Genomic DNA, 57,671 nt, shown 5'->3' with positions numbered 1-57,671 from the left:
TTCTGAAGCAGATTTTGAGTCTAGTGCACCTGTTGGTTCATCAGCTAGAATCACAGCTGGTTTTGTAATCAAAGCTCTTGTTGCTGCTACTCTTTGTTTTTGTCCACCAGATAGTTGATATGGATATTTATATAGATGCTCTGACAATCCAAAGAAGGAAGCTAACTCGTTAATTTTCTTTTTTACAGTTGCTGTTTTGACTCCTGCCAATACTAGTGGTAGAGCAATATTGTCCATTATACTTAAGTTATTAAGCAGGTTGAAATCCTGAAATAAGAATCCAATATTTTTTCTACGAAATTCTGCTAATTTTTTTCCTTTCATTGTAGCCAAGTCAATGCCTTTAAAATTGATTTGTCCCTCTGTTGGTGAATCAATAGTTGACATAAGATTTAATAAAGTTGTTTTACCACTTCCTGAAGGACCCATTATTCCAAAAAATTCGCCTTCTTCAATTGTTATATCTACACCATTTACAGCATATGTTTCTATGCCTTTGGCTTTATAAATTTTTTTTATTCCTTTTGCTTCAATTACTTTAGCCATCACAATTCCTCCTAATATATATCTGACTCTGTCTTTAACTGTATTTTAACTCTTGGAGGAACTAGCATCCATTCTATTGACTTACATTCTACTATAGAACCTTACATTTTTGTAATCTTACTCTTTATAAATAATAAATAAAACCCTACATTAGTAATAAAGCAGGGTTGAATAAAAGGTTTAGTTAACATAGCTAACTGAAAAACAGCTGGTTGTTTCTTGTATCTTCTCATCTCCTAATATATTAGCTGAATTATCATGTCCATTAATTTTGCATGTATAGTCTATTTCAAGTTCATTAAGTATCTGAATTAGTAATGCATAGGAAGAAGGTGAATCAATATGGTCATTACTCAAACCAATCATTCTATCTACATCTGAATCTTCAATTATTTTTCTAGTTATCTCATCTTTTTCATTCGCTTCTTCTAATGTAACATAATGGGAAAAATCTATTGAAGCTATGATAATAAAGTCTTTATCCTTTATTTCTTTTGTTATCGCCTTAGCTACATCTAATATACCTTCATCGTTTCTAGTTTCTCCTATTGTGATAGGAACAACCTTAGCTTTATTGAAGTACTGCTTTATGTAATTCATATGCAGCCCTATTGAATGCTCTTTTTCGAAAACTTCCTCTATAGCATAATTAATATCTGGATAATTTGCTAAGTTATTTACTATATTTGAATCACTCTTTACAACTCCTGCTCTAGTGTTGAAATCATAGTTACCTATTTGGAATCTTGGTCCTTCACCAGGATGATTAGGTCCTAATAATATAATGACTTCTGGTTGTTTTTTATTAGCTATAGTCATATATAATGAAGCAACATATTTACTGGCTACATCATGGTGTGGTATTATCCCAGCTATAATATTATCCTCTTCACTTATTAATGTACTTTCATTTATGGATTTGATAAATGATCTTTCATCTATGAAATTACAGCTGTCTAGTAAAGATGGTCTAACCTCACTCACTTCTTCCCTTGGTATAATTATTTCAGTTTCACTACTTACAGCATCGTCACCAACAATTTTATCTGATTTTTCTTTATTACAAGATGATAGAGTCATTATCATGATAAATACTATAATACTAATTATTAATCGTTTCATTATCTCATTCCTTATCTTAACTATGGGGCTACCAGATAATATATTTTTAACATTAATATCAAGGAAGATAGACTAGTTTTAGCTAAACCTAGTCTATCTTCTTTTGCTATTTTATTTTCACAACGTTTTCTTTACTGCAAGTTATTTCATCATTCATATAATCTCTGATTATGATTGGTTCTGCAATATATTCACCTGCTAGAACTGCTTTTGTTTTGTAGGTAATCTCGAAGCTGTATTCATCAGACATCCTATAATTCCAACCAACATATACATGTAATTTAGTTCTTCTTGCTTCATTATCTGCCCATACACCTAGTTTATCGGAATTCGTCTTCTCTTCACCTATGAAAGTTAGTCCAGTAGGTAAAATATCTTCTAATACAAATGCTGATAAACGGCTATCAAGAACATTTACTTTTATATGAACTGTTACAATCTCTCCTTGTTTTATATCTTCTCCTGAACCATCTGAAGAATACCATCTTTCTATATTGTATTTGTGGGTCTTTTCAATATCTTTTACTGTCCCTATAAAATCTTTTATAACCCTCACATTGCCATTAATCTCTGAAAATTTGATATTCTCTGCTTGTTCTGGTGTTAAATCCAATGAATGATATCTATGGGTTCCTAATGATACAGTCTCTTCTTTACCATCTAGTTCATATTTAAAAGATGCTTTATCCTCTTTTGGTTTCATGTTTTGTAGATAATATAGTCTTTCTGTTATTGTAGGATATTTGTTTTCGCCTGTATGTTGTAGGTAAGCATACATACCTTTTGCATCTTCCAAGTTGTTTAATTTAAGAGCTGCCACCATCATCATAGCTGTAAATTTATTGCCTGTATCAGCATCATCTATATATAGCATCTCATGTTTTTGTTTAATATGATTAACCTTGATATCATTATATATTTCTTTTGCTTTTTGTAACTCTCCATTTTCAATAAAAGTCAACATCATATACATCTTTTCAAAACTCAATGTTTCACTTGTGCCATTTATTTTAGTATATATTGCATTTGTCTCCAATAACACTGGTTCATCCAACAAGGATAATCCCCATAGAGCCGCTATGTTTTCTTTTAAAGTCTTATCTTTATCTCTAGCTGCTTGTAGTAGTCCGTTTATCTGTTGCTCTCTATCTTCTACAAAGCCTACTGATATTAGATCGGCTGTTATCTCTGCACTATTGTTTCCATATGAAAAATCTCTATATAATCCATTATAAGATACGAATTCTTCACATCTTGGTTCATCTAATTTGAAATTGCCCTCAAATTTTTTATTAAGTTCTTTTCCTGCAATATTAGATGATATTATATATTCACTTCTATCGTTATAGCTTGAATAGTATATATCCAGTAAACCAAAGTAATATTCGCATAAATCTTTGTTAAGGAATATAAGATTGACATATTGGTCATTACTTATTATTTCCATATCTTCTTTTAGGTCTTCTTGTTTTATAACATCAAAATAATGAAGAGAATCTTTTATTTGGGTATCATATTGTTCACCATCTTTATAATTACCAGTTTTAGCTATAATAGTTATCTTATGCTTACCTTCTGGAAGTTTACCAATAGGAATATTAACATACTCATGACCTTTTCCTGTTTCGGTCACCTCTACTACTTTACCATCTTCTTGTTCTATCTTGGCAGTAAATTCTACTGAATCTTCTTTCTTAAGCTTTGCTCCCCCTGTTTTTATGGTAGCGTTGATATAATCACCTTTCATATAACTATCATATACCAGTGATGATATGAAAAATGGCAATTTTGCATTTATATTATATTTTTCTTTTCCTGCCTTTAATTTGTCATTTATGGCTGTACATGTAATTCTCCAGCTAGTCAAGTTATCTGGTAATTCAAATTCCTTGGTACATATCCCGTTTTCATCTGTTTTGATGATACCGAAATCTGCTGTATTCTTGAATTTGCTTCTTATTATTTCCGAATCACCTTCACCGCCGCATTCAGCTCCACCAAAATTATTATATATATTGTAAGCTGCCAGGAATTGACTTGTTAATCCTGGTGAAAATACACTTCTATAGAGATCAGATAACACCCATGTAGAATCTTCACATATTGCAAAGAATGCTTCATCAACTACACTTATATTTACATCAGCAGAAACTGGTTTATCATCCTTATCTGTTACCTTGACTGTTACTTGCACCTTGTCTCCTGGTTTATAGTCTTTTTTATCTGTCTCAATGTTCACATTAAGCTCTTCGTCTTCATAATCATAGCCGAACCATCTTTCCATACTATAATCATTATGTAATGATTTACCATCAAAATATACAGCATATATGGTCGCATTTGGAATATATTTTTGTAAGTATTTTATGTCAACTTTTGTATCATCACTGATTATATAATCAATTATTCCTTCTTTACATACAAAGAATAAAGATTTGTCATTCTCTCTTTCTGATATATATTCATTTCCTTGTTTAATAGCTAATTCCATATTGTCATTCTTCTTGAATAAACCTTCATTCATATGTAGTGAATATCTTTGCAAATAGTTTTGGTTATCATTAACATAATAGGCTTCTGAATAATAGTGAATCTGTTCAACCAACCTATCCTTGCTGTCTTTAGTTCTAATATAGAATCTATATCCTCTATTTTCCTTTATCTCATCAAAGTTGAATGTTAATATACCATTCTCGTCTGTTACTCCCTCTATAGTACCTAAATTGTTATCATGTCTTTCATATGTATAACAGTCATAGCTTCTTTTATTGATATAGTCGTATTCTTTACCTTGATAAATCCTTTCATAATAGGTTTCCTCTATTTCTATTTCAACATCCTTAGAGGCAATACCCTCTCCCCTATATGAATCATAATCATATAATTGTCCATTAAAATTACTTATATCAATATTATTTATGTTAACTGATATTTCTACTTCTTCATCAGACATTTTTTTATCCTCTGTCTCTATCATTATATCTCTTGGAAAGAGAATAACACTAGACACATCTCTTATATAATTCTTATCTAGGTCATCAAACCTAGTTTGTATGTTAACAAATGCAGGTTTCCATTTTGTTGTATCAAAATGAGGTGTTAACTCCACTTCTTTGTGTCCCTTATCATTACAAATATATTCTTTACTACAACTTGTTTCTTTACCAAACAAACTGAATCCATTTGATTCTATAGAGATATGTGAATCAGCAGCTGGCGTTCCTTCATAGAATGTAACATCAGCAGAGTAGTTTACTGTATCATCCATCATTATGAATTCTTTATCAAGGGAAGTATCTAGTTTATAAGTAGGTTTCTCGAATCTAGCAATATCTATATACTCATTTTCAATCTCATAGTCACCATCTACTATTACCCTTACTTTTAGATAACTATCAAGATAATTATCTATATTGAATTTTGTTTGATAAGTACCTATGTTGCTTAATTTAACTTCTTTTGCTTCCATAAGGGTATTATTATCGTTTAACAATTCTATCCTAACATCTTTTACACTCTTACCTTCTCTGTTTTGTACAAAACCAAATACATTTATCTCATCAGTAGGTAGATATATCCCTCTATCAAAATATATGTAAGACCAATAAACGCAGTTAGGATTCTTGGAATAATCACTAATTACCAATGGAATCATCAATGGATTATCATTACCTGCCTGTAATTCCATAAGTACATCTCCACTGTACTCTTGTTTTTTATCCATAAATGCAAAACCATTCTCATCTGTTTTACCTATACTCTTATCATCAATTACTATATTAGCATTTTTCACTAACTCGCTATTTGATCCATTCACCATCCATACCATTACTTTATCATTATCAACTGCTGTATAAGCATTGTATGGAGATACTTGAATGAACATATAATCTACTGAATCATAATACTTGGCTTTTAAGAAATAATAACCTCCATCTAAATGTTGTAGTTCAATAACATCCTCATATCCAAAGTCCTTAGCAGTTACCTCATATGTATAATTCTCAGTTGCAGTCAGACTGGAAGCATATTTATCTATATCAAAATCATTTCTATCATAATAACCTTTTACAAAATCCTCTTTGTCCTTATATTTATATATACTAAGATTTATCTTTTTTTTAAAATCATTTCCATTAGCATAACATGTAAGCATTTGGGATTCATTTGGTTTCATATATGTAATAGATTCAGTAGTACCATATAAGTTAAGATACTTATCATTAAAATTATGTCCATCTGTCTTGAACGTGAACGTATAATCTTCGTTTATAGTCTCTGTACCATCACTATATCCTTTTTTAATGGTTACTTCATATTCTTTTCTTTCTTTTAATTTTTTCTCTGGAACGAATATGATTTTATCTTTTTCATATTTGAATTCACCTTCAACCGATGGCTTAATATTAAAATATTGGTCGAAGTTGTGTTCGCCTATATCTTTGGTAAATTGTATTTCTATACCTGTATTTGTTGGAACATTATAACCTTCATTAGCTGGATGAGTTGTAAATATACCAAATTTTTTCACTGTTTGGAAAGCCCAGCCTAATTTTTCTTCCTTGGTATTATAGGTTACTTTTACAATCTCATTGTTTTTAAAAGGAGAATTGACTGATAGAATATATTCCTTATCATTTACCTTATCAATATGGTAACTTCTATGAGGACTGAAGCTCAAATTTTTCTTTATGGAGTCTTCTCTCATAGGAGTTTTGGAAGTTATTTTTAATTTTGGTTTTGTATTAATTCCATATGATGTATTGGATATTGACTCAACAAGAATATCAGTATTTTCTGTTATGTCTTGGGTATTATCTTTCCCCATATCAACCACTTCTTCTACTTTATCATCTGCTAAGTCTTTACTTTTCTCGTTACTATTAGCAGACAACAAAACTGCACTTGTTGTAATACCAGCAAGAATAACCACAGACATTATGACAGCTATCATTTTTTGCTTTTTGGGCATATTTTTCAGTTTACCTACAAAATTAATTTTTTTCATAATAAACTCCTTACTATAACTATTTAAGTTATACTATTTAATACATAAAAACATATCAATATATATTGAACTTAAACATCTATACGCTATTCTAATAAATTCAATATATTTTCCTTGATTTTATAAGTTCAATAGAACTAAATAATTCTGGGTTTATAGTAATTATTTAATTCAACTCATATAGTATATAATAGCAATAATTTATTAAAAATATGTTATTAATTATTTTACATTACTATTACTAAATATTAACAATTAGCTTTTACTTATCACAAATTGTTAAGTAAAAGCTAATAATTTATAATACTTTCTTTAATTTTGATTAATACTCAGGAACTATAACTTTTACATTTGCTCCCTCTTCCACAATTATTTCTTGCCATTTGCCCTTAGTTTCATAAGAATCCCCTTTAAATCTTATAACATTTCCATTTACTTCATAAGTAATCTTCTCTGCATCCTCTAAAGGTTTTAATCTCTTCTTGTTATTATCATATATTAATAGATGAGCACCATAATCAGTTCCATTGTATAATAAATAATAGTCTGCTTTTGTATTACTTTCATCAAACTCATAAACTTTATCTACAGACATTATTTCTAATGGTGCTGGTCCATCATAACAGATTAAGAAGTAAATATTATCTTTATGTATTGCTTGAATAGATGGATAAGTAATATTGGCCATTATTATGCTTTCTTTTCTTGAAGAATCGTATTTAACTAAGTATCCACTACAATCATAAAATAAATAGTCATCATCCCATTTAAAGTCTGAACCTTCAATAGTATCAATTATCTCAAATTTGATCAAATCAATAATATTTATATTATTATTTCCTTTTGAATCAATAGCTATATAGTTATTTGAAGCTTCGAACTGCAATCTTGAATTCTCAACTTTTAAAGATTCAGTCATTTTATTTTCAAGATTAATCCTATTTAATACATAATCATCAACTGGTCTAAAATACGCATAATCGCCTATTAATTCCAAGTCACTTACATAAGAATCATCGTATAGTGTTATGGTCGACCCACTATTGAAATTATAATAATATAAATATGATCTCTCTTCAAAACCTGTATATAAAACACCTTTATCTGAAATACTATACAATCTTACTGGGTCAGAGATAATTTCATTCCATTTATCCTTACCAAGGCTATATAGGGAGTTGGTTTCATATTCTTTAAAAACTTTATGGTTATCTGACATCTTATAATCACTTAACCGATAATTTCCATTAGTAGTCTCTAGTGGTACATATTCTGATTCTAAGACTTTGTGGTTAGTATCTTCCATAACATCTTCACATTCATATTCAGAATATATATTAACATATAACATATCGTCAACAATCATGTCGTTATATATTTCTGATTTATTTATATAATAAGGCTTAAAAATATGTTTATCTGTGTCAAATATGTAGGAACTATCCATATCAGTATATGTATATCCATAATCAGGGTTGTATCTAATCTCTTGTTCTGTTTTTACAGTATTCCACTCTTTATCAGTACGATCATAATAATATAAGATCTGGTATCCGATTATACCTATTCCTTTTTCATCATACCCCATTTTTAAATGGTTATTATACTGTTCTTCATAAGCATCTTCCCAAATCTCATCTGGAATGATTGTATCAAGTTTTCTTTTACCATCTTTATTTATTGTATATATAGCTTTTTCTTCTTTATTAATGTAAGTTATAGTTTTATTAACTGAATCAAATATTATATTGTTGAAGGACATTTTCTCACCTAGGAAATCACTATTAACAACTCTATTCTTATATTCTTCATCAATATAACAAATCTCATCATTTCCATCTAATCCAACATAGTAATCATCAATATTCATAAATCTAGTAACGCTATTATATGGTTTTTTTAGCATGTAACACACATCATATTCAGAATTACTTTTGACTATATCTCCTTTATCTAATAAAAAATAATTGACTCCATTATAGTTGCCATCTAACAATCTATATATTTTAATATTATTACTGTTATCAAAGATCCAATATCCTTCATTGATAATATAATGGTGTTCATACATTTTGTTATAACTAGTGTCTTGGTCTATTAGTACTGTATACGAATATAATTGAGAGTAATTATTATTTATAGGTATATCCGCCTCGTATAATTTATCATCTTTTTTAGCATAAAATTTCAATTGGCATTTTTCATCTCTTTCAAGATTATATTTAAATGAATCAATCTCTATCTTCCTGTCCAATTGAATCACATCTAATACAGCAAAAGATTTATTACATATAGCTACATAACGGTTATCCTCATTTTTATACTCAAGGAATATTGTGTTTGTACTTTCATAGATGTTAACTACATCATCTTTGAATCGTTGTCTTTTAACAAAAGTTATTCCATCTTTACCATAAGAATATGTATCAATGAATTTCTTATCTTCTTTATCATAGATTAAATAGAATGTTGTTATACCTGCCGATATCACCTTAAAATTACTTGCATCACTATAATTTTTGAATTTATAGTCAATCATTGATTTATTAAAATAATCAGTACAATCAAAACATATTTCCCCTAGCTTTTTATCATAGGATAATAATACGATATGTTCATCCCATCCTAGATAACCTGACTGTAAACTGTATTTACTATTGATTAAAATGCTCTCATCATCTTCTGCACCATCAAAATCATTACCGAATGAAAATATAGCCTGTTTTTTATCCCCTATTAATAATTGAAAAGAACAAACATAACTAGAATAATTCCAATCAATACCACCATGTTTCTTAATGACAACATCTTCTATTGTGAAATCATCAGGTAGAGTTACATTAGGAAAAATCATTTGTTCGTATAATTCATTAGTGATACTAAAATCATCCTCAGCAAAGTTTTTAGCATCAATGCTTAATTCTTGGTCGCTTATTCTTATTATGTGCTCAGGCTGTTCTTTTGAATCTGCATCATTAATATCTTCTTCATCTTGCTTACCTGAATCCATTGTTCCAGATTCTTCTGTAGTAGAGGTTGGTTTATCCTTAGTGGAACAACCTGTAATAAATATAGCTAGAACAGTAATTATCATTATAGTTGCATTTAATTTTTTCATTCTTTTAGTACATTCCTTTCGCCTTACTTAAATTATATTATGTATTAGCTTAAAATCATTTTGTCAAAATATATAATAACAGTAAGTTATTAAAATTATGTTGTATATTTTTTTAAATAATTATTAATAAATAAATCCCACTGGATTTTTTATGCCTATTACCAGTGGGATTTTATCATATAACTTATATTAATTTTATATTCTATACTGTGATATCTCATCCTTAAAGTCTAATGTCATTTCCTTGAAAGTGCTTATACTATCTGTTATACCTTTTATATGTACAGTATAATCTGTTACATTAGCACTAACTTCTTCTGCTGAAGCTGAGTTTTCTTCTGCAATAGCTGCTAATGATTCTATGTTTTGGAACACTTTTGACATTGAGTTAGCTTCATTTTCTAGTCTTTTTGATGTATCTATCATTTTTTCTGCAACCGTATTGATATTGACATTAGCTACACTGGAAGCTTCAACCGCTTGACCTAGACTGGAGTTTTCTTTAACCAACACATTATACTGTGAAGCCACATCTTCTACTAGTATTTCTATTTCATTAACAAACTCACTAAGGTTATTCTTTATCTTTTCAACTGCATCATTAGTCTCCTCTGAAAGATTTCTTACTTCATCAGCTACCACTGCAAAACCTTTACCAGCTTCACCAGCTCTAGCAGCTTCTATTGATGCATTAAGTGCAAGAAGATTAGTTTGACCAGATATTGCTGATACGATTGAAACAATTTCTGTAATCTGCTCAGCTTTGGTTTTTAACCTTAATCCATTCTCTTGTACTTGTTTGAAACGGTCTAATAACATATTAATCTCTGTAGCTGTCGATTCTACCTCTTTGAAGCTGTTGTCTATTTGGTCTACAGAACCTTCTAATTCACTTTTATTATTCTGTTCTTCACCAGCGATATTATTGATTTGGTCAACATTATCATTCAAAGTATATATAGAATGTTCGGTTTCTTCAGCTTGGCTTACCGCCGCTGTTGCTAACTGTTCAACTACATCTGATATTTCATCTGAAGTATTTCCCATTTTTTCAGCAAATTTTGAAATACTATTAGTGAATGTGTTCATTTCATCTACTAATCCTTTAAAACCAACAAAGTCTCTTCTTATATTAGTTTTATAAGTATTAATTTCATTGAATATTTCTTCGAATTGGTCTTTTGTCTCTATTCTAGTCAATACAGTATAATCTTTATTACTGAAATTCTTAACTTCTTTTATAATCTCTTTATAAGGTCTATATAGCATTTTCGATGATAAATAAACCGAAAAAAGGCTGATTGCAATTATACTGACAGTGGTTAAAACATGTGATTCACGTACATTAAAAAATATTAACACTAATTGTAGAAATAATCCACTTAGTATAGCAGTTAATATAGATATTTTTAGATGTACATCTTTTATAAATCCTAATGATAAAATCTTATTTAAAATATATGATTTCCTGTATTGCATATCTTCTTGGAAAGTCAATTTCAATTTTAGTTGATTTTCGTTCTTCTCAATCTGTTCTATTTCTATTTGTTCATTGAAGTATTCTGCTGCACCTTCAATTAATCCCATAAAATAATCAAACATACCTCTATGAGAATTATAAGTAAAAATAACTTCTCTCCTGGATATTGCCTTGAACTGCAATTTTGGTGGTTTTGCACCTTTTATTCTTTTCATGACAACACTATGTACATCATCCATAGATTTTAGAAAATGATATAGATTATCATGATGGAAAAATCCTGGATAATCTTGCTGGAAAGTTTTAATGTTGTCCTTTCCTATTGTTCTCCATAACTTATCTTTACTAACATTGACTTTTGAAGCTATAGTAGAAAAAAGCTTAAACACCCTTGTGTCTTCCACATCCTCCAATGGTGAAAACGTTTGATTAGCTTTCCATCCTAGACTTTCTAAAGCTTCATTGATTATATTTTCTGAATACTGTTTTCTACACGTTTTTATCCATGTTGATACGACTGTTCCTTTCACTCATTTTCACCTCTCACTCTATATTTATCAATATTGAAAGTTGTTTGTAAAAATTTCCATATAGTTAATTTTATAACATATTTAGACAAATTACAATATAATCTTAATATTATTTTTATATGTGAGATATTATTTTACATTTTAACTAATTTATATCATATACTATTATAAAATGTTATTGAGATTACTAACAACCTCTCACCATAACTTCAAAATTCATAAGATGTAACAAGGTGGAGTGTTATTTGGATTAGATCATCGAATACCTTACTTTTTTATTTATAATAATCATTATATAATATCACCCAATTTACTCCTTTATCTTTATCAGCATCAAAATTATCAAATTTTATATATAGCTGTCCTTTTTTAACCCATGCTTTATATTCTAAAACCTTGTCTCCTTCAAGAGGGGTTAGTATTATTTTGTTAATAAGATTAGGTGTAAAGCTGATTTTATGGCTTAGAACTGGAAATATGTAAACACCATCTATGAATTTATGATCACCAAGATATTCTTTTCCTATTACCTGTTTGGTATCAGCTATGTCTTCCAGCATATTTGACATTAGTTTAGTCCGCTCTTTTTCTATAAAATTACGCAAATATTTTTTTATGGTAGTATAGGAGATAATAGAGAAAAGAGCAACCAGTAGACTTATTATAACAAAAAATGAACTGTATATGAATTTGATTGCATCATATATGACATTGATTTCTCCATACATCTTATTTATCAGTTCACCACTAATCATATTTAATATAAACATAAAAATCCCCCTTGTCCTTATAATATATTAAGAAACAAAAGGGATTAGAACTATAGATTATCAAAGGCTTTGCTCCTTATCTCATCTATACATGTCTTATTCAATTTTATATAATCTTCGTTACTTCTAAGATGCAAGTCCTTCTTAAGCTCTCTATCATCATTATCTATAAAACCACTATTAGGACCATGACATCTTACAGCTTCTCTGGTCTTTTTATCATATATAAGAAACATTTATTCACCTTCTATTAGCTTGTTTCCTATATTTTCGCCAAAAATATGATAATCTAATCAATTATGGTTCGTATTAGAAGCAATAATGAATCGAGTATATAATGATTTACCTTGCACCAGCTAAGATAACTGCTTGCCAGGCTATGATATAGGACCATAATCCAACAGTTAATTACCCAAGTTGATGGTTCGTTCAACCATATATAATACTATACCAGCAATATATAACCTCTCGGCTATATATAACCAATATAAGCACTATATATGATTATTGCTCGGCACTATATGATTATACCTAGCCTCATTACAATCAAATAAATTCGACTATAATAAAACTATTGTTAACCACATAAAACCTTCCTTCCGACAGTATATAAGCTTGTACCTATATACTATCTTCAGTTGAATTGAATATACCTATATAAAGCATATTCAATTCTTAGCTCAACCATTATATACTCGATAATATTATAATGACCATTTAGCTTCTAATATATATTAGAAATTATTTCAAATAATTCTATTTCATTACCTTCCAAATTTGAATAAATCTAATTCTGGTCTTTTATTGTTAAGATATAAATCTTTTATCAACTGTCCACAAAGAATGCCGTTAACAATACCATTAGAACCATATGCTAAAGCAAAATAGGTATTAGGCATCTGAGGATATTCTCCTATATATGGCAAACCATCTTTAGTTACACCAAATAGACCACTGAATTTATATTCAACCTCAATATCTTTTATATCTGGGAAAAATGCTTTGAGTTTTTCTAGGAGGATATCATATTTCTTAATAGAAACCGTATCTTCATTAGTTAGGTTTGACATCTTACTACTCTCTTTACCTACTTTCTCATCTTCTCCACCTATTATGATTCTATTATCAGCTGTAGTCCTCAGATATATATAAGGATCATTATCATCTCTGAATATGCAGGTATTATGCCAGCCATGAAATTCTTTTATAGGTTTTGTAACAAGGTTGAATGTTCTTGTTAAACTTACTACATCTTCTTTTATATACTTCTTGCTTTCATATCCTGCTGCCATAATGACGTTCTTTGCTTTTATGCTAAAATCGTTTGGAGTCCCTAATAATACATGGTCATCTTGGCACTTTATCTTATTGATTTCTGTGTTCTCATATATAGTAAGTCCATTTTTTACTGCTTCTTTTATTAGGGCATTAGTAAATTTGTATGGATTAATCAATGCCCCTCCTGATTTTGAATATACTCCTGCTTCAAGCGAAAAAGAAAACATATCTTTTGCACTATTCTTGTCTAGAAACTCAACATCAAATCCGTATTTTTTTCTAATATCAAATTCTTGTTTTAATGGGGCAATATGTGAGGCATTGGATGTATAATATAAGCATTCCTTCAACTGGAAGTCACAATTATCTTCTAATGTGTCAACTATATCTCTTATATCATAAACTGCTTTTTCACTGAGTTTAAAACATTCTACAGCCTGTTTTTCACCAATCATATGTGATAATCCCCATAGGTCAGTATCAACTTCATATTGCAATATGGCTGTTGATGCTCTCGTACTTCCATAACCGATGATGTTCTTATCCACTAAAACGGTATTTATACCTTCTTTAGTCAGATAGTAAGCAATAATTGCTCCTGTTACTCCACCACCGATTATAAGAGCATCACATTCAATAATTTCACTTAGATATGGGTATTTATTAGGTACTTTAGTTAGATTAGTCCAAATCATGTCACCTGCTACTAATTTCATAGTCTCATCTCCACAAAATATACTTTTTCTAACTCTATTATCTTCATAATGTTTTTTAATTATACCTACCCATCAATCCTTTTTCGTTTATATATCATGATGAAACCTGCAAAAGATATTATAATCCAAACTAATAGCACTAAGATATTCTGCTGACCTACAGAAAATATGTTTTCGTTATTTAACATCTTGTCCATCAATGATTGAGAATGATATGTAGGTAATAGTTTTGCTATATGTAATAATGTCTTATTGGCTACACCTAGAGTAGGAATAAAATAGAATAAGCATACTATTAGTTCCTGATGACATAACATTTTTGGATAGAATTCCAATTATGGCACCTATCAATATCATGATAGTTGATATAAAAAATGCTATTACAATATACATTGGCAAAAATTTATTAGGTGCTTGAATAATAAGGAATATACCTATATTAGTAATACCTACAAGGAGCCAAGTAACAATTGCTTTTCCAACTAGAAATTCTACTGGTGATACTGTTGAAAGCATAAGGGTTCTTAAGGTATTCTTCTCTTTTTCTTCAGCTATAAGCATTGCCATAGTCATTGGTGTAATCAATGCAGAATTCATGATGAATATTATTAATAATACTTGCATCCTAACCTCTTCTTTTGGTCCCATCATGCTAAAAAATATTGCACCTACCAAAGGTATCAGACTAACTACAAATACATTTACATTTCTAAAATCATATCCATCATGGTTAATGCTATTTCTTCTGTACATATAATAGCGATGCTTTGTCCTTTATCTAATGTAAAATATATATCATCAATCAATGTTGTATTTTTATCTTCTTTGGATACTCCTTCAAACTTTAATATATTCATATGTATTTAATTCCTCCTTGGTTAGGATAAACCACCACTTATTATATATGTAAATTGAAAGAAAATCAAAGAAAACTATAGTAATATTGTCAGATAAGTCAGAAAAAATGTTTTATTCGGACTTGGTTTTCGCAAAATAGTATGTGTATATGTTACGCCAGCAAATTGCTCGTCCTGAGCAAATAGCTGGATTCGGCGTCCATGCCTCATTACTCCACATATACACATACTATTTTGCTAATAAGTAATCTTCAATGTTATCACAAAACACTTTTTCTTCTATATGGAATTACTCTTGGCTATGTAAAAAAATCCTAATTTACCGCATGATAAGTGATAAATTAGGATTGTTTACTTGACATAATATTTTACTTGAGTTTAGTTAATATCTGTTTTAATATTGTACAAGCTTTTGCGTCGTATTCTTTAGCTTTATTAATTAAAGGTACTATTTGTTTTCTTACGTCTGGCTTGGCGAATATTCTTGTTGCTTGTTCGTCTTGCATGAAACCGCCTCTGACTTCGTTCATTTTGAAGGCACATTGTGCCTCTTCTCTAAACATTTTTGCTGCTTGTTGGCATTCATCAGCTATGATTTCATTGTTGTTGCCGACCCAGCTTATATAACAAGCCGCATATGATCTTCCTTCACCGACCATAACTTGTGCATCTCCTTGACACATTATACGTTCAAAGAGTAATGGTAGTATAGCATCATTTGGAAATTCATTATCATCTGATATTGCATTAGCCCATGCATCATAAGCAGATTGACCTCCTGCATACTCAATTTTTTTATCGCTGTCAGTACTTTCAAAGCATATTTTTTCTGTGGTCATTATTTTGATAGCATCTTCTATTATATCTTTTGCATCCACTGGTTGGTTTTGTTCTTCACCAACAGCCATGACAGCTATTGTGGCTGGATTCTCCCACCAAGTATTACATATGAAATATCCTGATTCGTGAATCTTTATATCTTTTCTGAATTCCCTGTTTTCTTGGAAACAGTTCCATCCTAATAATGTTTCACCATTGTTTTGGTATCCTGTTATAAGACAAGCTTCTGGTGGTCCTATGATACCTAAAGCGATAACAGGTCTTCCCTCGTCTATTTCAGATTTTATGAATTCAATAAAGTCTTCTTTACCCACATTCTCTCTTTTAAGTATTTTATAGGTTCTGCCAGCCGCTTTAAATGCTCTTTTGAAAGCTTCATATTTATCTTCATATATATTCATGATGTCTACATTTCCACCATCCCAATAATTGATATTCCATCTTAATCGGAACGCCGCTCCCGATGTAGCCATTATATAAGAATAGTCTATTTCTTGCCCCATATAGTTAAGACATGCTTTTAATGCTGTAGGAAAAGGTGTACATTCTTCAAATGAATAGGCTACCTTAGGAACCCCATATAATATACAACTATTGTCAGTCTTTTCACGATTTTTCATTATATTTTCAACCTCCAGAATTGAATTCGATAAAAGTATATCTTCATTCTCTTCTAATATGACAGGCGCATACATCCCCATTAGAAATCTGTATCTTCCTACCTTACAGCCTCTTGTTCTAAATTCAGATGGAGTTATCTTAGTACACCTTTTGAAAGCTCTAGTAAAAGTATCATAATTATTAAAAGTATATTCACCAGAAATATCTAGAAGGCTTTTATTGGTATGAATGATTTCAAATGCTGCATTAGCAATTCGTCTCGTCAAAATATACCTAGATAAGGATATATCTGTACATTCTTTGAACGTTTCTCTTATATGACGGTATGAAAACCCTATAGTCCTCTCTAGGCGAGAGTAATCTATCTCCTCTTTGAGTCTTGCTTCAATGTATGTTGCTGTTGACCATATAAAAAAAGAATAATCCATAGTTTTATCTCCTCTATATTAATTCTTCCGGAAGTAAATTTATTATATCATTAAATATATAGTAATACTCGACATTTTTGACCTTATATATTATTCATTAAATAATCTTTTCTGCCTATTAATCCTATCTACTACTTTCTGTTTAAATCCTTCTGGTCCTACCACTTTTAGGATTGGTCCGTATGATAACAGCTGTATCAATAATTCTGATTCGTCAAAGTCATAATAATATATTTTAACTCTGCAAGTATTTGTTTCTTCGTCATATTCTGAATTTCTTTCATAGTTTGAAAGATGGACAAATACTCGTTCAAAGCCATTTCTTTCATTGTTTAAAATGATTTCTATTGGTTCGGGCATTTTATGATTGTATATGTACTCAGATATACTCGATGGATACCTGGCTGGTTCTATAATCTCTGCCCTAATTATCCTTGCCACATTAATCTTGCTATGATATACTATCTTACCTCTATTGATTAAAACTGAGTTCAGACGAAATTTATCATCTTTAGCTGAGTATTCTATTCTGTATCCTGCATAACTTGCACTTCTTCTTACACCTTCTGAATTCAAGTATGTTATATTAAGGCATTTCTTATTATTAACTGCATATAATAATTTTCTAAAATTATTAATGTAATCAATATCATCATAAGGGTCTCCGTCTTTTGCTTGACCTATGTAGATTATTGTATCTTGGTCAAACAATTCTTCTACATCTGCTAATTGTTCCTTTAATACATTTAATTCTTCTTCGTCTAAAAACAACTGTATTCTCTTATCCATCAATAATGTTTTTATCCATCTTAACTCCAGTGTAGTCAATAAAACCGATGGTTCCTTATCTAATATAGATTGGTAACCTTCTTTATTCTTGCTTAATAGATTATAACTATCTTCATCATCGTTTATAATTCGAGGAGCTAGTGTCAGTAAAGTGTCTCCAAAACCTTGATCCCTTATCAAATCATAAATATACTCCACTGAAACGGTTTTATCCTGAGCTTCATTTAATATTTCACTTATCAATCTATAATATTTTCCGTATACTTCACTAAACAGACTCATTCCCTAACCCCCATACATTTCATACATGGCATCAATATCTCTTAAGAATCTTTTTTCTACAATTTCATTAGAACATTTAAATGATATCATTCTTCCTATTAATGTTCTTAGCCAAGGCACCATTTCATTGACATCGTTGACTTCTATTGAATAGATATATGTATTTTCACTTACCTTCTCTATAGTACCATGTTTGCCTTCTCTATGAAGTCTTTTCAATATGTATTCTTCATTATCAGCTATAATCAATGTTACCTCTAATTTTTCTAAGTTTTTTCCATTAAATATAGTAACACCCCAGCTTTTTTCTGAACGCTCCAATAGATTTTTCACATGTGATTCATAGCTATCATCTATATCTCCAATTACTACTTCTTTTATATTATCGATTCTGTATGTTCCATATCGCTTATATTTATTGTTATAAGCAGCTAGATACCTTCTGCCGCTACTCAAATTATCTAATATTTTTAAAGGTAGGAGTTTTACTTTTATATTGCTATTTCTTCTATAGGTACTTACGAACTCAATATTTCTATGTTCACGAATAGCCATTAGGATATTAAGTAATATTTCATCGTCTAGTGTATGAGCTAAATGAATATGACGAAATGAAAATATAGGTTTGTTTACAATAGAATTATCTACTCTATTACGAATAAAATTCCCTAGAACTCCAACTGGAAATACATTTTGATAATAACCACAGATGTGAAGTAGTTTATCAATTGTGTCTTTTGATAATGAAGCAATTCCTTGTCTATTAATATGGTAATGTAATGTCCTTCCTTTTTTAACACTATGTAAAAATCCTATTCCTGTAAGCTCTTTCAGTTTATTTCTTATAGTCATATTATCGGGTATCTTGATATCATCAAATATACTTAGATAATCGTTAACTATAATATCCGTAATTTCATTTAATGTCAGTCTTTCATCTATACTTAAAATATCCAAGATAATAAAATGTAACATTATATCATTTTTGGTAAATGTCTTTGTCATCCAAGTTATAAAAAGAGGATTTTCTTCTAGATCAACGGTATCAGCTGTTATATATAATTTTTTGCCTCTAACTGAATTATCATGTCCTATATAACCAGATAAATAATTTTCTATCCTTCTTCTCTCATTATCGTAACTCCGTCCACTTCTTGATTCAAAGTCATTACGACATTTATAACCATATATATGAAAATCCCTTAGATAATCTCGTATCTTCTCATAATTCTTTATTAACTCGTTGAACCCAGCCATATATATCACCTTCATTCTTACTCTACTAAAATCACTATCTGCATTGTGATAAACTTCTATCCTATAAATACTATCATTACAGAAAAGTCATGTCAATTTTAAGTTCGCAACTTTTTTTTAATGATAAATAATCAGCTGGATGGTAACATATGGTTCATGAGGATGAGATATACATAATTGATAAGGGCGTGAAAAAAATGTTTGTAATTTATAATAAAGAAAAAAATAGAATACCTATAAAAATATGGGTTGAAGATAAAAGTAAAATCGAAAATGAATGTATGGCACAAGCTACGAATTTATCTAATCTACCTTTTTTACATAAATGGGTTTGCCTAATGCCTGATACACATACTGGAAAAGGAATGCCCATAGGTGGAGTAATAGCAGCTGAGAATGTAATAATACCTAATGCTGTAGGAGTTGATATTGGTTGTGGTATGGCTTTTATCCAAACTAATATCCCTGTAAGATTATTAAAAGAAACCAAAACACCTAATGGTACATTACTTCAAGGCATCATAGGTGATATTCTTAGAAATATACCAGTTGGGTTTTCCCATCATACCAGTCGACAAGAGTGTAAAATATTAGATGATGCTATTAAGAATCTTGGTATATATCAGGATGCAAAAGATCTTATTCCAGAACTTGAAGATGGATATTACCAAATACGTACTCTTGGTGGTGGCAATCATTTTATTGAACTACAAGAAGATGAACAAGGATTGGTATGTATAATGCTTCATACTGGCAGTCGTCATTTTGGCTATAAAATATGTGATTATTATCATAAGTTAGCAAGAGAATTAAACACTAGATGGTTCTCTTCGGTACCTGATGAATATAGATTAGCATTTCTACCTGTAAATACCAAGGAAGGTCAAGATTATATTAATTGGATGAGTCTAGCCTTAGGTTTTGCTAGTGAAAATAGAAGTCAGATACTTGATAATGTCATTAATATAGTAAACAAATGGGTTAAGAAACATTGTGATTTCAATACTGATTATACTGATTTGATTAATTGTCATCATAACTATGCTGCCATTGAACATCATTATGGTAAGAATGTCTGGGTACATAGAAAAGGTGCAATACGTGTAAGAGAAAATGAACTTGGCATTATTCCAGGTGCAATGGGCTCTTATAGTTATATTGTAAAAGGCAAAGGTAATCCTGAAAGCTTTCATTCTTGTTCTCATGGTGCTGGACGATTGATGTCCAGAAAGAAAGCAATGGAAACCTTTGGAGTTGATGAAGTAATCAATGACCTGAAAGCAAGCGAAGTAATAATTGGTAAAAGATCCAAGAAAGATATACCTGAAGAATCAAAGTTCGCTTATAAAGATATAGATACTGTAATTAATAATGAACTTGATTTGATAGAACCAATAAAAAAGCTGAAAACTATTGGTGTAGTAAAAGGTTAATTATTGGAAGTTTTATCTTCCTTAATTATAAATTGTATTTTCTTCTATGCTAAGACTTTTAATGTCTTGTGGTGCCTAAGAATTCTCTGAAGGTATGCCGAAGTGATACGGATAAAAGAGGTTAAGTACCTCAATTATGCTCAAGTTAGAGCACTAACTGGTTAAAACATTAAAAAGTAATGTTTGGGGTTCGAATCCCCAAGATTATGCAACCTTTATAGTTGCCCAAAAATATTATTGATTTAATCTGATTCCCCTGCACAAGAGAACTAATATAATAATCTTGATTCTTGAGATTATTTATAACGGTTTTCAAGTGCAACAAATCAAGTGCTTTGAGATCACTGGGATACCGTTTGGATTAGAATATATCCAAGGTATAATGAAATTCATCTTAGTCTAACATAATGTACCTCATTATATCCCCGATATACTATAGTCTTTACTTAACAGTAATCCCGCACTTGATTTGCAGGAATCGGACTTATTAACCAAGAAATATCTGAAAGGAGATTATTAGATGAAATATTATATCAAAAAAACTGAAAGAGGACTTTTATTCCAGAATGGAGATTATATCAAATCCCTTGAACCAGGAAAATATTCATTTCTATCCTTTCTAAAATATAAAGTTGTTATTTTAGATGTAACTAAACAACGATTTAACGTAAAGTTCGATCTAGATATATTAGCGGATGATGATAAGTTATTAAGTGAACTAGATATTATAGATGTTAAAGACAACCAATTAGTTTTACATTACATAGATGGGAAATTATCAGACATATATGAAACAGGTAAATATGCCTTTTGGAATATACATAAGAAAAATGATTTTAAGATAATAGATATGACTAAACCTGAAATAGATGAAGATATTGAAAAAAACATATTCAATAGTAAGAATATCTTTCATCCTAGACTAAGAGACAAATATGTTGAGATACATGTACAGCCATATGAAAAAGCCGTACTTTTCTATAACAATAATTTCGTTAAAATTCTTGATGCTGGAAGATATTTTTATTGGACGAAATATGTTGATGTTACGGCAGATGGTATAGATATGAGACAATCACAATTAGATATGACTGGACAAGAAATCATGACAGCTGATAAAGTGACTCTTAGACTAAACTTCTTCTGTCAATACAAGGTTACAGATGTTCTAAAAGTAACTCTTGATATAAAACATTATGTAAACCAAATATATATATTGATACAGCTTATACTACGTGAGTATATAGGCACAATAAAACTAGATGACCTATTGAAAATGAAACAAGAAGTAGCTGATTATGTACTATCAAGATTAAAAGAAAAAGAATCTGAAATGGGTATTGAATTCATATATGCAGGCATAAAAGATGTGATTCTGCCAGGAGAAATAAAAGATATACTTAATACTGTTCTAATAGCTGAGAAAAAAGCTCAAGCCAATGTTATAACAAGACGTGAGGAAATAGCATCCACAAGAAGCTTATTGAACACTGCAAAACTAATGGATGAGAATAAGACTCTCTACAAACTCAAAGAACTGGAGCATATTGAAAAAATATGTGAAAGAGTTGGCAGTATTTCACTTAATGGTGGAGGTAATGTTTTAGAAAGATTGAATGAACTCTTTTAAAAATCGCAGGGGGCCGTTGATAATACATTTTTAGAGATGGCTATAAATTTTTGGAAGATAGACTAGATTTAGCTATTCATACCCTTAAACGTCCTGTTTAAAGGGTATGAGCTCCGCCGTCCATGGCTTCGCTTACCGCTAAACCTAGTCTATCTTCCTTGATATTGACGTTAAAAATGTATTTAGCACCCTGCTCTTATTTTGATATAATGAATATATTATTTTACTATTATTGTAGCAGTAACTATGGTTTCACTTCCGTTGACATGACCTTCTACAATAAAAGTTCCTTCCTTCATATAATTCTCTCTATCAATACCGTCCCATGCTATAGGTAAATCCATGATAGAATTATCACTTAATCTAGTAGGTAATTCCACTGGAAGTGTTGGTGCATAGCCTACTCCAGTTTCTACTTCTATAGGTGCAGTTTCTACTATGGAAACTTCATTCCTGTATACTTCTAGTTCAGCAACACTTGCCCATCCACCATAACCTTCCATGGCTTCAAGTTTAACATACTTAGCTTCTGTTTCATTGAAAGTAATTGTTTTTGCATCATAATTTACATCCCAATTTCCTTCTGCTATTTTTCTATAATCAATTCCATCAGTAGATACATAAAGTCTGTACTTGGATATTATTCCGTTATATTGACTAGTCCTTGGCTGCATCTCTACCTTATTGATCTTATAAGTATCGTTAAGGTTTAGTGTAATTGATTGAGGCAGTGAATCTGATAAATCCCACTTTGTATGCCATAGAGTTCCTTTGTCCCCATCAATAGCATTTGAGGCAGGGTCCCAAGTCTCTTGACTTGTTGCTGTGGCAGTCATATTAGATTGTGATACTTTACTTAAGTCCACTGGAGTTATCTCAGTTGGCTCAGATGGCAGATATTCAATTTCTTTTATAATAAGATCATCAAGGACAAAATCACTTGAATTTCCATTAACACATTTTATACCTATCCAGCTTTCTCCTGAATTAGATGCTTGGAATGATTTTGTAAATTGTGTAGGTTCATCAGCAAATTTTACAGGCTTGGTATATATTTGTGTCTCCCCATCTCCAATTACGAAATCGTAAGCACCACCAGCATTAGTTTCATATACAAAAGTTACTTCATAACACTGACCTTCAGCAAATCTTAGATTTTGAGGTATAGTCTGATAAACAAGTCCTGCTGATTCCTTGTGTGATTTCAGTGACCAGTTACCGTTAATTACATCATCTATTTCTTTTTGGTTCCAGCCTTTTTGAGTATATGGAGCATTAAGTTCGGATAGATGAGTTCTTGGGTCATTGACACCACCAGCAGAACCTTTAACAAATGGATATATCCCTTGAACTATATTTTCAAAATCCTCTGCAAAATACACATCTTCTCCTTTAGCAACTCTTTTTGTCTTAACAACACGTAAATCATCAAAAATGACTGTATCTGTACCTGCTTCTGTTTTTAAATATATAGTAGCCAAGTCACTACCTGATGGAACGTCAAACAATACTCTCATTCTCTGCATTTTGGTATTGTTTTTTGAATCAGCCAAGATATAGTTATAAGCTATGGAATTATCTGTATAGTTGGAAACATCATTTCCATCACTGGTCATAACACCAATAGATGCACGTCTATTACCTTTTACTTCTACATATACTGAAGCCGCATATGCTCCCTCTGATAAACCAGTAATTTCTTGGCTTATAGTTGCACCACTACCATTTTCAATTACTACTTCATATTGTGAAGAATCATTACGTTTCACTGACACTCCTTCTCCAGTGACTGTATAATCATCAAAATCACCATTATTGAATCCAGGGTCCTTGATAAGCGTTCCTTGCCCAAAATCAACACCTTCATGTACCTGTTCATCTTGCTTATACACTACATATGGTGTAGCTGGATCTGCATTAATAGTTATTTGTCCCTGAATAACTTGAATATCCTCAATGAATTCTCTACCTTGGTCAGTTAGTTTGTATAACTTAACTGTATCAAGCCCTTCATAGCTTAAAGGCAGTTTCCATGTACTAGTACCACCATTTTTATTATAGTGATATAATTTTTCTTCTGTAGCTGGGTCCCATGGTAATAGATATTTACTTCCTTCTAAAACGTTGATACCGTCTTTTGTTATGATTTTTGATCCTGTCTTATTACTTACACTTACATTGTCTGTAAAATTGATAGTATCTGATTCCCATTCTATTATAGGAAAATGCTGTAGATATTTCGTTGGCATATTAACCTCGAATACAACTTTTATAGCATTGTCAAAATTCTTACTTCCCTGCCATCCTTCGTAGTCAGTTACTTCTGCTCCACCAAGAAGCTCATTACGTGCAATCCACGTATCTTTTTGGTGATTACGTATGAATCTGGCTATTTTACTGTTGAAGCCTTTCATATCCTGTCCGCCGTAATTATAATCTACAGCCCAGTGATACCAGATAGAATCTTCTTCTAATGTATTAGGAAATTCAGTAGTCATAGCCCATCCTAGTGAATTAATCTCTCTAGCCAGCCTTCTTCCATTCCATCCATTCTCAAACCAAGCATCAGCGTAAATAAAGTCAAGGTTTGGCGCTTCTTCTTTCAACGCTCTGAATCTATTCAATCTGTTATTGGTAGTAGCTTCTCTTCTCATTGTTGGCTTATCAAAATCATATGAGGAATCAAGCCAATCCCAACCTGGTTTATTTATATTAACTAATTCATTGTCAAATGCATAAGCCTCAGGGTGAGCACCTGTTGCAGAAATATGAACACCGAAAAATCCATTATACTTATGTCCTTCATCAATCAATGTATTCATATCACAAGCTCCACCTTGACGAATACCAATATGTCCTGCATAATCTGGATGTGCTGAATCATGTCCTTCTGATTGATAGCCCTTAAGCTCTACAAACTGTCCAAGTCCATCAGTAGCCAGATATAGTCTTTTTGTTTCGTCTAGAGTTTTTAGGAATGGATTGGTTGCTTGACTTGCAAAATTAAATGGTATCCTATGTATCAATAACTCTGGTACTTTTTCACTGAACTTTGGATTGTTCATTATTTCACGAAATGCAACTGCTCCATCCTGCCAATCAACACAGTCATCATAATTGGCATTACCAGTAATAATCACTTTTGCACTTGGTAATGCCTCTACTTCATCAATTTTGTCTGGTCTGTATAACCAAGAAGCACTCCAGATTCCTGTACTGTAATAACCTGTTTTTCCTACAGTCTGCTTTTTGATTCGTTCATTATCTCTATCGCTACTATAATCAGGTAATGCGTTAGTCCATATAGTTCCTGCTAACTGGTTAGTATTAATAATTGCATACATATAGTTAAGAGGTTGATTATCTACAGATACAGTGTTCTCTACAGATGTAAAAATGTCACCACTTCCACTTACTGCATTATACATGCGTGTCCCTGCAAAAGCTGCACCTTCTTGATTGCTATGTACAGCTAATAAGCTGTGATTAGGTATTTCAATATTCTTTACTAAGGTATTTCCATTTTCCAAAATACCAGTAATATCAAACAGTAGTTTATTATCTACTACTTCCATTTTGATTGTCATAACCACATCTATATCAGTGATGTTAAGTGTATACTCAGCTTGATTATCATTTACTTTCAAAAAATCAACTTGAGGTTTGTAATTTACTCCATTGATTTTGATGCTATCCAATGTACTCTCTTGACCATACATTACTTCTCCTGAAGCCATTTGATATTTTTCCACTCTTGGGAAATTCTTATCTATAATGACAGTCATTTGATTAGAACTGATAGTTGTCATATTACTATCCATGGTTTCTGCAACCCCAGATGCAGCCAGTCCTTGTTGTTTTTCCTCATTGATAACCTCTTTAGCTGATACTGGCATAAAAACTCCAAAAACCTGTAAAAACATGAGCATAAAAGATAGTACCAATACCTTTGTTCCTCTTCTTCTTTTTCTTTTCATATACCTTCTCCTCCTTGAAATAGATTTATATTAACTCCCTATTCTTTTACTGCTCCAGCGACAATACCATCAAATATGTATTTCTGGAAAACAATATATAAAGTAACCGTTGGTATCATTACTATTATTACTGCGGCACTTAATTGAGGCCATGCCCCGCTTCTCTGACTTGCAAAGCTCATTAACATGGTTGTCAGCGTACGTTTACTTTCTGATGGCATATACAAATAAGGAATATACATATCATTCATTACTTCAACTGCCTTGAGTATTCCCAAAGTGGCAGTTGCTGGTATGACCATTGGAAATATTACTTTCCTGTATATGGTAAAATATGAAGCTCCATCAATCATCGCACTTTCATCAATACTCATAGGTATTTGATTCATGAATTGCATGTAGATGTATATCTGCATCAAATCCGTTCCGATATATATTACTATTGGTGCTAACAGAGTATTATACAAACCTACTTTAGTAATTATCCCAAACCTTGCTATCTCTGTAACGAAACTTGGTACAAGCATACCCATCAAAAATATCAAAAAATACATTTTCTTGAGTTTGAAATCGAAACGGCTGAGAATATAGGCAATCATTGTCGATAATACTGCATTTACCACTACTGAAACAGTTACTAGGATAAGTGAATTCTTAAGTCCTGTAAGTACATTTCCTTTCTCAAATACAAACTTGAAATTATCCAAGAAAAATTGTGTAGGAGGTTTCAAAGGAAATTCTGAACCAATCTGAAATTGAGTTTTGAAAGATGCAAAAACAGTAACCATAATAGGAAGAAATACAACTATAGTTATTCCTAAGAAAAACATTATTTTCAGCACTTCAACTAAGTTTCTTTTAAATTTATATTTATTTTTCCTTTTCATCCTATTCACCTCTTCTCTGATATTACCTTTTTCTGTATAACACTCAATATCACTATCATTAACAGTAAAACAACTGCCATAGCCGATGCTTTACCGAAATGGCTATAAGTGAATGCTTGCTGTATTGTATACAGAGTAAAAGTTGTACTTGATTTTCCTGGTCCCCCACTTGTCATTACAAACGGAATATCAAATATCATTAGTGCACCTCTTACATTCAAGAATAGTATAATCTCAATTACTGTTCTAATGTTAGGTATCACTATCTTAGTGAACAATTGGAATGAATTAGCTCCATCAACCTTAGCAGCCTCCAACATCTCTCCCTGAATAGATTGAATACCTGCTAAAAATAATATAACGTGTATACCACAGAATCGCCAAATGGATACAGCAGCCAGTGAGAAATTGACTGTTTTCATATTACTGATCCATGATACAGGAGCGACTCCAAACAATTCTAAGATTGAATTTAAAACTCCCCCTTGAGAACTGTAAAGAAATGAAAACATATATGCCACTGCAACACCATTAATTATATATGGAAGGAAAACTATTCCTTTGAATCCTTTTGAGAATCTTACTCTTTTATCTAATAGAAATGCAATAAACATTTCAATAGGAATAAATAGTAGATGAATCACAAAATAAGTACCATTATTCCTTAAACTAACCCATACATCACTATCTTTAACAACATCTACATAGTTATTGACTCCAACATATCCGATTGACTTGCTCATACCATCCCAATCAGTAAAACTCAGATGAAAAAGTTTGAACAAAGGAAATATGACAAACACTGCCAATAGGATAGTAGGAATAACTAAGAAACTTACAATTATTATATTTTTTTGTCTGTTTCTATTAGTTAACATTACACTGTCCATCCCCTCTATATAAGGTAAAAAGCTATTATTGTTTTTTCAAATAAAGCTTTGAAAGAAAGTTGATATTAATTCTTTCAAAGCTTGTAATTATAATTAAAATAAAGAATCCCTCTAGGTTATATGCAGCTTATTTATTTCTTGCATCTTTCCATTTCTTATTCATGTCACTCATCATCTTTTCAAAATCTATTCCAGCCAACATATCCTGTCCCATACCTTTTACATCAAAGCTTATAGTGTCAGCTATTTTCTTGTATTCCTCATTTCCTGCATCATATACTACATATTCCAGATCAACACCTTCAAAAGCTTGGTTAAAGAAAGGTATGTCTGCACTTACATCTTTCATAGTAGATAATTGTTGTGTGTAATCTACATATTCTTTATAGTAATCACTCATATAGAACCAGTTAATGAATTCTTTTGCTTCTTCAATGTTCTTACTTGTTTTTGGAGTACCCATAAAACCTTCAGCAGTTGTAATAACATTTAATGGTTCGTCTTTTGATTCACGTACAGGAAGAACGAATATACCAAGATCTTCATCTTTGTTGCCACCCATAGTGTCATATTCTTGAGCAAACCATTGACCAGCTGCTAACATTGCACCTTCACCTGCTAGGAACATAGCTTTTTGTTGATCCCAACCATATCCAAGTGGATCGTTTCCACATACTTTTGCATCATAGAGTGATTTTATCTTAGTGTATGATTCATAGAAAGGTTCGCCCTTACTGAATGGTTCATCTTTTGAAGCCATATCACTCCAGTATTTTCCATCATTAGCTTGTAATAATGGCATGAATTCATTGAATGGATATGTTGTCCATGAATCCTTTCCACCAAGTAATAGTGGAATATATTCACCTTTCTCCTTGATTGTATTGGCAGTACTTATGACTTCATCCCAAGTTCTAGGAATCTCCAGGTCATATTTTTCAAAAATGTCTTTTCTATAGTAAACAAATTCATTGAATGCTCCTTGTGGAATTCCTATAACGTTACCATCTAACGCATAATCAAGAGCTACATTATTGTTTTTAGCAGCTTCAAGCTCATTCAATGGTACCATTATCTCTTTATAGGTTAACAGGTTACTTGCTCTTACCAAAAATACATCTGGTAATTGATTAGCTGAATTTCTTATTTTCATTGTATTATCATATTCTGTTGGTTGAATCTGCTCTACCTTAATAGTCACATTAGGATGATCTTTTTTATAAGCCTCACTAATGCTGTTTATCCCTGTAAGATATTCATAACCAACTTCATTCCATAGTACAAAAGTCAAAGTAACAGGTTTCTTATTAGTTTCCTCGCTGTTTTCTTTTTGAACATTATTAGAAACTTCTTTTTCCCCATTGTCATCTTCTTTTTTTTGGCATCCTACCCCAATGATACTTATCAATAAAGTTAAACATAATAAAACACTTAGCCTTTTGAATGATTTCATTTTCATTCCCTCCTTGAGTTTATATAAATAATTACCCTATATGTAATTTCATATATATCTTACAATATTAATTAGTCATTTTTAATGATTTATACTAGGCTATTTATGATATCTTTTATGCAATTATTAATAAATCTTTTTATACACTGATAACTTTTTATAGATTTTATGATATTTATTGTTTTTCTTGATGTTTTTTTGTGCTTTATTAAGTATTAGGATTTCTTATACTGTTTTGGACTCATACCAACTATTTTTTTGAAGGTTCTGCTGAAGTGTTCAACATTAGCATATCCTACTGAATAGCAAATCTCATATATCTTCATATCTGTATCTGATAATAATGTCTTGGCTTCTTCTATTCTTTTTTTCGTTAAATATTCTGTAAAGGTAAGCTTTAAGTCTTTAGCGAATATTTTACTGAAATATGCTTCACTTAGGTGAACATGCTCACATACATTCTTGAATGTAATCTTCTCCATATAATGGTTTTCAATAAACTGTTTTGCCTTTTTACTGGATGAACTTATTCCTAGATATCTACCCTCTTGTAGATAATTGATTATATCTTCTACTAAACTTTTTATCCATGCATTTACTTCATCAATAGTTTCATATGCTTTTATATGCTCATAAAAATCAACCTTTTCATTAGGAAGACTGTAATCAATATCAATATCATTTATGTACTGGGAAATCAGGAAAAACAATTCCATATAAGGTATAAGGATATCATTTATCTTCTTTATCTTGAAGGTACTGATAATCCCAAATATCCTTTCTAATTCTTGAAAAGCAGCTCCTTTATTGAGCTTATCCAATGCTTTTAATAATTTTTTTTCTTCACCAATAATACTATGTCTATTACTTTCTTTTACATATATAGAGTCTTCTGGAAATATATTCTTTCCTTTTCCCAATAAGAATCTTAACTGTGCATTTCTCTTTGCTTGTGTATAAGAAAATGGTATATAGTCATATCCGCTTTTTATATCACTTATTCCAATACTAGTTTTGATATTAACTCCATTAAAAAGAACATGCCTAATACCTTCCAGAATTTCATTTATTTCATTATTTATCTTAGTCAGGCTGTTTGATTTGCTTGATAGAATAATAATGTATTCCTTTGAGGACATTGGAAATACTTCTCCAAATTCCAGTCTATTCAGTACTTGGTCTATTGCCCTTACCACACTTCTTTCAAAATCTTTGATACTATCTTTATATCTAGTTTCAATCTGCCTGAAGTTATCTACAAGGATGCACAATACAGTCAAGTTACTGCTATACAATCTAATAGAATAATCATCTATCTCCTGATCTATATCATAATTTTCTCTGTCAGATAATAAGCTCTTAAGGAATTTGTTTTTGTCTTTCTTGACCTGGTTGTGACTTTTTTTAACCTTATTATGCTTATTAATTACATTAAGCACTAATTCTAATACTTGCTCAGGTTCCATTTCCCTTTTAAGTATATAATCAGTTACACCGTACTTGAAAGCTTGTCTAACCAAATGGAAATCATCGTAGGCACTAAGTACTATGATTGCTGGATTTATAGACATTTCATTTATCTCTTCTATGAGTTTTAGTCCATCCATAACAGGCATATTTATGTCTGTTATAATAACATCAATATCCATGTTATCTTTCATTATATCCAATGCTTTTTTTCCATTGGGCGCTTCCAAACTCATATCAATATTGTACTTTTCCCATTCTATCAAGGTTTTCAAAGCAAATCTGAAAATAGGTTCATCCTCTACAAGCAAAATTTTATACATCACTTTTTCCTCCTTCGTGTATTATTGGAAGTATTAATGTAACTTTTGTGTATTTCATATATTCACTATCAATTGTAATGCCATAACCTTCCCCATGATTCAATTTTATTCTCCGCATCACATTGTTTACACCTATATGGTTAAAACTTTTCCTGTCTTCACTTTTTTTGCTATGGATTATGTCATATATTCTTTCTTTTTCAATACCCACCCCATTATCTTCTATCTCAAATATTAAGAGCTCTTCCTGTAGATAACCTCTAACTCTTATTATACCTTTCCTATCAACTTTACTGATTCCATGATGAATAGCATTTTCTATAAGAGGTTGTAGGGTAAGTTTAATCATATATAAAGATTCTATTTCTTCACTGATGTCATATTCAACTGTGAATAATTCATCAAATCTGACTTTCATTATGTACAAATAATTATTAAGATATTCTATTTCTGTTTTTACCTTAATCAAGGAATCATTATGCTTAAATATGGCAGAAAGGAGCTTCATAAAGGCATCAGTCATATTTTTGATACCATCTACTTTTGCTACCATTGCCATGAGTCTAATCGATGATAAGGTATTATATATGAAATGAGGTTGAATCTGAGCCTGCAAGGCTTTCATTTCTTCATTGCTTTTTTCTTTTTCTTGGATGTCCCTTTCAATAATCAATTGATTTATCTCCGATACCATATTATTGAAAGATTCACCCATTTCAACTATTTCAGAACTACCTTCTACAACAATCTTCTCATCAAAATTCCCCTTTTGAACGCTTTTCATCTTACTGATTAATTGTTTGATTGGAGTAATTATGTCTTTGATAAAGAAAACAGCAAAAATAATGAATAGAATAATTATGACTATATAGATTAAAACAAAGTACATCATTACCTGATTCATCTCACTGGTTAGCATATTGTAATCAATTATATTGACTAGTAACCATTTATCGTTATTAGTTAAGTAAGTATAGATCATATTTTTCTTATTATTCAACACTACATCATTATAACTGCTCTTTATATAATTTTGATTGAAGAGACCACATTTTTGGATATTTTCTTTAGTGATTTTATTATCTGATGATACGATAATATCATTATCTTTATTTATTAGTAATCCTGTTCCCATTCTTTGATTTTGATACTTGGCATATATAGAATCTATACTTTTGGGCATAAAAACAAAGCAAACCACTTCAACTTCATTCTGTTCACCTAAGATATCTGGACTCATTGAAAAATACAATTGTTTTTGACTAAGCCCAGTGCTTATTAGTTCTTTTGTTTTTTCTGGCATTATGATTCTACCTTTATTCTGGATGGTTTCCCTATACCAAGCTTCTTTTCTCAAAGTTTTCTCGTCTTGAATCAAAGGGCTTTTGAAATAGTAATGTCCACCGTCTTTATAAAAGAAAATAACTGAATATATATCATCAGAGCAATTCAACAATGAATTTATTTTAGAATTTACTTGATTAGACAGGTCTAAACGCTGATAACCCTCAGCTTCAGATTTTTTCATCCTAGATACTAGATTGATTATTTCTGAATCATTTCCTATCATAGCACTTTTCAAGGAAATATTATTCAATTCGTCCTGTATTCTTATAGACATCTGTTCCATAGTTTGCATGACCATCTCAGAATAGTGGTTTACAAAAATATTTTTGTAAGCCATATTCAGTAGGAAACTAATTAACAATACAGGTATAATAATCAATATAATAAAATTCAAAAAATACTTGGTAGTAATACTCTGTCTCTTAGCTGCTTTTTTTCCCATAATTATCCCCCCCCGTATTGTATCATTATAACAAAAACCATCCATTTTTTTAATATTGGATGGTTATTTTAAAATTTTATTTTTATTATTTGAGTATTTTTCAATTTTGGGTTCTATATATTTAACTTCTCCTTTGAAAGGATAAATATCTATAATTAATTTATCATCTTCATCTTTGATAATATACACTTTATCTTTTGAAGGAAATATAAAATGCCTATTATATACTTCCTCATCAATGGGAATTTCTGTATACATTTTCAAATTATATTTAATATTTAAAAATATTTATAAAAAAGAATGGTATCAAAACTGATACCATCCATTAATTATTAACATTCTTATGGTCCAAGTAACCCATTATAAAGTAGATTAACTAATTCACCTGTTCCACCTTTGTTAGTGCCAGTAGCTGCAACATAGTCACCAGTTAGTTCCCAGAAAATGATACCTCCATAGTTATTATTAATTACGTAATCAATTTTCTCTTGTAATGAGACAGCATCCTCGTAAGTGTACATTTCTCCTTTTGACTCACTATAGAGATATGGAACTTTTGAAACTGGGTCACGATATTTTTGGAATGAGTTGTCTTGCTCTTTGCTTATCATGGTATAGTATGGGTTATTACCAGCGTATCTTCCTCCATCCCAAATACCATGTGCCCCATAAGTACCTGTATGATTAGTGCCAGAACAAGTTGCATACAATCCTGGTAAAGTACTTATTGGTCCATTATTCTGTACTTTTGCCCATCCTCTTGAATAGAATGGTGAACCTAGAACTAGTTTATCAGCTGGTATACCAAAAGTTTTCAGATACTCCATTGCTTCATGTACTGTGTATTTCCTAGCTAATTCAACATTGGCTTCTACTTCCGCAGGGTCAGTATATAATGTTTGGAAATAGGACCTGTAAGCATTTTCTGCATTAGTATCAAAATACATTGGTGACTGATGACCTGTTATGCCTTCCCAAGCACCATGCATATCATAAGTCATGACATTGATAAAATCTACATATTGTGCGTATAGATTAGGCTCTGTCTGGTCTATTTTATCTTTGCCGCAACCTACAGCAGTAGTTACATAATAATATTTTCCATCAGCAGCACCTGCTTGGTCAAGAGTAGTCCTAAGCTGTTGTAGTAACAAAGTAAAAGTCTGCTTCTCATCTGGAGTCGCATAAGGTGTACCTAGATCATTAGGATTATCAACTGTATCTCCTGCTCGGTAGAATGTTGGATATTCCCAATCAATGTCTACACCGTCAAAGTTCCATTCTCTTAAAAAGTCTACTACACTAAGAGCAAATTTTTCTCTTGAAGCCTGTGTAGCCGCAACATTATGAAATTCTGCTGATCTTGACCATCCTCCTACTGAAATAAGGATATTAGTATTAGGATATTGCTGCTTCAATTTTTTGAACTGACCTAAACATCCTTTGTAAGGTGAATCCCAAGGTTCTCCAAAAGATATACCCTTGGCTGCCCATTCATCAAAACATGCAATTTCCCCATTTTTAATATCTGCAAATGCATAATTTATATGAGTCACTTTATCCCATGGGATATCCGATGGTGCATATTGGTTATGTCCTGCATAAGCTCCCCATTCAGGATAATAGGCAACTATCCTTTTACCTGCTGGTGGAGGTGTTGGTGTTGGATTAATAATTCCAAGAGTGCCAAAATAATTAGAATAGAATGTTGAGAAATTATAATTATTATAAGCATCCCAATTAATTGACCATGTCATAATTCCTCTTAAGTCAGGATATCCTTCTGGTTTTTGTAACTGATACTGTCCATTGAACGATTGACCTTTTACAATATAGTCAAGAGCTTTTTTCATTTCAGTATTATTAATATAGCCACCCCCTGCCGCATTACTGCACGCAGGTATACCTATAGCTATCTGGTCTTCTCTTAGAGCTGGGAAAACATTATTAGGATTATTACCTACTGGAAATCCTTTTAATAACATCTCTGCCATTGCTACTTGAAAATCAGCAGTCCCTTGTGTATAAGACATACCATCAAGTCCAACCATAGAACCAGAATTATAATGCTGTACATGAATATAATCAAGCTCACTCCTAAGTGCATAGATAACAGGTAAATATGCTCCCCAAGAACCTCCATATGTACTATAACCACCTTGAACATAAACAGTTTCAGGTGCCATAGTTAAAACAAAATCATTACCAAAGTGATTGCGTATTGCTGTTATTGCATCAATTAAGTTAACTACCTTAGTTGTAGTTGGATTACTAAAATCTGTATCTCCAGCATCTAATGATAGTGAACTGCCCTCAAGATCGATATCCATACCATCAAAACCATAAGTCTCAATGATATTAATCATTGTTGATATAAATGTTTGCTTAGCTGTGTTATTAAGTAGCTCAACTGTTCCATTACTTCCTCCGATTGAAATTAAAACCTTAGTACCTCTAGCCTTCAATTCTTGAATATCTGATTTGAATTCTGCATCTGTTGCATTAAAAGGTGAAAACGCCATTGTATATGTATCACCTACTGGTTCTGCAAAAGCTACATTAACTACGTTGAAATCTGTAGTTACGTCCCTAAGTCTTATTACCCCCGAACCATTATCAAAATTATGCCAATATCCAACAACCACTCTTTCAAGATCTGAGGGACCTGGACCTGGATCTGGATTAGGGTCTGGGTTTGGGTCTGGATTTGGATCTGGATCTGGTGTTGTAGTTGCCAACCAAAGTGATGGAACATTAGGTGGCTCCCATCCTACTAATGAAGTATGATTCTGTCTGCATTCATAAACTGTACTATTATAAGTTACTAAATCCCCAACACTATAACTTACTCCAGTCTGCCATTCATTAATCTGTTGTGCCTGCGTACTAGTACATGTAATAGTTGTAAAAAGTAATAAAACTGCAATAATTAGAGTCATAAGATTGTGAAATTTCTTCATGCTAATCCTTCCTCCTATTTTTTATTTCTTTTGTCTCTTATAGGTTTTAATCTAGTCAATTTTAGTTAACTATTACTCTATGATTATATTTAATAGATTAATACATTAATTTATTAATGTATTAATCTATCTAAACAAAAAAATAAAAGGAGATTGTATATTATTTTTATAAAGTTTTCTAAAGGAAATAAAAAGATAAGTTTATTAAATACTGTTATTTTATTAAAATAATATCATACGTTAACTATAGATACTAGAAGATAATCTTGTTCTTTATTGCACAATATTGTCCATTTTCAAACAATTTAAAAAGCTTATGGATTAATAACATCCTAAGCTTTTCATAATAATTATTACTCTACATTTAATTTTACCTATCTATATCTTTCTTCCTTAAGAGTTCTAAAATACTGTTTAGTCTCAAATGATATGACTCCACTTAGACCAATGATTCCAATAAGGTTAGGTATTGCCATCAATCCATTAACGATATCAGCTATAACCCATATCAAGTCTAGTTTTAGGAACGCACCTACTCCTACTAATCCTATAAATATTAATTTGTATGGTACGATACCTTTTACCCCGAATAGATACTCCGTACATCTTTCACCGTAATAATTCCATCCTAGTATTGTTGTAAATGCAAAAAAGATAAGTCCAATAGTTAAGATGAATTCTCCACCAGCTATAGGTAATCCCTGTTTGAATGCCAAGTTAGTCATCTCAGCTCCTGCGAATTCTGATTTGAATGCCCCTGTCATAACCAATGATATACCTGTCATAGTACATATTATGATAGTATCAAAAAAAGTACCTGTCATAGATATAAGACCTTGTTTAACACATGAATCAGTTTTAGCTGCTGCAGCTGCTATTGGAGCTGACCCAAGTCCTGACTCATTGGAGAATACTCCTCTTGATATTCCGTTCTGAATAGCTTTCATAACTGTTGTACCTAAGAATCCACCTGCCGCCGCCATAGGTGTAAAAGCACTATTAATAATCAATGAGACTGCACTTGGTACTGATTCTATATTAAATATAATTATTGTAAGAGAAGCAATTATGTATAAAACAGCCATAACAGGAACAATGAATTCACACACACCTGAAATACTTTTTATTCCACCTAGTGTTACGAAAGTTACTAGCAATGTCAATACAACTGCTGTCACTGCTACAGGAACATTAAAAGTAATCTTCACAGCAGTTGTTATAGAATTTATCTGTGTGAATGTCCCTATACCAAAGAATGCAACACCAATACCAAATATAGCAAAAAGTTTAGCAAGAAATTTATTCCCTAGTCCTTTTTCTATATAATACATTGGTCCACCTGACATCTGACCATTCTCATCTATTACCCTGTATTTTACTGCTAACAGGGATTCAGCGTATTTAGTTGCCATACCAAAAAATGCAGCAATCCACATCCAGAAAAGTGCTCCTGGACCTCCTGCTTTTATAGCTGTTGCAACCCCGACAATATTACCAGTACCTATGGTCGCTGCTAAAGCAGTACATAAGGCAGCAAAACTAGATACATCACCATCAGCCTTATCATCTTTATCTTTTCCAAATAAATATTTCAGTGCTAGAGGCAGCTTAAAAACCTGTATGATTCCTAGCCTAATCGTTAGATATAATCCTGTTCCAACTAATAGTATAAGTAGTGGTGGTCCCCAAACCACACTATCAATTCTCTTAAATATTTCAATCATTGTATCCATCCAAAATCCTCCGTCTTTAATAATTTATGTCTTGTTATAGAAAAATATAGTATCTTTTTACAATAAAAAAAGCCAATGGTATGATTCCATGGCTTATTAATAAAAAAAGCCAAATCATATGATTTGACCTCTGGTTACAAAATATATTCTATAGTGAATATATCCTCTGTCCTTTTACCTGAGAGTTTCACTAATCATTCATTAGTTTTCCCCTTCGGTGCTCATTAAGAGTCTCTCCAGAGGTTCGTCCAAAAGCGGTCGATAATTCTTCCGCAATCTTCATCCGAACATATTTACTTTTACATACATATTATAACAGCATTTCTCATTTTGTAAATATAAAATTTTTAACAATTATAGAATATGTACTATGCTATAGTTTTTATATATGTCATCAATAATTGAACACCTACAGCTAATACAAGTGAACATACAGCTGTTATAGGTTTTACAGCACGTTCAGAAACATTTAATATCTTACCTTTTTTGTCTGCTTTTGCAATTAACATTATGATGAAGGCATTAACCAAGTTATTGATTATCAAGAATTTTAACAGATATTCTTGTGGACCTTTACTAATCATTCTAGATGGAATACCAATATTGAATAGAATCACTGCATCTAAAAAGTATATGATTCTCCAAGAAAAACCTGCTAATAATGCACTAGAAAATCCTATTTCCTTGTTTTTCTTAACACTCCATGCTACTAAAGCCATTACACTCAATCCTTCTAAAACTATAGCGAATGCTGGATTAATAACTTTTACTGGATGTGAGATAGGCATAAATAAATTGACTAATTTAATGATACCTGCTATCAAACTTGAATAAAAGATCACTGAAAAATTATTACTCTTCTTATAGGCTTTACGTAGAATACAATACCCTATAGGAAACATAACACAACCACTAATACCAATGGTACTTAAATTCAATAGATAACCAAGTGTGGCCTCTGTTATACCCCAAATTCCTCCAAAAAACAAAGCATAAATTAATGTACTTTTTAATTTGCCTTTCATTTTTAACACCCTCCAATAAATTTCATAATATTAAATTAATATATGAATATCAATTATATATTTTATATTTATTATATCACTTAATTTTGTTTTGTTCAATTATTTCAACATATTTTGCAATACGCCATTTATTATTATATTTTTAATAAAATGCGTATAATTATTAGCTGTTTTGAAAAAATACTTAATAATTAGTTGTCATTACTGAAAAAGACTAATAATTTTAATGCGACATTTTTCTTGCCGTATACATAGTTTATTTTTTACTATATAATATAAACAACTCAACTTTCTAATCATTATAGTATTAAGCATGATAACATATTTTTGGTGTAGAAGTTGAATAGCTGATATTTATGATAAATGAAGAAAGGAATATATGATATATGAATAATCTAGATTTCATCTATAATAGACATAGTGTTAGAAAATTTACTGACCAAGAGATTCCAATGGAAAATATAACTAAAATACTTGAAGCTTCCACATACTGCCCTTCAGCAAAGAATGTTCAGAATTGGCATTTTGTTGTTGTAAAGAACAAACAAAAGATTGAAGAGATCGCAAAATCCATTGAGAGAAAAAATAGCGAGATTGCTGATAAATTACATGATGAAAACAAAAAAACAGCTTTTACCAAGTTCGTTAGATTCGCTACTCTTTTCAGAAATGCTCCTGCTGTAATTCTGGTATATGCTAGTTCCTATATTCCAACTGGTCTTGATGAATTACAAGAAGCTGGTGGTTATGAGCAAGAAATAAATCACATAATTAGCATGTCACCACAGATGCAAAGTATAGGAGCATTAATAGAAAATTTAACTCTAGCTGCTACAGCTATGGGTTATGGTACTTGCTGGATGACAAGCGGCAACTATGCGGCTAGAGAAATATCAGAAGTTGTACAATTTACTAATAATGATTTTTACCTTGCCGCTATAGTTCCAATAGGAGTTCCTAATTTACCAATTAAAAGTCCCGGTAGAAAACCAATTCAAGAAGTAATTTCAATTATTGAATAATACTTTTAGGATATTAATCTACTTTATAAACTTTTAGATATAATTCGTCCCTTATACTATTGAATTCCTCCTCACTAATCTGTGAGGGATATGACATAATAAGTAGAGGTACGCTTTCTTTATTCTTATCATAGGCTGGTTGAACATAGTTATAGTTATTAAGTTTGAATCCTAGTCGTGTATAGAAGTCTATTCTTTTCTTGGCTTCTTGTGTATTTGGCTCTTCAACTTCTAATATTATCTTATTACTATCATCTATTATTTTCTTTATAGTCTTACTGCCATGACCTTTACCTCTACTATTTTTGTCAAAGGCCAAATGCTCAATATATACGAAATCGCTTAAATCCCAAGTTGTATAAAATCCTACGATTATATTATTATCTTTTACAGGATACAAATTGTATTCATCCTCTTTCATTATATCCATCTGCTGTTTCAGACTTCTACGTTCATTCTCTGGGAATGATTCACAATATATATTCCATATTACATCAAAATCTTCCATTTCAATCAGTTCTCCTTAAGTATTTTTGTAGATAGAAACTATTACCTCTTAATCTAAGTAAATTTCTTTTTTAATTGACCAATTTATGTTATCAATTTTACTAGACCACTCTTCTTTATTATCAATTTTTATAGTAATTTTTTCATCATCAATAAAATAATTCAGCTCACCATTATCAGTCTTATTTTTATCTAACTTTATTTCATACATTTTATCTGTATCTATTTCATAAAAGTAGACAATATCTTTTATTTGGTTTCCATCTTGTCCTTCTTTTGTGAATACTAGTGTATCATTAGTTGTTTTATATGAAACATACATATTGCTGGTTAATATAGTCTTGTCATCATCTACTCTGATTAAATTGCTATCATTATCCATGTATAATACAACTGTTTGTCCATAAATATCAGATATGCCGACTATATCATAAAAATTGTCTCCTATCACATCTTTTTTCAATGATGATAGATTTAATCTAACCAGCTCTCCATTAATGTTATTGTAATAGATGTTATCCTTTTTTGTTCCTATAAAATAACTAAAATCACTACATATCAATTTTGTATTATCATTTCTATTATCAACCATAATCAGTTCGTTTCTCTTTTCAAAAATGATATTGTTATTATAAATAGTTGTATAGCCTGAAACAGAATCTAATATTGTCTTAGGATTAATATTAAATCCATTAGTCAAATCAATTACCTTCAAACTATTATCCTCGTCCATGTAATATACTTTATTATTCAATGCATATATCAAATTTCCAGTTTTAATATCTTTTCTATTCATTGTGTCTATATCAATGATAGTCATACCTTCATGAGATGCAACTCCATTATTATTGCCTATTACACAATACTTTTCATTAACTATATACATATCTAGTGGGTCTCCTTCTCCACCCATACCAAATATTGATTTATAGAACTCTTTGACCTCTAGTGTATTTAAGGTAATTTTAAAAACTATGCTATCATCATTACTTATATAGACTGCATCATCAGTAATTGCTAGTGTACTGTCTGATGGATAAAAGAAGTCCACAGTGCTTTTAATTGTCCTATTAATCTTATCATATGTATATAAGGAGTTTTCTACTGCATATATTAGAGCCTTATCATCTTCGTATAATATCTCATCAGGTTTCTTATATTCTTTGTCAAATTTAAATATTCTAGTACACATGCTTCCACTGTCACCAGAGTAAATTTGATTATTATGCATGAATAAATGAGAAACCGCTCCTCCTTTTGGTATAACACTGATTAGTTCTTTTTTATTCTTATTATCTTTTATTTTATATAATAATTGGTTTTCAACAAAATACAATGTATCTGATTCACTCATCATTAATTGTACACTATCATTTGTAGACGTAATTTTATTAGTAGATTTATCCTTACAATAAAATCTTATTGGATAATTAGTACTATAATAAATATTTTTGTTTGTAACTGCATAATCTAAAACCATTTTTTTATCAATTAATTTATGCTCATCTTTTGAGTAACAATAAAAACCAAATTGTTCATCATATCTAGTATAATACACTTGTTTACTGTAAGCCTTAATATTAATGACTGGAAAATCAGTAGTAAGTAATGTATCGCCAAATTTTCTATCAATGATAACTAGATGATTATCCTTTTTCCTTGTATAAGCCAATATTTCTGAAGAAAATGCAAATTCCTTATATTCTTCTTTTATATCATCTTTAACCTCATTGATATCTGATTCCAAATAAGTATTTTTAGCTTTAATCATATATGAATTATTACACTCTGATTTGTGTTCTTTATTACCCATATAGTAATAATCTACTATATTAGCTTTATACATGTCTTTTTCCTCTGCAGTATAAAAATCCATCAAGTAGTCTTCATAATACATCTTGTCATCTTTTAATTTAAATATTTTTTCTTGATCATACCTGTCATTTGCTGACTCTTTATTCCAATATAGAATATCAATTATATCTGTTGTCTTCTTATCTAAACTTAGTATATGCCCTTTAGTAGTTAATAAATAAATATCATCATCAAGTACTACTCCTTTTGGAGGAATGAAATTTTGAAAATCAGCTTCTTTCATATATTTATTACCATTAATCACATAGATTGAATTAAATGAATAAGATGGAGAATACACATATAAACTATCCTCAGTTACTTTCTTATTATAAGTTTCTTTTTGTAAATCAACTATTGTATCAGTTTCATAATCATATTTCTTGATCTTAGAATCTGCTTGAAAGTATAGATTTTTATTTTTAGTTATTCGTATCCCATCATTATAATTACAATCATGTAATGAAAATTTGATTATTTCATCTAATTTCGCAGTTTCCATATTATATTTATAGATATGTCTAAGATAATCTTCTTTTGAATCATCTACCTGAATATATGTAATGTTATCTTCGTGAAGTACATTCAGATTGTACTTATTTTCTAGTAAAAGTATTTCTTTATCGTCGTCAATATTTTGTATATACACATTACTATCTTTACAATATAGAATCTTATCCCCTGCAAATTTTACTGGATATTCAATATATTTCACTAAAGATGTTTTGAATGAGTCTCCATCCAATAAGTACATTTTGTTGTTTGACATGAAGTAATTCTTTTTATCAAGTTTCATTAACTCATTAGAATAAGAATTATCTATACTTCGTTCAAATATTTGTTTACATTCCTTGGTTTCTTTATTTAATGAATATAGAGTATTATCATCATTTTCATTGATGAACAGTAGATATTTACTATACTTATCATTAACCCCATTGCCGTCACTTTCTTCTAATGATAGATTATCTTTTTCTTTGATTTTTCCTTCTTCATCTAGGTTTTCACTTGACCCGTTTTTATCCTTATCTGATTTATTAGTATTAGCCTCTTTTGATTCAGCATTATCAATCACTTTTTCATCACTATTAATATCAGTCACTTGAGTATTATCAGTCTTTCCTTTACAGCCTGCTAGAACTATACTCATGGCTACTATTAAAAGAATAATTAACTTAGTATTTCGATTCATAATATTTCTCCTTGTCATTTGTTATATTCATTACCATAATTTTCAACTTATGGTAATGATAATACCATAAAACTATTAAAAAAGATTACTAATTTCTTTAAATATTTATTACTTAAATATTATTTATCTATTATATTTCCATGCTTAATCTTAACATATCAATACATTCTATACCATTTTCATATATTTTTTCATTATAATGTTTTCTAAAAAACCCCTTATTAATACTGTCTATATGAAATCCACATTTTTGATACAGAGCTAATTGTGCAATGCTTGAATTACCAGTTCCTATTTCTAGTATTTTTGCTCTGTTTTCTCTAGCTTTTTTTATAGCATGATATAAAAGAGCTTTACCTATCCCGTTTCCTTGATAGTCTTCATCTACAGCTATATTCACGATTTCCATTGTCAAGGGTCTTGTTTTTAATAAAACATAAATACCTACTATTTTATCTATATCATAAGCTACGTAGCAGATACCTCTATTATAATATTCATCAATCAATTCCTTTGAAGGATCTGCTAACAATAATAAATCATATGGTATTTTTTCATCTTTGCTCAATTGTCTAATTTCAATATTATTCATGTTCTCCCCTTTCTATCAATCTATAATTTTATTTCATTAATAAAATTACTTGATTCTTTACGAAATATATCAGGGCAACTCCACATAAAAGGATGATTACCTTTGGGATAAAGTATAACTTTGGATGTCAATATCTTTGATGCTATGTTGCTAGCTGCTTTTTCAATATTTTGTATTGCTTCATCTACTAAACTACCTATAATAAGTACTGGACATTTTACATCTTCTAACTTACCTTTAAAAATACTTTCCTCTTTTTTTGACGCTTCATATATCATTTTAGTATCTAATTCAACTATATGTTCCCAATCCTTTCCTTGAGCATATTCCCAGAACATGCATTGTTGTTTTGATTTTTCTTTTCTTTCATTATATAGTCTATCTGCTAAATCAGAAGAAACGTATTCATCAGAAATACTGTCAGCTATTACACCTTTGGTCATTTGCGGCTCGATAATTGACATATTGATAGCTATAAAACCTCCACCACTAGAACCAACTGCTATCCATTCTTCTATTCCTAGTGATTTCATTAATTCACAAGTCATCATAGCATTCACCCACCAGAAATCATATGAAAACTTTTCTACTCTATCAGATTTTCCATATCCTATATAATCAGGGCAGATAACTCGAAACTCATTAGAAAAATATTCTATCTCTCCTTTGTAAACAGCAGATGAAGCCGTATTTCCAGCTAGTAATACAATAGCTTTTCCTTGTCCTTCATCAATGTAGTGTACTCTTTTGTTATTGTAATTATAATATGGCATTATTGAATCTCTCCTTTAATCTTTTATATTTTAATGCAATAATAGGTGTATTATTTGATTCTCATTTTTACCACCCCCAATCTTAGAAATTTAAAAAAGCTGTAGATAGAATAATTAGCTATCTACAGCCTTTTTCACTGAAAGAACAAAAGCGGCTACGCCTTTAGGACTTTCCTATAACACAAATAAATCTGTACATTAAGTACAGATATAATCACAATGAGATATATCAAAAGGATGTTAATCAACTTATTCTTAACTTAGATTCTAAAAAAGCATACCAAAATAAACATTTCTATAGAACAAAATGTCATTCACTGCTTTTTATATTAAATTCATCGTCTAGTTAAGAATATTCCTCATTTTAACAACCTCTTTCTTTTTTTATATTGTAATAGAAACCATTAGTAAAGTCAACCTTAATTTTACCCTTATCACTTCTAAGCTTTATACTTTCTCAATATATTTATAATATCTAATACTTATTACATAAAAATCTATTAATAAATATATTGGAGGTTACCTAAACTGAAAAATATAAAGTTAGTATCAATAAAAAAGAGTAGCTTAGTATTATTTTCCTCTACAATAATAATCTGTTTGTTCATCTGTATATTAATCATTAAAAACATAAAGAGTGATGACTATGTTCCTGTCACCCTTATTCTTAATGATAATGATACTATTGAACTTCAAAGAGAGAATGAAAGATTGAAAGGAGCTCTTGAAAGAATATTCCCAGAAGAACAAAATGTATTATATGAAAAACCTTATAGAGGATATTATGATAAAATACCTTCTTTTCAGACATATACACTACCAGATGCCATAGACAAAGGCAAAAATATTGATTTTAATGTGATCTATAATGATACTGAATATATGAGACCTACTTATGATTCAAGTTGGAAGGATTTCTATTTCAGAAATTGGTTATACCTTCCAGATAAGATTACTAATGCTCACCACAAGATATTTATTTATCCTGTTGGAGGAAGCAGTAATTTTGATTTTATTGGTGACCTGGCATTCAATTCCGTAAGTATAGATTTTCATAGAAACATTAATTTTCTAATCTATAATTTTGATGTAGATAACATTAGGCAGTATGAAAATCAAGTTATCTTTATAGGTAGACCAGAGCGAAAAGGTGCACAGGTTATTTCTATTGTTCAAGATAATCTGCTATCGGATAATTCTAATACAAAAGATTTCCTTTTCCAACTAGCAACTCTACAAGGTTATGAGATTGACCTGATCTATGGTGATGCCATAAAGTTTGATTATCTTAAGAAGATCATTGAAGAAAACACTGTCAAAAGAACATTTTTATCTTCCAGTAAAACAATGACACTAGAACAACTACAAGAAGAAAATGCTCTTATTAAAAAAGAATTATCTAATTTTATTCCCATAGAAAATAATACCAGAATTACAAAACAAGATTGCAGAGAACCATTAGATAATTATATTACTAAAATTAATGATTTGGAATCTGTTAAAAAAACAGGTAAAAATATTGAATTCAATATCATTTACGAAAATCCAAAATATGTAAGACCTATATATGACCCAATCTGGAAAGATACCTATGAAAAAGGCTGGGCTTACGTTCCTACAAAGATATGCGAAAATATGCATATGCTATTTCCTATACCCTCTGATATCAATAAACAAGCCGATTTCTTGCATAATCTAACTATCAAACCTGTTATAACTATTAATAATGATAAAAGAGGTATTTTGCTATTTAATTTCACTCCCCAAGAAGTTTATAAGAAGGGTAATCAAATAGCTATTATAGGAATACCTAATAGATTAGGTTTTTCCATAATGACAATAGATATCAAGGAATTAAAAGGGCATTCCTCTTACCTCTTACAACTATCCACTCCTGATTTTCAAGAGATTGATATAGATAGACTACATATAGATAAAAAATAGTATGAGCCATTACATTGAGCTGGCATTTTCATATATTTTTTTTACTTCGTCTTTATTGATTAATCCATTCAGAATAAAGGCAATTATAATTATTCCAGGGACATCTATCAGTAATCTTGTTACAGCAAATCTCGCTCCTAGAGCTGACATTTCAAATAGGAACATTGGTATTCTGGTGGTTGACCAAGCCCCTATGAATATTAATACATTACTGAATTTTACTCCTTTTTTCATAAATACAGCTGCTATAGGAAACGCACCGTACAATGGTCCTGCTGCTGCTGAACCAAGTATTATTGATAGAACTATTCCCTTAATACCTGATTTATCTCCCATGTATTTCATCATGGTCTCTTTTGGAACCCATACATCCAATAATCCTAATAGTATAAAAACAGGTGGTATGACAAGAATCATTTCTTTTAGATTACTGCCTGTAATTTTTATGGCTTTTAAACCTATCTCTCTATTAAATATTAATAGTAATATTATTGTAGCTATAATGATTAGTGCAAAAGTATATCTTTTTAGAGTCTTCATAATCAAGCCACCACCTTCTCAATGATATATGCTACGATAAAACAAAATATAAAGGCTAACACATTTCTTATTATAGTAAGTTTTTTACCAAAGTACTTAATCTCAACGGGTGCTGTGATTACTCCTACCATCATTAGTGCTGATATGAATGCACCTATTTGCATATATCCTGCTCCACTTTCAAGTAACATTGAAGCGGTTGGAAATGCAACGAATCCTGGGATTAATGTTACTGCTCCGATAACAGCTGAGGCAATAACCCCTATCCAGCCTGACCTAGCTCCTATAATCTTAGAGATAAATTCAGCATCGAATATAGAGAGTAATATACCAACAAACAATATTACTCCTAGAAACTGAGGAAGGATATTATTAAATGATTTCCAAGCTTTTTTTAAAGCCTTTTTGGTTTTTTTCTTGTCTTTATAAAAGGAAATAATTAGTAAAGTAATAGCTACTAGGTACATTATATAACTACTCATGGTTAGGGACTCCTTTTTTATTCTTAAATAAATTTATATAATTCTTATAAACTATACAATTCTATACTCTTCTTTTAATATTGTTAGTGTATCCACCATCTTTTAATGTATCTCTTATAGTATACTAAAAAAATCTAGACTTGCCTATCTAATAAATTATAATCAATAGCTATTGTTCATTAAAGAAAATAATCTCTACACTAATATCTACTAATTCTATTCCTTTAGTAAGCACGAAAAAAGAGAGTGAACTTAATTATTTCAGCTCTCTTTTTTGTTTATGGGAGTATTTTATTATCAAAGTTTCCTCTATATATCGGCAGTTTTGTAATAATTAAATTTATTGTTCTAAGGCAGTATCACATTATCAGTATTTACACTATCAATAGCCTTCCATATCCTATACATTGTCATGAATGCTTGCTGACGTTGATAATTTCCTTTAGGATCAAATCTATTACCAGTTGTTCCTTTGATTACACCAATATCATAAACATACCCTGTATATTCTTTTGCCCAGTTAGATATTTCGTGTGCATCTGCATAGTTTGGAGTGCTTAATGAAACATCTTTACCACAAGCCTGAGCTGTACGTGTCAAAAATACTGCTGCCATTTCTCTATTTAAAAGCATATCTGGGGCAAAAGTAGTTTCTGATATGCCTTTTACTATACCTAGCGCTTTTGCTGCTAGAACTTCCTTAGTATCACAATCATCAAAAGTATTACTTGGTGCTATATCAACACCTACTTCATCAAGGTATTCATCTATTTCCATACCAGATTTTACTTCAATCATACGAATAGCAAGTATACAAAATTCTTCACGATTAATAGACTTTATATAATCACCTTGCATTTCATTTGGTATCAGCTGTAGTCCTATAGCTTTTTCTACTTCTTCAGATGCCCAACTATTAGGTGAATCCTGAATATCACTAAGCATAATCTTAAGTGGGATCATCTCTCCCCAGCTATTAATATCACCATGACCTAATACTTTATAATAATTTTCTCCAGCAGTACCTAATGTATTATCTCTAAAAACTACTACAATATGTCTACTTCCAATTGCCATATCCCTTACATTGTCATATAGCTTAACAGGTTCATAGGACTCAACAAATTCTCCGTCATCACCCCATGCCCAGAGCGTATTATCAGTTTTTATTACTGCCATCTGATAACCATTACTATCTGCTTTCGCACTTAAAACGTTATCCATAACTTTATATGGAATACCAGCATTCTCTACCCATCCACTTTCAGTATAAATACCTGAATTATTAGCTGACCCCCAAGAATATAAACTGTTATCAAGTCTTACAGCCATTATAGTTTCAGAATCTGCATTTATCTCTCTAACATCATCTAGTATTTTTATTGGTGTCACTACTTCTTCATCACTTCTATTTCCAAGAGTTGCTCCGTCATTATAGCCATATCCCCATAATGTATCGTCAGCTTTGATATAATAAACATTAAATGTAGAAGCTGCTACGTACTTACAGTCATCAGCTATTTTAGTAAATCTTTCACAATAATCTAAAGTTCCATTCCCAGTCATAAAATTATTTATCCATACGGAACCGTCAGTCTTTAAGACTAGTATCCAGTCTCTTGCCACTGATACCATATCTACATCTTCAAGAACTTTTGTTGGATAAGTATATGTAGGGGATAATTCTTTGTTATACTCACCTTCCATAGGTCCCCAAACCCAAAGGGTATTATCTTTTTTAACAGCTGCTCTTTGAAGACTTGAAGCAGAAACACTTCTTACATTATCCAGGATTTTAACTGGAGTCCATACTACAACATTAATATCCTCACCATATTCTGTTCCACCATTACCAACATAATCTGAACCCCAGCCCCAAAGTGAACCATCATTCTTTATGACAAAATTTGCACTTTTAGCTGCTGATACAATACTGTCACTATCACCTCCAGCATAAATAGAATTACTTACACATAAAAATAACATTAAACATATACTAAAACTCATTATTTTTTTCATAATTTTCTCCTTTCCATACATAATTACCATTCTGCCATCATAGACTGCATATCCATTTCTTGAAATGTCACATCCTTAGGTGGAACAAATTCATCACCAGAAAATCTAATACTATCTGTTATTTTTATAACTTTCAGGTTTGTCATAAGTGTTTCTCCCATGTAAACCTCATATTTTAGAGGAGTGGCATATTTTTTTGAATACCACATTTTAACTAAAACATCTCCCATATCTTCATCGGACTGTGTTGCTTCTATATAGATAACTTCTTCACCATCTAGTGTTTCTACTCTAGCTATCATATCTTCTGACGAAGCATCTGTTATCTCAGCAAGCATTGAAGTATCCATCATAAGCCCCATTTCCTCAGCATATGAAGCGTTAGCACCAGTCATCTTAACACCAGTTTCTTCACCATAAACATACTGATACATAACTTCTTCATTAGGTAGATGTATTAAAATGCTCTTCGCCATACCCGGCACATCAATCTCTGTTCTTGATTTATTGCCATCATAGTATGTATTCATGGATGTAGTTGTTCCAAAAGCAGTCATTTCTGATTTTATAAGCATTTTTTCAGGTCTTTCATTAGAAATTGATTTTACTAAATCAGAACCTTCTAGATTACTTGTTTGAGGCTCTTTATTAACCTCCTCTTTAGTTTCCTCTTGTTTAGATTGTTCATTCTGAACTTCTACTTGAGGTTTTTCTTTAACCGGTTGTACTGTTTTAGTCTCTCTTTTACTGATTTTTCTGCCTTTTTATCACTTCCACATGCTACAAGAGGAATAGATAAAATTAGAATTAATATAAGTACCAGCAATTTGTTTTTCATTACGATTTCTCTCCTTACTCTACTATAAATACGATATCAAAAGGAATCATACTTAATCCCTGCCAAATAAGTTAGTAAGCCCTGAAAGTTCTTCTAGTGGATTATTAAACCCTTTGGATTCTCCTTTTTTACTGCTGCCAGCAGCTGAGTATATCTTATCAGCCATTCTACTAAAAGGTAGTGATTGAAGCCAAACTGAACCAGGTCCTTTAAGTGTTGCTAAGAACAATCCTTCTCCACCAAACAGTCCAGATTTAATGTCGCCAGCAAACTGTACATCATAGTCAACACTGTTAGTCATAGCAACTAGACAGCCAGTATCAATCTTTAGCATTTCTCCATGTGATAGATCTTTTCTAATAATTGTTCCCCCAGCATGTAAGAACGCTAATCCATCACCTTCAAGTTTTTGCATGATAAAGCCTTCACCACCAAAAAATCCTGCCCCAATTTTCTTTTGAAGATGAATATCAATTGATACGCCTTTAGCTGCACATAAAAAAGCATCTTTTTGACAAATGATAGTACCACCAAACTGAGTTAAATCAAAAGGAACAATTTTACCAGGATAAGGTGCCGCAAAGGCAATATGTGCTTTACCATCATGATTATTTGTAAATACAGTCATAAATAGACCTTCGCCAGTTATCACTCTTTTACCAGCTCCTATTAATTTGCCCATAAGACCTTTCCCATGCTTTTTTCCTGATCCATCACCAAAGATAGTTTCCATACCTATCTTTTGGTCCATGTACATCATTGCTCCAGCTTCAGCAAGTACACTTTCACCACAATCAAGCTCAATTTGTACGAACTGCATATCATCTCCATAAAGTTTAAAGTCAATCTCATGTGACTTAATCATAAAAATCCTCCTTTATAATATTTTTATTTCATATATTTAGTTTACTTTTTTACTATGTCAATTGGTATATACTAGTAGTCACTTATGATTAGCCACTTATCCATATTTTTTAGCCATTAGGACAATAAAAAAAAGACCTAGAATAATCTAAGTCTTAAAAACGTTCTTCTATTTGTTTTATAATGGAACTACTATGTTAGCTGCAAAACCCTCATTACCCTCACTTGTGTATCTTGCTTTTCCACTAACTAAAGCTAGCCTTCCATCAATACCATTAAGTCCATTTCCTTTTACTAGATTTTCTGCTCCTACACCATTGTCCATAGTTTGAACAGCGATTTGTTCATCATATGCAGTTACCATGAGTAATAAATTTGTAGCCTTTGAATGTTTTAGTGTATTGGTTACAAGCTCTGTTATTATCTTTTTTAATGTGTCATATATTTTTTCATCAATGACTTTGCTTTTACCCCTCATGAAGAAATTAACTTTTACACCACTGACATCAACCACTTTCAGCATACTCCTTATCTCTTTTTCAAGTGCCACAGTATTATATATCATAGTATTATCTTTACTTGTGATATTTTTCATTTCGTTAAAACCATTTTTAATTGACAAGGCTGCTTTTTCAAGACTTTCATAAGCCCTATCTTTTTTTGTGAGATAGAACATTTTACTAACCTCAAGAAGTTTGATAGTTACTACCAGTGAATGCCCTAATATATCATGTAATTCACGAGCAATATAGTTTCTTGCACCTACATGAGAAGTTTGTTTTAACATTTCTATTTGATTTTCAAGTTTTTGATTAGAGACAGCAAGTTCTCTATTTTCTTTATCAAGTGCACAATTAGCTATATGATAAGCTGTAACATCAGTAAAACAAATAATGTATTTTTCTCCATCCATACTTTTTTGGTTATTCACAAAATATGTATAATACATATTATTATGTTTCAAGATCTTTTCATGGATAGTATCTGTTTTTATGTAGAGTTTATTTACAAGACCTTCAGCATCTTCAAACAAATGCTCAAACTCTGTATTAGTATACAAAACATTGAAATCACTATCAACTATCAATATGGGATTATCAAGTTTCTTTGCAACTTCATGCTTCATTATAGGTGTTAAATCAAAAAATTCATATTTGAAAGTAGCGTAAACAAATACTAGGATTGACCATGTATATACTATAGGTGTAATATCAAATACTTGTATATGTAAATAGTCAAAAAGCGCTTCTAGTGTTCTTGTGATGTAGATAAAATTAAGGACAAGGGGAACAATTATAGCTATGGCAATAAGGTTTCTTTCTAATCTTGTTTTATCACTAAGCTGCTTTTTAAATTTTATGCTACAAAATACCATTCCTATAAGTATAAGAAGATAGTTAATAACTACGTGAACATAAAAGAGTTTGCCAAAATCATCACCCCAAAAACTGTACCTGCTATAAAATAAATAATGATGAGGATTAGTTACAACAATTAAAAAGCCAAACAAACCTATACTATATAGCGCAATCCTAGGATATCTATTCATTGCTTTACCTTTATAATAGATATAAGAAAAGTCTAAAAAGCTAACTTCCAATAAACAGATACCAAAATAATAAAACACAATAAAAAACCATCTTAACTCTGCATTTGGAGAAACTGTCTTAAATATCTTTCCTATCAGCCATATCATCATAGATGACTGAACTACAAAAAATGCTTTAAGTGATGTGTTTTTATTAGCTTTCATATAGATTATAACAAAGGCTGCAACATTAACAATTAAAGCAAAAAAGTTCCATAGTGTGATAGTAGCTACTTTCACCATAGTTCCATATTCCATATTAGTCTCCTAAACTATACCATTTTCTATTGCAAAAATAGCAATTTGAATTCTATCTGACATATCTAATTTTTCAAGTATTCTACTAATATTATTCTTTATCGTACCTTGGGAAAAAGATAATTCTGCTGCAATTTCTTTATTACTAAGACCTGCTGCTATGAGTTTTACTATTTCTACTTCTCTATCTGTTAATAAATCTTTATATCTAGATTTATATTCATTCAATCCCTTAAATCTATCCATCATAATTTTTTTGACACTTTTATGTATAACAGTAAGTCCGTTATTCACACACTTAATACTACGAGTCAAATCTTTATGGGATATGTTTTTTACAATGTACCCATCAGCATCATTTATAAATGATTCCATAATATTATCTGGATTTTCAAAGGTTGTTAGTATTATTATTTTAATATCAGGAAATTTGTCTTTTATTATTTTTGTAGCACTTACACCGTCAAGCCCTGGCATTTCTATATCCATCAATACTACATTAGGGCTATGTATTTCACAAAGCTTAATAGCGTCATTTCCATTTTCGCCCATGCCTACTACTCTTATTTCTTTATCATTTTCTAGTAAATATGCTATTGATTCACGAAGTAGTTGCTGATCATCTACTAATATAACTTTTATCATTTCAACCTCCATAGTATTCTCTGTACTTAGAAACAGTGAGCCTAACTTCCTCTAAAATTTCATTGCTTTTCTTTATGGAAACATCAATATATTTTTCAAAAAGTTCATTATCAATTTTATCTTTTGTATCAGATATAAGTTTAGAAAGATATTTCATTTGTTCATCTCTTGAAGAAACTATTTCTTCAAGGAGATTGTTGATTTCTTTCTCCTTTTCAAGATGATATACTACTTTTGAGTAATTTTTCAGCCTTTCATTTGCTGACTTTGACTGTTCTTTTTTATTTTCAAGATCAATAAGTAACTTTATCAACTCAGTTAAATTAGTGATAGTTATTATATATGCTATATCTTCTTCATTATGGTTTAATGGAACTATTTTATATGTGAAGTAATTTTTTTCAGAATTTATTTTAAGCCTAATATACTCCTTCCCAAAATGAGTTGAGTTTTTTATACTATCACCTATAAATATAGCAGTAATGTTTGAAATGTCTATGTTCTCAACACCAGCAAAAAAGCCTGATTTCTGGGCAGCTTCGTTTTTATATATTAATTTGTATGATGTATCAATTACAAAGATATAGTTGGTACTCATGTCACCTATTTTATCAAAAGCTAATATAGAAAGGGATGATTCGCTACCCATATTAAACATGAAATCAAGATATATTGTATAAGATATTGCAAGTAATATTTCAAAGTAACAGGTATAGGACCTATTGTTAATTACAATTATTAGATATGCAAAAATTGGAATTACTAAGAGCAAAAACCTAAATACACTAATTACTTTGTTACTTAAAAATTCTTCTTTTTTGGTGGTTATAAATAAGTCTCTAATACTGTAGATAGAGATCATAATAAGACTTATTCCTACCAAAACTTTGTAAAAAGAACTATAGCTTATATCATGAAATTTATAACTTATAATAAACATTTCAGTAAAAGATGTAAGCATTAATAAAATTATTAGTATGGGTATTATTTTCCTCTTATTATGTTTAATAATACTATTATTTACTAAGACTAGATTCAGCAATAACAATAATACAACTAGTTCTAAATTCATAAGTATACTTGCATATACCAGATTAGGAATGATAGTTTCTACTATTTTTAAAATACTAAAAAGGATTATAAGTGAGAAAGATAAGTAAATATGAAATATATCAGTATCTGTGTTTTTTCTGTAATGACAATACAATGCGCTGCCTATGGCAAACATTGCTAGAAAAGTTGTTAGTATAACATCAAAAAATTGATAATATGTATAATATCTACCATCACCCATAGCATTCTCCTTTTATCTGATTACTTTTATTATACACTAGCCATAAGTCATTTTGAAGTGCCCATTGGCATTAGTTTATATATAATCGTTCCCCGTGTTACATTATTTATAAGAGACCTAGAATTTAATTCTAAGTCTCTATTGTATATCTATTGGTTAGTTTGTTTATTCTTCTAACTTATATATCTTATAAGCCTTGTCCATTCCATCTTTAAAAATATAGATTCTCTCACATTTAGGGCAACGCCATACATCATATTGTGGATTAGGAATTTCCCAAGATTTAAGTATGTCATCCTTAATTATATTACTCCATTCTTTATCAGTATAAACAACTAACTCAATATCATTAGGTGTTTCACCATTCCATAATTTCTCACCACATTTACATATCAATTTAGCCATGATAGCACCTCGTTTTATTTCCTTATAATCCCATTACTACATTTCCAAAAAGGTGTTGATACTCCTACATAAAACATTATCCTAATCATAATCAAACTAATAATAATCGGTTATCATATATGGAGTTCATCTAAAATTCCAACAGGTTTTAATCAGTACATTCATCTTCTACTATAGGAATAAATGGAGATAAAAACGTATCCTTTTGTATAGATAGATTACCTCGAACTAAAGTATATACAATAAATTCATTATCTAACCCCTTTGTGTCTTCATCATCTTTAACGTACAATAGACCATATGAACCTGGGGCTATTTTGGCAATATATTTATACACTCCTAATAATTCTTCTGATTCTTGGGTTTTATGATTACTTAGACCCGATACAATAATTTGATATTCACCATTTACTGCAAATATTTTTAAAATCCCACTTTCCCAGTTAAGATTATCTATATAATCTTCAATCATCTTAGCTATATCATCGATATTTTCTTCGTCTATAACTTGTGGAGTTTCTTGTATTACAGCCCAACCGTGAAATTCATACATAAGTATCACCTCCTACTAAAATAATGGTTTGGTATCAATAATTACTTCTATTTTATATCTATTACTATACTCATATAATTTGTCTATTACACTTTGAGCAGGTTGTCCTTCAAAATGATAATAAACCTTTCTATCTGTTTGTTGTGCTGCCTCAAATGCAGCTTTCATTTGGTTTCTAACACTTTTATTATATGTTTGTAATGCTGGTTTTGTTTCTCCAATGAATATATCACTAATTGCATCAAATTCTTTGCCTTTGGGGTCATTACTAAATTTCATTCTAGATTGTCCATTTAATCTTTTAGCTAATGCATCAGCTCCTGCATCTGGTTTATTAACTTTAACTAATTCGCCTGAAAATCTACCATTAGTTTGAGCTGCCTCTCCTAAAAACTCCTCATCCTTATCCGTAGAATTCAAAGCATTAATAATGAACTGTTCATCTGCATCAGTAGCACCTAAAGTACTATTATAATCAGCTATCATTTCTCTTAGCATACCATTAGCTGCTAAACCTGATGCCATCCTGAATCCATATATGGATACTCCTTCTAGAAATACTCCTAAGGTGTTTAAACCATAAAATGCAGCTGCCGTATATGTAATAGGTTTAACTACGCTGAGTAGATCATCAGGTATTCCATCATTAACTTCCAGTGCAAAATCAGCATTACTTTTTACAGTTCCCCATATATCACCTTCAGGGCTATCTGTTTTCTCCCAGTTAGACCATTTATGCTTATAATACTGAATTTCTTCTCCTGTAAGTAACTTATATAATTCTTCCCTAAGTTCTTTTTTATGTTCCTTCTCTTTTTGTGTATAACCTGGTATACCTGTTACATATTCTTTCGCTCCATGGGGGTCCATACTGTATAGAAATTGTAATTCTTCTACTGTTAATTCCAATGATCTATTTTGTACAGCATGACCCAGAGCTGTAGCTGCTGAGGATTCATTTAATTTTTTTGCTGCCTCTACACTTCTAGCACCATAACCAGCATGTACTAAATTACGACTAGCTTCATATGTATCCTCACCAACATATTTCCATATTACATTTTTATCTGTAAATAGTATATCATTGTTTTC

At 30.7% G+C, this 57,671-nt stretch carries 44 protein-coding genes and 1 riboswitch (1 of these 45 running past the window's edge); of the genes, 4 read left to right on the top strand and 40 right to left on the bottom strand.

Going from position 1 to position 57,671, the window contains the following annotated elements:
• The 14 genes from AACQ14_RS14775 to AACQ14_RS14710 form a co-directional block, all read right to left on the bottom strand.
• Positions 1-546: the 5' portion of an ABC transporter ATP-binding protein gene (locus tag AACQ14_RS14775; RefSeq protein WP_339364353.1), read on the bottom strand. It extends 219 nt beyond the left edge of the window; the window shows 546 of its 765 coding nt (coding positions 1-546); it begins with the start codon at positions 544-546; its stop codon lies beyond the left edge, outside the window.
• A 180-nt stretch (positions 547-726) separates the two neighbouring features.
• Complete coding sequence (gene amrB / locus AACQ14_RS14770) at positions 727-1,668, bottom strand: AmmeMemoRadiSam system protein B (RefSeq protein ID WP_339364352.1); 942 nt, start codon at positions 1,666-1,668, stop codon at positions 727-729.
• Between the two features lie 106 nt (positions 1,669-1,774).
• On the bottom strand, positions 1,775-6,676 hold the full coding sequence (locus AACQ14_RS14765; RefSeq protein WP_339364351.1) for an Ig-like domain-containing alpha-2-macroglobulin family protein: 4,902 nt from the start codon (positions 6,674-6,676) through the stop codon (positions 1,775-1,777).
• Positions 6,677-6,998: 322 nt separating this feature from the next.
• On the bottom strand, positions 6,999-9,794 hold the full coding sequence (locus tag AACQ14_RS14760) for a hypothetical protein (protein ID WP_339364350.1): 2,796 nt from the start codon (positions 9,792-9,794) through the stop codon (positions 6,999-7,001).
• A gap of 195 nt (positions 9,795-9,989) precedes the next feature.
• A complete protein-coding gene (locus AACQ14_RS14755; protein WP_339364349.1) occupies positions 9,990-11,804 on the bottom strand; it encodes a heme NO-binding domain-containing protein in 1,815 nt (604 codons plus the stop codon).
• Between the two features lie 275 nt (positions 11,805-12,079).
• Positions 12,080-12,574: a hypothetical protein gene (locus AACQ14_RS14750; protein ID WP_113672351.1), complete on the bottom strand. Its 495-nt coding sequence runs from the start codon at positions 12,572-12,574 to the stop codon at positions 12,080-12,082.
• Positions 12,575-12,624: 50 nt separating this feature from the next.
• On the bottom strand, positions 12,625-12,810 hold the full coding sequence (locus AACQ14_RS14745; protein WP_273322194.1) for a hypothetical protein: 186 nt from the start codon (positions 12,808-12,810) through the stop codon (positions 12,625-12,627).
• A 528-nt stretch (positions 12,811-13,338) separates the two neighbouring features.
• On the bottom strand, positions 13,339-14,568 hold the full coding sequence (locus tag AACQ14_RS14740) for an NAD(P)/FAD-dependent oxidoreductase (RefSeq protein WP_339364348.1): 1,230 nt from the start codon (positions 14,566-14,568) through the stop codon (positions 13,339-13,341).
• Positions 14,569-14,633: 65 nt separating this feature from the next.
• Positions 14,634-14,765 (bottom strand): hypothetical protein, encoded by a 132-nt coding sequence (locus AACQ14_RS14735; protein WP_339364347.1) that lies wholly within the window; start codon positions 14,763-14,765, stop codon positions 14,634-14,636.
• A gap of 52 nt (positions 14,766-14,817) precedes the next feature.
• Positions 14,818-15,321: an ABC transporter permease gene (locus AACQ14_RS14730; protein ID WP_339364346.1), complete on the bottom strand. Its 504-nt coding sequence runs from the start codon at positions 15,319-15,321 to the stop codon at positions 14,818-14,820.
• Entirely contained in the window at positions 15,270-15,425 is a 156-nt protein-coding gene (locus tag AACQ14_RS14725) for a hypothetical protein (RefSeq protein ID WP_339364345.1), read from the bottom strand. Before AACQ14_RS14725 ends, AACQ14_RS14730 begins: the two co-directional genes overlap by 52 nt.
• 368 nt (positions 15,426-15,793) lie before the next feature.
• The gene (locus tag AACQ14_RS14720) at positions 15,794-17,314 is read right to left on the bottom strand and encodes a helix-turn-helix domain-containing protein (protein ID WP_339364344.1); all 1,521 of its coding nucleotides are present in this window, start codon (positions 17,312-17,314) and stop codon (positions 15,794-15,796) included.
• Between the two features lie 90 nt (positions 17,315-17,404).
• Positions 17,405-18,385 (bottom strand): WYL domain-containing protein, encoded by a 981-nt coding sequence (locus tag AACQ14_RS14715; protein WP_339364343.1) that lies wholly within the window; start codon positions 18,383-18,385, stop codon positions 17,405-17,407.
• Between the two features lie 3 nt (positions 18,386-18,388).
• Positions 18,389-19,642 (bottom strand): helix-turn-helix transcriptional regulator, encoded by a 1,254-nt coding sequence (locus AACQ14_RS14710; protein WP_339364342.1) that lies wholly within the window; start codon positions 19,640-19,642, stop codon positions 18,389-18,391.
• Positions 19,643-19,791: 149 nt separating this feature from the next.
• Between AACQ14_RS14710 and AACQ14_RS14705 the strand changes: the two genes are divergently transcribed.
• The gene (locus tag AACQ14_RS14705; RefSeq protein WP_339364341.1) at positions 19,792-21,075 is read left to right on the top strand and encodes an RtcB family protein; all 1,284 of its coding nucleotides are present in this window, start codon (positions 19,792-19,794) and stop codon (positions 21,073-21,075) included.
• 520 nt (positions 21,076-21,595) lie between these two features.
• Positions 21,596-22,705 (top strand): slipin family protein, encoded by a 1,110-nt coding sequence (locus AACQ14_RS14700; RefSeq protein ID WP_339364340.1) that lies wholly within the window; start codon positions 21,596-21,598, stop codon positions 22,703-22,705.
• 218 nt (positions 22,706-22,923) lie between these two features.
• On the opposite strand, the gene AACQ14_RS14695 is transcribed toward AACQ14_RS14700, so the two are convergent.
• From AACQ14_RS14695 to AACQ14_RS14650, 10 genes are all read right to left on the bottom strand, one after another.
• Complete coding sequence (locus AACQ14_RS14695) at positions 22,924-26,682, bottom strand: endo-alpha-N-acetylgalactosaminidase family protein (RefSeq protein WP_339364339.1); 3,759 nt, start codon at positions 26,680-26,682, stop codon at positions 22,924-22,926.
• A 38-nt stretch (positions 26,683-26,720) separates the two neighbouring features.
• Complete coding sequence (locus AACQ14_RS14690; RefSeq protein ID WP_113672363.1) at positions 26,721-27,569, bottom strand: carbohydrate ABC transporter permease; 849 nt, start codon at positions 27,567-27,569, stop codon at positions 26,721-26,723.
• 5 nt (positions 27,570-27,574) lie between these two features.
• Complete coding sequence (locus tag AACQ14_RS14685; RefSeq protein ID WP_339364338.1) at positions 27,575-28,447, bottom strand: carbohydrate ABC transporter permease; 873 nt, start codon at positions 28,445-28,447, stop codon at positions 27,575-27,577.
• Positions 28,448-28,586: 139 nt separating this feature from the next.
• Positions 28,587-29,912, bottom strand: coding sequence for an ABC transporter substrate-binding protein (locus tag AACQ14_RS14680; RefSeq protein ID WP_339364337.1), 1,326 nt, complete (start codon positions 29,910-29,912; stop codon positions 28,587-28,589).
• A gap of 215 nt (positions 29,913-30,127) precedes the next feature.
• Positions 30,128-31,702, bottom strand: coding sequence for a response regulator (locus tag AACQ14_RS14675; RefSeq protein ID WP_339364336.1), 1,575 nt, complete (start codon positions 31,700-31,702; stop codon positions 30,128-30,130).
• A complete protein-coding gene (locus AACQ14_RS14670) occupies positions 31,695-33,491 on the bottom strand; it encodes a cache domain-containing sensor histidine kinase (RefSeq protein ID WP_339364335.1) in 1,797 nt (598 codons plus the stop codon). Before AACQ14_RS14670 ends, AACQ14_RS14675 begins: the two co-directional genes overlap by 8 nt.
• 63 nt (positions 33,492-33,554) lie before the next feature.
• Complete coding sequence (locus tag AACQ14_RS14665; protein ID WP_339364334.1) at positions 33,555-33,749, bottom strand: hypothetical protein; 195 nt, start codon at positions 33,747-33,749, stop codon at positions 33,555-33,557.
• 83 nt (positions 33,750-33,832) lie between these two features.
• Positions 33,833-36,451, bottom strand: coding sequence for a glycosyl hydrolase family 18 protein (locus tag AACQ14_RS14660; protein ID WP_339364333.1), 2,619 nt, complete (start codon positions 36,449-36,451; stop codon positions 33,833-33,835).
• Between the two features lie 374 nt (positions 36,452-36,825).
• A complete protein-coding gene (locus AACQ14_RS14655; protein ID WP_339364332.1) occupies positions 36,826-38,184 on the bottom strand; it encodes an alanine/glycine:cation symporter family protein in 1,359 nt (452 codons plus the stop codon).
• Between the two features lie 156 nt (positions 38,185-38,340).
• Positions 38,341-38,434, bottom strand: a riboswitch (glycine riboswitch).
• Positions 38,435-38,552: 118 nt separating this feature from the next.
• On the bottom strand, positions 38,553-39,209 hold the full coding sequence (locus AACQ14_RS14650) for a hypothetical protein (protein WP_339364331.1): 657 nt from the start codon (positions 39,207-39,209) through the stop codon (positions 38,553-38,555).
• A 386-nt stretch (positions 39,210-39,595) separates the two neighbouring features.
• On the opposite strand from AACQ14_RS14650, the gene AACQ14_RS14645 reads away from it, so the two are divergent.
• Positions 39,596-40,231 carry a nitroreductase family protein gene (locus AACQ14_RS14645; RefSeq protein ID WP_339364330.1) on the top strand — a complete coding sequence of 212 codons (636 nt, stop codon included), beginning with the start codon at positions 39,596-39,598 and terminating at the stop codon, positions 40,229-40,231.
• 13 nt (positions 40,232-40,244) lie between these two features.
• Here the strand turns inward: AACQ14_RS14645 and AACQ14_RS14640 are convergent, their stop codons facing one another.
• The 4 genes from AACQ14_RS14640 to AACQ14_RS14625 all read right to left on the bottom strand — a co-directional run bounded on the left by AACQ14_RS14640 (position 40,245) and on the right by AACQ14_RS14625 (position 45,149).
• A complete protein-coding gene (locus AACQ14_RS14640; protein ID WP_339364329.1) occupies positions 40,245-40,739 on the bottom strand; it encodes a GNAT family N-acetyltransferase in 495 nt (164 codons plus the stop codon).
• Between the two features lie 48 nt (positions 40,740-40,787).
• Positions 40,788-43,784: a hypothetical protein gene (locus AACQ14_RS14635; protein ID WP_339364328.1), complete on the bottom strand. Its 2,997-nt coding sequence runs from the start codon at positions 43,782-43,784 to the stop codon at positions 40,788-40,790.
• 130 nt (positions 43,785-43,914) lie between these two features.
• Positions 43,915-44,376, bottom strand: a complete 462-nt coding sequence (locus AACQ14_RS14630) for a GNAT family N-acetyltransferase (RefSeq protein ID WP_339364327.1) — start codon at positions 44,374-44,376, stop codon at positions 43,915-43,917.
• Positions 44,377-44,396: 20 nt separating this feature from the next.
• On the bottom strand, positions 44,397-45,149 hold the full coding sequence (locus tag AACQ14_RS14625; protein WP_339364326.1) for an alpha/beta fold hydrolase: 753 nt from the start codon (positions 45,147-45,149) through the stop codon (positions 44,397-44,399).
• A gap of 600 nt (positions 45,150-45,749) precedes the next feature.
• Between AACQ14_RS14625 and AACQ14_RS14620 the strand changes: the two genes are divergently transcribed.
• On the top strand, positions 45,750-47,093 hold the full coding sequence (locus AACQ14_RS14620; protein ID WP_339364325.1) for a hypothetical protein: 1,344 nt from the start codon (positions 45,750-45,752) through the stop codon (positions 47,091-47,093).
• A 9-nt stretch (positions 47,094-47,102) separates the two neighbouring features.
• Here AACQ14_RS14620 and AACQ14_RS14615 read toward each other — a convergent pair whose 3' ends face one another.
• The 12 genes from AACQ14_RS14615 to AACQ14_RS14560 all read right to left on the bottom strand — a co-directional run.
• Positions 47,103-47,633: a permease gene (locus AACQ14_RS14615; RefSeq protein ID WP_339364323.1), complete on the bottom strand. Its 531-nt coding sequence runs from the start codon at positions 47,631-47,633 to the stop codon at positions 47,103-47,105.
• Between the two features lie 2 nt (positions 47,634-47,635).
• Positions 47,636-48,115 carry a hypothetical protein gene (locus AACQ14_RS14610; RefSeq protein ID WP_339364322.1) on the bottom strand — a complete coding sequence of 160 codons (480 nt, stop codon included), beginning with the start codon at positions 48,113-48,115 and terminating at the stop codon, positions 47,636-47,638.
• 348 nt (positions 48,116-48,463) lie between these two features.
• The gene (locus AACQ14_RS14605) at positions 48,464-50,134 is read right to left on the bottom strand and encodes an RCC1 domain-containing protein (RefSeq protein WP_339364321.1); all 1,671 of its coding nucleotides are present in this window, start codon (positions 50,132-50,134) and stop codon (positions 48,464-48,466) included.
• 23 nt (positions 50,135-50,157) lie between these two features.
• Complete coding sequence (locus AACQ14_RS14600) at positions 50,158-50,709, bottom strand: hypothetical protein (RefSeq protein WP_339364320.1); 552 nt, start codon at positions 50,707-50,709, stop codon at positions 50,158-50,160.
• A gap of 122 nt (positions 50,710-50,831) precedes the next feature.
• Positions 50,832-50,972 (bottom strand): hypothetical protein, encoded by a 141-nt coding sequence (locus tag AACQ14_RS14595; protein WP_339364319.1) that lies wholly within the window; start codon positions 50,970-50,972, stop codon positions 50,832-50,834.
• Positions 50,973-51,024: 52 nt separating this feature from the next.
• Entirely contained in the window at positions 51,025-51,837 is an 813-nt protein-coding gene (locus AACQ14_RS14590; RefSeq protein WP_423247996.1) for a TIGR00266 family protein, read from the bottom strand.
• A gap of 177 nt (positions 51,838-52,014) precedes the next feature.
• The gene (locus AACQ14_RS14585) at positions 52,015-53,682 is read right to left on the bottom strand and encodes a sensor histidine kinase (protein ID WP_339364318.1); all 1,668 of its coding nucleotides are present in this window, start codon (positions 53,680-53,682) and stop codon (positions 52,015-52,017) included.
• Positions 53,683-53,691: 9 nt separating this feature from the next.
• On the bottom strand, positions 53,692-54,327 hold the full coding sequence (locus AACQ14_RS14580; RefSeq protein ID WP_339364317.1) for a response regulator transcription factor: 636 nt from the start codon (positions 54,325-54,327) through the stop codon (positions 53,692-53,694).
• A gap of 1 nt (position 54,328) precedes the next feature.
• Positions 54,329-55,399, bottom strand: coding sequence for a transcriptional regulator (locus tag AACQ14_RS14575; RefSeq protein ID WP_339364316.1), 1,071 nt, complete (start codon positions 55,397-55,399; stop codon positions 54,329-54,331).
• Positions 55,400-55,786: 387 nt separating this feature from the next.
• The gene (locus AACQ14_RS14570) at positions 55,787-56,026 is read right to left on the bottom strand and encodes a hypothetical protein (protein ID WP_339364315.1); all 240 of its coding nucleotides are present in this window, start codon (positions 56,024-56,026) and stop codon (positions 55,787-55,789) included.
• A gap of 148 nt (positions 56,027-56,174) precedes the next feature.
• Entirely contained in the window at positions 56,175-56,579 is a 405-nt protein-coding gene (locus AACQ14_RS14565; RefSeq protein ID WP_339364314.1) for an Imm7 family immunity protein, read from the bottom strand.
• Positions 56,580-56,594: 15 nt separating this feature from the next.
• Positions 56,595-57,671 (bottom strand): restriction endonuclease fold toxin (locus AACQ14_RS14560; protein WP_339364313.1); only part of this gene is annotated, 1,077 nt, incomplete at its 5' end.

The organism is Vallitalea maricola (assembly GCF_036985595.1).
Lineage (GTDB): Bacteria > Bacillota > Clostridia > Lachnospirales > Vallitaleaceae > Vallitalea > Vallitalea maricola.
This window is presented reverse-complemented; position numbering and strand designations above follow the sequence as displayed.

What these genes read in the sequence shown, in the direction of transcription:
- amrB (WP_339364352.1), bottom strand. Translation starts at nt 1,668, where the DNA reads ATGAAACGATTAATAATTAGTATTATAGTATTTATCATGATAATGACT.
- AACQ14_RS14765 (WP_339364351.1), bottom strand. Translation starts at nt 6,676, where the DNA reads ATGAAAAAAATTAATTTTGTAGGTAAACTGAAAAATATGCCCAAAAAG.
- AACQ14_RS14760 (WP_339364350.1), bottom strand. Translation starts at nt 9,794, where the DNA reads ATGAAAAAATTAAATGCAACTATAATGATAATTACTGTTCTAGCTATA.
- AACQ14_RS14750 (WP_113672351.1), bottom strand. Translation starts at nt 12,574, where the DNA reads ATGTTTATATTAAATATGATTAGTGGTGAACTGATAAATAAGATGTAT.
- AACQ14_RS14745 (WP_273322194.1), bottom strand. Translation starts at nt 12,810, where the DNA reads ATGTTTCTTATATATGATAAAAAGACCAGAGAAGCTGTAAGATGTCAT.
- AACQ14_RS14740 (WP_339364348.1), bottom strand. Translation starts at nt 14,568, where the DNA reads ATGAAATTAGTAGCAGGTGACATGATTTGGACTAATCTAACTAAAGTA.
- AACQ14_RS14735 (WP_339364347.1), bottom strand. Translation starts at nt 14,765, where the DNA reads ATGGACAAGATGTTAAATAACGAAAACATATTTTCTGTAGGTCAGCAG.
- AACQ14_RS14730 (WP_339364346.1), bottom strand. Translation starts at nt 15,321, where the DNA reads ATGTACAGAAGAAATAGCATTAACCATGATGGATATGATTTTAGAAAT.
- AACQ14_RS14725 (WP_339364345.1), bottom strand. Translation starts at nt 15,425, where the DNA reads ATGAATATATTAAAGTTTGAAGGAGTATCCAAAGAAGATAAAAATACA.
- AACQ14_RS14720 (WP_339364344.1), bottom strand. Translation starts at nt 17,314, where the DNA reads ATGGATTATTCTTTTTTTATATGGTCAACAGCAACATACATTGAAGCA.
- AACQ14_RS14715 (WP_339364343.1), bottom strand. Translation starts at nt 18,385, where the DNA reads ATGAGTCTGTTTAGTGAAGTATACGGAAAATATTATAGATTGATAAGT.
- AACQ14_RS14710 (WP_339364342.1), bottom strand. Translation starts at nt 19,642, where the DNA reads ATGGCTGGGTTCAACGAGTTAATAAAGAATTATGAGAAGATACGAGAT.
- AACQ14_RS14705 (WP_339364341.1), top strand. Translation starts at nt 19,792, where the DNA reads ATGGTTCATGAGGATGAGATATACATAATTGATAAGGGCGTGAAAAAA.
- AACQ14_RS14700 (WP_339364340.1), top strand. Translation starts at nt 21,596, where the DNA reads ATGAAATATTATATCAAAAAAACTGAAAGAGGACTTTTATTCCAGAAT.
- AACQ14_RS14695 (WP_339364339.1), bottom strand. Translation starts at nt 26,682, where the DNA reads ATGAAAAGAAAAAGAAGAAGAGGAACAAAGGTATTGGTACTATCTTTT.
- AACQ14_RS14690 (WP_113672363.1), bottom strand. Translation starts at nt 27,569, where the DNA reads ATGAAAAGGAAAAATAAATATAAATTTAAAAGAAACTTAGTTGAAGTG.
- AACQ14_RS14685 (WP_339364338.1), bottom strand. Translation starts at nt 28,447, where the DNA reads ATGTTAACTAATAGAAACAGACAAAAAAATATAATAATTGTAAGTTTC.
- AACQ14_RS14680 (WP_339364337.1), bottom strand. Translation starts at nt 29,912, where the DNA reads ATGAAATCATTCAAAAGGCTAAGTGTTTTATTATGTTTAACTTTATTG.
- AACQ14_RS14675 (WP_339364336.1), bottom strand. Translation starts at nt 31,702, where the DNA reads ATGTATAAAATTTTGCTTGTAGAGGATGAACCTATTTTCAGATTTGCT.
- AACQ14_RS14670 (WP_339364335.1), bottom strand. Translation starts at nt 33,491, where the DNA reads ATGGGAAAAAAAGCAGCTAAGAGACAGAGTATTACTACCAAGTATTTT.
- AACQ14_RS14665 (WP_339364334.1), bottom strand. Translation starts at nt 33,749, where the DNA reads ATGTATACAGAAATTCCCATTGATGAGGAAGTATATAATAGGCATTTT.
- AACQ14_RS14660 (WP_339364333.1), bottom strand. Translation starts at nt 36,451, where the DNA reads ATGAAGAAATTTCACAATCTTATGACTCTAATTATTGCAGTTTTATTA.
- AACQ14_RS14655 (WP_339364332.1), bottom strand. Translation starts at nt 38,184, where the DNA reads ATGGATACAATGATTGAAATATTTAAGAGAATTGATAGTGTGGTTTGG.
- AACQ14_RS14650 (WP_339364331.1), bottom strand. Translation starts at nt 39,209, where the DNA reads ATGAAAGGCAAATTAAAAAGTACATTAATTTATGCTTTGTTTTTTGGA.
- AACQ14_RS14645 (WP_339364330.1), top strand. Translation starts at nt 39,596, where the DNA reads ATGAATAATCTAGATTTCATCTATAATAGACATAGTGTTAGAAAATTT.
- AACQ14_RS14640 (WP_339364329.1), bottom strand. Translation starts at nt 40,739, where the DNA reads ATGGAAGATTTTGATGTAATATGGAATATATATTGTGAATCATTCCCA.
- AACQ14_RS14635 (WP_339364328.1), bottom strand. Translation starts at nt 43,784, where the DNA reads ATGAATCGAAATACTAAGTTAATTATTCTTTTAATAGTAGCCATGAGT.
- AACQ14_RS14630 (WP_339364327.1), bottom strand. Translation starts at nt 44,376, where the DNA reads ATGAATAATATTGAAATTAGACAATTGAGCAAAGATGAAAAAATACCA.
- AACQ14_RS14625 (WP_339364326.1), bottom strand. Translation starts at nt 45,149, where the DNA reads ATGCCATATTATAATTACAATAACAAAAGAGTACACTACATTGATGAA.
- AACQ14_RS14615 (WP_339364323.1), bottom strand. Translation starts at nt 47,633, where the DNA reads ATGAAGACTCTAAAAAGATATACTTTTGCACTAATCATTATAGCTACA.
- AACQ14_RS14610 (WP_339364322.1), bottom strand. Translation starts at nt 48,115, where the DNA reads ATGAGTAGTTATATAATGTACCTAGTAGCTATTACTTTACTAATTATT.
- AACQ14_RS14605 (WP_339364321.1), bottom strand. Translation starts at nt 50,134, where the DNA reads ATGAAAAAAATAATGAGTTTTAGTATATGTTTAATGTTATTTTTATGT.
- AACQ14_RS14600 (WP_339364320.1), bottom strand. Translation starts at nt 50,709, where the DNA reads ATGCTTATAAAATCAGAAATGACTGCTTTTGGAACAACTACATCCATG.
- AACQ14_RS14595 (WP_339364319.1), bottom strand. Translation starts at nt 50,972, where the DNA reads ATGAAAAACAAATTGCTGGTACTTATATTAATTCTAATTTTATCTATT.
- AACQ14_RS14590 (WP_423247996.1), bottom strand. Translation starts at nt 51,837, where the DNA reads ATGATTAAGTCACATGAGATTGACTTTAAACTTTATGGAGATGATATG.
- AACQ14_RS14585 (WP_339364318.1), bottom strand. Translation starts at nt 53,682, where the DNA reads ATGGAATATGGAACTATGGTGAAAGTAGCTACTATCACACTATGGAAC.
- AACQ14_RS14580 (WP_339364317.1), bottom strand. Translation starts at nt 54,327, where the DNA reads ATGATAAAAGTTATATTAGTAGATGATCAGCAACTACTTCGTGAATCA.
- AACQ14_RS14575 (WP_339364316.1), bottom strand. Translation starts at nt 55,399, where the DNA reads ATGAATTTAGAACTAGTTGTATTATTGTTATTGCTGAATCTAGTCTTA.
- AACQ14_RS14570 (WP_339364315.1), bottom strand. Translation starts at nt 56,026, where the DNA reads ATGGCTAAATTGATATGTAAATGTGGTGAGAAATTATGGAATGGTGAA.
- AACQ14_RS14565 (WP_339364314.1), bottom strand. Translation starts at nt 56,579, where the DNA reads ATGTATGAATTTCACGGTTGGGCTGTAATACAAGAAACTCCACAAGTT.